Origin of the sequence: Xanthomonas fragariae (genome assembly GCF_900183975.1) — a bacterium.
Classification (GTDB): domain Bacteria; phylum Pseudomonadota; class Gammaproteobacteria; order Xanthomonadales; family Xanthomonadaceae; genus Xanthomonas; species Xanthomonas fragariae.
Window position 1 is genome coordinate 2521969 of record NZ_LT853882.1, and the last position, 57671, is coordinate 2579639.

39 protein-coding genes and 14 pseudogenes (2 of these 53 only partly in view) are annotated in these 57671 nt (G+C 62.2%); 9 read left to right on the top strand and 44 right to left on the bottom strand.

Annotated elements, in window-relative coordinates; genetic code table 11:
• The 3 genes and pseudogenes from PD885_RS11665 to PD885_RS11680 all read right to left on the bottom strand — a co-directional run.
• A pseudogene (locus PD885_RS11665) lies at nt 1-188 on the bottom strand (IS3 family transposase) (its annotated part extends 306 nt beyond the left edge of the window); the annotation flags it as partial.
• Nucleotides 189-197: 9 nt separating this feature from the next.
• Nucleotides 198-1724, bottom strand: coding sequence for a XopAG/AvrGf1 family type III secretion system effector (xopAG, locus tag PD885_RS11670; RefSeq protein ID WP_197493695.1), 1527 nt, complete (start codon nt 1722-1724; stop codon nt 198-200).
• 316 nt (nt 1725-2040) lie between these two features.
• Nucleotides 2041-3096, bottom strand: a complete 1056-nt coding sequence (locus PD885_RS11680; protein ID WP_040761833.1) for a DNA-binding protein — start codon at nt 3094-3096, stop codon at nt 2041-2043.
• Between the two features lie 202 nt (nt 3097-3298).
• Between PD885_RS11680 and PD885_RS11685 the strand changes: the two are divergent.
• Together PD885_RS11685 and PD885_RS11690 are read left to right on the top strand one after the other, a co-directional pair.
• A pseudogene (locus PD885_RS11685) lies at nt 3299-4252 on the top strand (tyrosine-type recombinase/integrase); the annotation flags it as partial.
• Nucleotides 4253-4272: 20 nt separating this feature from the next.
• Nucleotides 4273-7229, top strand: a pseudogene (locus PD885_RS11690) (Tn3 family transposase).
• A 55-nt stretch (nt 7230-7284) separates the two neighbouring features.
• On the opposite strand, the gene PD885_RS11695 reads toward PD885_RS11690, so the two are convergent.
• From PD885_RS11695 to rlmE, 10 genes are all read right to left on the bottom strand, one after another.
• Nucleotides 7285-8520, bottom strand: a complete 1236-nt coding sequence (locus PD885_RS11695) for a TonB-dependent receptor domain-containing protein (RefSeq protein WP_231895744.1) — start codon at nt 8518-8520, stop codon at nt 7285-7287.
• 139 nt (nt 8521-8659) lie between these two features.
• A protein-coding gene (locus tag PD885_RS11700) for an IS5 family transposase (protein WP_088056893.1) occupies nt 8660-9627 on the bottom strand; the annotation gives its coding sequence in 2 pieces (ribosomal slippage) (nt 8660-9108 and nt 9108-9627; 969 coding nt in all).
• 51 nt (nt 9628-9678) lie between these two features.
• Nucleotides 9679-10254, bottom strand: a complete 576-nt coding sequence (locus PD885_RS11705; RefSeq protein WP_002801491.1) for a TonB-dependent receptor plug domain-containing protein — start codon at nt 10252-10254, stop codon at nt 9679-9681.
• Between the two features lie 260 nt (nt 10255-10514).
• Complete coding sequence (locus PD885_RS11710) at nt 10515-11009, bottom strand: CinA family protein (RefSeq protein ID WP_040761836.1); 495 nt, start codon at nt 11007-11009, stop codon at nt 10515-10517.
• Between the two features lie 367 nt (nt 11010-11376).
• Complete coding sequence (hflX, locus tag PD885_RS11720; RefSeq protein ID WP_002801493.1) at nt 11377-12696, bottom strand: ribosome rescue GTPase HflX; 1320 nt, start codon at nt 12694-12696, stop codon at nt 11377-11379.
• Between the two features lie 11 nt (nt 12697-12707).
• The gene (hfq, locus tag PD885_RS11725) at nt 12708-12986 is read right to left on the bottom strand and encodes an RNA chaperone Hfq (RefSeq protein WP_002801494.1); all 279 of its coding nucleotides are present in this window, start codon (nt 12984-12986) and stop codon (nt 12708-12710) included.
• A gap of 78 nt (nt 12987-13064) precedes the next feature.
• Nucleotides 13065-14048, bottom strand: coding sequence for a tRNA (adenosine(37)-N6)-dimethylallyltransferase MiaA (miaA, locus tag PD885_RS11730; RefSeq protein WP_002801495.1), 984 nt, complete (start codon nt 14046-14048; stop codon nt 13065-13067).
• Complete coding sequence (gene folP / locus PD885_RS11735) at nt 14048-14950, bottom strand: dihydropteroate synthase (RefSeq protein ID WP_002801496.1); 903 nt, start codon at nt 14948-14950, stop codon at nt 14048-14050. Before folP ends, miaA begins: the two co-directional genes overlap by 1 nt.
• A gap of 418 nt (nt 14951-15368) precedes the next feature.
• A complete protein-coding gene (ftsH, locus tag PD885_RS11740; protein ID WP_002801501.1) occupies nt 15369-17309 on the bottom strand; it encodes an ATP-dependent zinc metalloprotease FtsH in 1941 nt (646 codons plus the stop codon).
• A gap of 59 nt (nt 17310-17368) precedes the next feature.
• Nucleotides 17369-18001 (bottom strand): 23S rRNA (uridine(2552)-2'-O)-methyltransferase RlmE, encoded by a 633-nt coding sequence (rlmE, locus tag PD885_RS11745; protein ID WP_002801503.1) that lies wholly within the window; start codon nt 17999-18001, stop codon nt 17369-17371.
• A gap of 66 nt (nt 18002-18067) precedes the next feature.
• On the opposite strand from rlmE, the gene yhbY reads away from it, so the two are divergent.
• Complete coding sequence (gene yhbY, locus PD885_RS11750; protein WP_002801505.1) at nt 18068-18373, top strand: ribosome assembly RNA-binding protein YhbY; 306 nt, start codon at nt 18068-18070, stop codon at nt 18371-18373.
• A gap of 16 nt (nt 18374-18389) precedes the next feature.
• On the top strand, nt 18390-18764 hold the full coding sequence (locus PD885_RS11755) for an Mth938-like domain-containing protein (RefSeq protein WP_002801507.1): 375 nt from the start codon (nt 18390-18392) through the stop codon (nt 18762-18764).
• Between the two features lie 76 nt (nt 18765-18840).
• Here the strand turns inward: PD885_RS11755 and PD885_RS11760 are convergent.
• The 4 genes and pseudogenes from PD885_RS11760 to PD885_RS11775 all read right to left on the bottom strand — a co-directional run.
• A pseudogene (locus PD885_RS11760) lies at nt 18841-19273 on the bottom strand (IS5-like element IS1478 family transposase); the annotation flags it as partial.
• An 8-nt stretch (nt 19274-19281) separates the two neighbouring features.
• Nucleotides 19282-20088: an IS5 family transposase gene (locus tag PD885_RS11765; RefSeq protein ID WP_065975294.1), complete on the bottom strand. Its 807-nt coding sequence runs from the start codon at nt 20086-20088 to the stop codon at nt 19282-19284.
• 43 nt (nt 20089-20131) lie between these two features.
• Nucleotides 20132-20729: pseudogene (locus PD885_RS11770) on the bottom strand (IS5 family transposase); the annotation flags it as partial.
• Between the two features lie 41 nt (nt 20730-20770).
• Nucleotides 20771-21086, bottom strand: a pseudogene (locus PD885_RS11775) (IS5/IS1182 family transposase); the annotation flags it as partial.
• Between the two features lie 69 nt (nt 21087-21155).
• Here PD885_RS11775 and PD885_RS11780 point away from each other — a divergent pair.
• A pseudogene (locus tag PD885_RS11780) lies at nt 21156-22281 on the top strand (IS3 family transposase).
• Between the two features lie 140 nt (nt 22282-22421).
• Here PD885_RS11780 and PD885_RS11785 read toward each other — a convergent pair.
• Nucleotides 22422-22703 carry a hypothetical protein gene (locus tag PD885_RS11785; protein WP_002801620.1) on the bottom strand — a complete coding sequence of 94 codons (282 nt, stop codon included), beginning with the start codon at nt 22701-22703 and terminating at the stop codon, nt 22422-22424.
• 374 nt (nt 22704-23077) lie between these two features.
• On the opposite strand from PD885_RS11785, the pseudogene PD885_RS11790 reads away from it, so the two are divergent.
• Nucleotides 23078-23331, top strand: a pseudogene (locus tag PD885_RS11790) (helix-turn-helix domain-containing protein); the annotation flags it as partial.
• Between the two features lie 131 nt (nt 23332-23462).
• Here the strand turns inward: PD885_RS11790 and PD885_RS11795 are convergent.
• The 15 genes and pseudogenes from PD885_RS11795 to PD885_RS11860 all read right to left on the bottom strand — a co-directional run.
• Nucleotides 23463-24023: pseudogene (locus PD885_RS11795) on the bottom strand (transposase); the annotation flags it as partial.
• Nucleotides 24024-24036: 13 nt separating this feature from the next.
• A pseudogene (locus PD885_RS11800) lies at nt 24037-25068 on the bottom strand (IS5 family transposase); the annotation flags it as partial.
• A gap of 241 nt (nt 25069-25309) precedes the next feature.
• Nucleotides 25310-27679 carry a T6SS phospholipase effector Tle1-like catalytic domain-containing protein gene (locus PD885_RS11805; protein ID WP_108780218.1) on the bottom strand — a complete coding sequence of 790 codons (2370 nt, stop codon included), beginning with the start codon at nt 27677-27679 and terminating at the stop codon, nt 25310-25312.
• Nucleotides 27676-28245 (bottom strand): DUF3304 domain-containing protein, encoded by a 570-nt coding sequence (locus PD885_RS11810; RefSeq protein ID WP_231895778.1) that lies wholly within the window; start codon nt 28243-28245, stop codon nt 27676-27678. Before PD885_RS11810 ends, PD885_RS11805 begins: the two co-directional genes overlap by 4 nt.
• A gap of 71 nt (nt 28246-28316) precedes the next feature.
• Nucleotides 28317-28469 (bottom strand): hypothetical protein, encoded by a 153-nt coding sequence (locus PD885_RS22065; protein WP_002801633.1) that lies wholly within the window; start codon nt 28467-28469, stop codon nt 28317-28319.
• Nucleotides 28466-28984 (bottom strand): annotated as a pseudogene (locus PD885_RS22070) (DUF3304 domain-containing protein). Before PD885_RS22070 ends, PD885_RS22065 begins: the two are co-directional and overlap by 4 nt.
• 33 nt (nt 28985-29017) lie before the next feature.
• Entirely contained in the window at nt 29018-29269 is a 252-nt protein-coding gene (locus PD885_RS11820) for a hypothetical protein (RefSeq protein WP_088056894.1), read from the bottom strand.
• Nucleotides 29266-29760: pseudogene (locus PD885_RS11825) on the bottom strand (DUF3304 domain-containing protein); the annotation flags it as partial. The gene PD885_RS11820 and the pseudogene PD885_RS11825, both read right to left, overlap by 4 nt.
• Nucleotides 29761-29798: 38 nt before the next feature.
• Nucleotides 29799-30755: a DUF4123 domain-containing protein gene (locus PD885_RS11830; protein ID WP_002801732.1), complete on the bottom strand. Its 957-nt coding sequence runs from the start codon at nt 30753-30755 to the stop codon at nt 29799-29801.
• Between the two features lie 19 nt (nt 30756-30774).
• A pseudogene (locus tag PD885_RS11835) lies at nt 30775-31188 on the bottom strand (DUF2345 domain-containing protein); the annotation flags it as partial.
• Between the two features lie 52 nt (nt 31189-31240).
• Nucleotides 31241-33070, bottom strand: a complete 1830-nt coding sequence (locus tag PD885_RS11840; protein ID WP_231895745.1) for a phospholipase effector Tle1 domain-containing protein — start codon at nt 33068-33070, stop codon at nt 31241-31243.
• Complete coding sequence (locus PD885_RS11845) at nt 33067-33546, bottom strand: DUF3304 domain-containing protein (protein ID WP_065975301.1); 480 nt, start codon at nt 33544-33546, stop codon at nt 33067-33069. The genes PD885_RS11840 and PD885_RS11845 overlap by 4 nt, the downstream gene beginning before the upstream one ends.
• A 23-nt stretch (nt 33547-33569) precedes the next feature.
• On the bottom strand, nt 33570-34034 hold the full coding sequence (locus tag PD885_RS11850) for a DUF3304 domain-containing protein (RefSeq protein WP_108772778.1): 465 nt from the start codon (nt 34032-34034) through the stop codon (nt 33570-33572).
• The gene (locus tag PD885_RS11855; RefSeq protein ID WP_231892663.1) at nt 34031-34909 is read right to left on the bottom strand and encodes a DUF4123 domain-containing protein; all 879 of its coding nucleotides are present in this window, start codon (nt 34907-34909) and stop codon (nt 34031-34033) included. The genes PD885_RS11850 and PD885_RS11855 overlap by 4 nt, the downstream gene beginning before the upstream one ends.
• A 14-nt stretch (nt 34910-34923) precedes the next feature.
• On the bottom strand, nt 34924-37608 hold the full coding sequence (locus PD885_RS11860) for a type VI secretion system Vgr family protein (protein ID WP_083215106.1): 2685 nt from the start codon (nt 37606-37608) through the stop codon (nt 34924-34926).
• A 199-nt stretch (nt 37609-37807) separates the two neighbouring features.
• Here PD885_RS11860 and PD885_RS11865 point away from each other — a divergent pair, with 199 nt between their 5' ends.
• A complete protein-coding gene (locus tag PD885_RS11865; RefSeq protein ID WP_040761876.1) occupies nt 37808-38764 on the top strand; it encodes a formylglycine-generating enzyme family protein in 957 nt (318 codons plus the stop codon).
• 147 nt (nt 38765-38911) lie between these two features.
• Here the strand turns inward: PD885_RS11865 and PD885_RS11870 are convergent, their stop codons facing one another.
• Nucleotides 38912-41134 carry a DNA repair protein gene (locus PD885_RS11870; RefSeq protein WP_231895746.1) on the bottom strand — a complete coding sequence of 741 codons (2223 nt, stop codon included), beginning with the start codon at nt 41132-41134 and terminating at the stop codon, nt 38912-38914.
• A gap of 138 nt (nt 41135-41272) precedes the next feature.
• On the opposite strand from PD885_RS11870, the gene PD885_RS11875 reads away from it, so the two are divergent.
• On the top strand, nt 41273-42232 hold the full coding sequence (locus PD885_RS11875) for a formylglycine-generating enzyme family protein (RefSeq protein WP_088056895.1): 960 nt from the start codon (nt 41273-41275) through the stop codon (nt 42230-42232).
• Nucleotides 42233-42373: 141 nt separating this feature from the next.
• Here the strand turns inward: PD885_RS11875 and PD885_RS11880 are convergent, their stop codons facing one another.
• The 7 genes and pseudogenes from PD885_RS11880 to PD885_RS11910 form a co-directional block, all read right to left on the bottom strand.
• On the bottom strand, nt 42374-45409 hold the full coding sequence (locus tag PD885_RS11880) for a DNA repair protein (RefSeq protein ID WP_231895747.1): 3036 nt from the start codon (nt 45407-45409) through the stop codon (nt 42374-42376).
• A 16-nt stretch (nt 45410-45425) separates the two neighbouring features.
• Nucleotides 45426-47560: pseudogene (locus PD885_RS11885) on the bottom strand (DUF2345 domain-containing protein); the annotation flags it as partial.
• A gap of 105 nt (nt 47561-47665) precedes the next feature.
• Nucleotides 47666-49078 (bottom strand): T6SS phospholipase effector Tle1-like catalytic domain-containing protein, encoded by a 1413-nt coding sequence (locus PD885_RS11890; RefSeq protein ID WP_088056897.1) that lies wholly within the window; start codon nt 49076-49078, stop codon nt 47666-47668.
• On the bottom strand, nt 49075-49578 hold the full coding sequence (locus tag PD885_RS11895) for a hypothetical protein (RefSeq protein ID WP_159093876.1): 504 nt from the start codon (nt 49576-49578) through the stop codon (nt 49075-49077). Before PD885_RS11895 ends, PD885_RS11890 begins: the two co-directional genes overlap by 4 nt.
• A gap of 151 nt (nt 49579-49729) precedes the next feature.
• Nucleotides 49730-50638 (bottom strand): DUF4123 domain-containing protein, encoded by a 909-nt coding sequence (locus tag PD885_RS11900; protein ID WP_088056899.1) that lies wholly within the window; start codon nt 50636-50638, stop codon nt 49730-49732.
• Between the two features lie 6 nt (nt 50639-50644).
• Nucleotides 50645-53440, bottom strand: a complete 2796-nt coding sequence (locus PD885_RS11905) for a type VI secretion system Vgr family protein (RefSeq protein ID WP_088056900.1) — start codon at nt 53438-53440, stop codon at nt 50645-50647.
• Nucleotides 53441-53507: 67 nt separating this feature from the next.
• On the bottom strand, nt 53508-53972 hold the full coding sequence (locus tag PD885_RS11910) for a YiaA/YiaB family inner membrane protein (protein WP_002801804.1): 465 nt from the start codon (nt 53970-53972) through the stop codon (nt 53508-53510).
• 511 nt (nt 53973-54483) lie between these two features.
• Here PD885_RS11910 and tssA point away from each other — a divergent pair.
• Nucleotides 54484-55563: a type VI secretion system protein TssA gene (tssA, locus tag PD885_RS11915; protein WP_002801806.1), complete on the top strand. Its 1080-nt coding sequence runs from the start codon at nt 54484-54486 to the stop codon at nt 55561-55563.
• Between the two features lie 52 nt (nt 55564-55615).
• Here tssA and PD885_RS11920 read toward each other — a convergent pair whose 3' ends face one another.
• The 3 genes in view from PD885_RS11920 to tssM are tightly spaced (each overlapping or abutting the next) and all read right to left on the bottom strand, a layout consistent with a single transcriptional unit that may run on beyond the window.
• A complete protein-coding gene (locus tag PD885_RS11920) occupies nt 55616-56410 on the bottom strand; it encodes an OmpA family protein (protein ID WP_040761886.1) in 795 nt (264 codons plus the stop codon).
• Nucleotides 56407-57390: a type VI secretion system-associated protein TagF gene (tagF, locus tag PD885_RS11925; protein ID WP_002801810.1), complete on the bottom strand. Its 984-nt coding sequence runs from the start codon at nt 57388-57390 to the stop codon at nt 56407-56409. Before tagF ends, PD885_RS11920 begins: the two co-directional genes overlap by 4 nt.
• Nucleotides 57387-57671, bottom strand: the final stretch of a protein-coding gene (gene tssM / locus PD885_RS11930) for a type VI secretion system membrane subunit TssM (RefSeq protein ID WP_002801812.1). Its footprint extends 3453 nt past the window's final position; only the last 285 of its 3738 coding nucleotides appear in the window; its start codon lies beyond the right edge, outside the window — the gene reads right to left on this strand; it ends in the stop codon at nt 57387-57389. The genes tagF and tssM overlap by 4 nt, the downstream gene beginning before the upstream one ends.

A 57671-nucleotide genomic window follows, 5' to 3' on the forward strand; every position in this document is an offset into this window, starting at 1 on the left:
GATGCGCTCACGCAATTCGATGTTGCGATCTTCGCGCGGGCAGTAGTGCAACTCACTGGCGCTCATGCCGATCGCGGCCAACGCGCGACGCTCACTGGAGCCACGCCCCATCCACTCGCGCACCAGCGCACGACGCGTCGGTGCGCTCACCACTTTTTTCGCAGCGCATCCTTGATCAGATCGTTCTTAGAGGTTCCTTAGTTACTTTTGGCCGCTCTAAGCGCTTCTCCGCCATAAAACTCCCGTGCGGAATTCTTGCATATGTCTTTGTAAAAAGCTTCAGCGTCCTCCACTGTGTAGCCAGCTCCGACAAAACACCCATGCGCAATTTCTCTGAGTGTATGACGCTCGCTACTGGCGTTGTCGTAAACAGCGTTCAGGCATCCAACTATGGCAACAACATCTTTCTTGGAAAGCCTATCTTCGCCACTTAATAGGCGCGCATGATTGATATACGCCGACACGTTGTATCCGGTAAACGAATCAGCCAAGCCGGAAGAATCCTCGAAACCGGAGCAATCATCATTCATTTTAAAATGACAAATTGGTATATACTTCATCTCTCCTAATTTTTTAGACCTAAGGTCGTTCATCGAGTCTTCGTCTTTTTTATAAATCGATTTATGCATCACCATGTTAAGCTCATGCAGAAGCGGCCCAGCGACGCTCGTATTACGCCGGGCAACTCCTTTTTCCATGTCATTGCGATTAAATGGCCTAGTTTCACCAAGACGCTTATTTTCATGGGAGGAAGCCAAGCCCCTTCCCTCAAGAAAGGGCATCAGCACCTTGTGAGCGTCACCCCAGGTTCTCGGACTGCAGTACACTGGTCTAAGAATCAGCAGTGCCTGGCCGGCCCGGAACTGGGCTTCCGAAGTAAGTGATTCGGAATTTTCCAGCAGTGGCTGCAATCCAACGATGCATGCTTTGGGTGTCAACGCCCGGTCACTGGTGATTGATTGGGCGTGATGTTTTTCGCCCTTCTCAATAAAAGGGTTAGAAATAGATCGTGATGCATAACCGTAGGAGCCACTGTCGTGGTTTGGAACGCCTGAAAGCGAATATTTGTTTTTAACTTCAAAATCACCCTCCTTGGTTATATCGAAATCAACGGGAGCTTGAACGACTCCATACTTGGTGAGCAGGGCGGGCTTTATGCGCTCGCCAAGAATGCATGATATATTCAGCGCAATAGAATCACGGGCTTCCTTGGTATTGATCAATTCTTTCATGTGAACCTTGGTAGCTGAGCGAAAATCTAACATGGTGACGAAAGAATTTTCTCCAACAAGCTTTGGCCATAATGAAGTGCGCGCCACCTTAACGTTTTCAGGGCATCCATGCGCATGATATTCGGCATAATTAGCCTCTGCCTTTTTCTCCGCTTCCTGCAGGCGAACGTCACTGGTAAATCCTTGCTTACTATCATGCAGTGACGTTGTCGAAAGAAAGAATCGATTGGCGGTGTTGTCGTAGACATAAGCAGTACCGGCAGCTCCGGCAATATATTTCATGGCAGTCTTTGCAATACCTGCCAATCCTCGCGGATTGTTCCTGTTGGATGATGTGCGATTTGCATTCTTTGGAAAAGATAGGAGTCCTGAGAGGATTTCATTTGAGCTATTCGCTCCACCTATCGTTTGGGCCGAAGTGGGGGCACTCTTGCTGGGCTGATTCTCTAGCAGTGACACAACGGGTTTCACATTATTTTTAGCCACACGCATTACCAGCACCTCAATTTTTGAATTAATATGAACAGGAGTGTCGGCATGAATTCGTACAAAAAGGTAAATTTAGCCAAAAATCTGGAAATTATCACTTATCACTTCGCGAGTGAATCCACTCCTATCTCAGTTGTACCCATGTCTGGCATGCCTCAACTGATGAAAGTGCATGTCGGTAGGCAGCTTGCCGCCCATATAAGGGTGCAGAAGTAAGTTTGGCGCGGAACACTCCGATTCGCATCGCCTCACCGAAGGCATGTTTGGGACGACGAAGCATTGACGCGGGGGGATTCCCGACCTTTCGCCAAACGGCTGATCATCTGCCTGCCGGCATTGCACCGGCTGCGATGGCGTTTTCGGGTTCTCCAACGGGGTGCTCTAGCCGCAGTTGCGCCAGTAACTGCTCCAGCGTGCCCAGACGTACCGTCGCCCGCAAGTTGTCCGCCTCGGCGTGTTCCCGGCCCTGGCGCTCTTCGACCAGCTCAGTCCGCGCCGCAGCGAGTTCGGCGCGCACGCTTTCCAGCGCGTGGACAGCGTCGGTCCAACGGGCCTGCAGGCCTTGATACTCGGCGGCCGCTAGGCGCAGCGCGTCGCGCTCGCGTTGCTGGGCGTCGGCCCGCTGGCGTGCCTGCACCAGTTCCCGCTCCAGGCGGGTATGGCGTTCCAGCCACTGGCCGTTTTCCCGGTTGAGCTGCATCAGGTCGTGGTTCTTGGCGGTCAGCGCCTCGTTGGCCTGCCGTAGGGCAACCTGCAGTTCCTGTACCTGGTGCTCGTGCCGGCGTTGTTCCTGCTTACGCTGGTCCTTGACCGAGGTGCGGTAGTGCTCCAGTGCTTCCCGGGCGTGGTCGTGCTTCTGCTCCAGGGAGCGGGCGTGGCTTTGGTGCTCCGCCAATCGTGCAGTGAGGCCCGCGATCCGCTCCTGCAGCTGAGCCAGCTCGGTAGTGCGGCTGGCCACCTCGCCCCTGGCGGCGGCGCTCGCCTCGCGCTCGGCTTGCAGTACGGTCTCGCAGCGCTGCAGCTGCGTCGTGAGTGAGTCAGCCTCTTGCCGGGCCTGCTCCAGCGTTTGGGTGCGCTCCTGGAGCTGGGACTGGAAGCGCGCCTGGGCCTGCGCAACGACCGTGTCGGCCTCGCTGTGCAACCGCTCGGCGAGGCGGGCGATGAGGTCTTGAAGTGCGTCGCTCACGGCCATCTTCGCGCCAACGCCTTGCCCGTCCTCCTCTTCCAACTCCCTCAGATAACGGTGGATGGTGGTCTTGGAACCGGTATTGCCCAGCCCCACCCGGACCGCGTCGACGGACGGATGCGTGCCCGTTGCGCGCAGGCTATCGCGGGCACGCTGCACTTCGCTTTTGTACAACCCGGACCTTGCAATACGTCCCTCCGCGTATTTCGTAACGCATTACATACTTCGTAACGCATTACATACCATGTATTTACGTACTACTCAACGTGTTAGACGGACCAGCTGCGGGCCGTGATCTCACGCGGGATAATATGGAATTATCCCGCCTTATCCGGAATTTTCGGCTACAGTCGCCCTGCGGCCGTACGATACGGCGTTTTGGGGCGAGGCGGTGAGCTCGGTCAAGCAGTATCTGGAAGCGGCAACCCGCGCCAACACCGAGCGCGCGTATGCAGGGGCGATTCGTCACTTCGAGGTCGAGTGGGGTGGTCATCTGCCGGCCACCGCGGAGCAGGTGGCGCGCTACTTGGCCGCCTACGCCGGGCAACTCGCGCTCAACACACTCAGGCACCGGCTCGCAGCACTGGCGCAATGGCACCAGGTGCACGGCTTTGTCGACCCGACCCGGGCGCCAGTGGTGCGCCAAGTGCTCAAGGGCATCCAGGCTCTTCACCCAAGCGTCGAAAAACGCGCCACGCCCCTGCAACTCACCCAGTTGGGCCAGGTCACGACATGGCTGGAAGACGCTGCGGCTGCGGCCTACTCTCGCGGCGATCGCGCCGCAGAACTGCGGTACCTGCGCGATCGCGCCTTGCTGCTGCTCGGCTTCTGGCGCGGCTTCCGTGGCGATGAACTCACCCGCCTCCAGGTGAACCACCTGCGCCTGGTGCCTGGCGAAGGCATGACCTGCTTCCTGCCGCACAGCAAGAGCGATCGCCAGCACGCCGGCACCACCTACAAGGTCCCGGCGCTGTCGCGCTGGTGCCCGGTGGCTGCCACCATGGCCTGGGTCGCGGCAGCCCTCCACGCGGGGCCATTGTTTCGCGCGGTCAACCAGTGGGGCGGAATTGCCGCCGCCCCGCTCCACCCCAACAGCCTGGTGCGCCTGCTACGGCGGATCTTCCGCGAGGCCGGGGTGAGCTCTCCCAACGACTACAGCGGCCACTCGCTGCGCCGCGGCTTCGCCGGCTGGGCCAACGCCAACGGCTGGGACGTCAAAGCGCTGATGGAGTACGTCGGCTGGCGCGACGTGCAGTCGGCGATGCGCTACATTGAAGGGGCCGATCCGTTCGCCCGCCAGCGCATCGAAGCCAGTCTGCCGGAAGCGCCCGCGCTGCCAAGGCCTGCAACGACCTGAGGGGCTGGATGGCGTCGATCGAACGGACCGCATACCCGCAATTCAAGCGCAACCCGGTCGTCCACGAACTGGTTGCGGCCTACACGCCAACCGACACTGAGGTGGCCTTCGTTGCCGAGTACACCCGGCAGCCTGCGCACCGCCTGACGCTGACGATCCTGCTCAAGACCTTCCAACGGGTGGGGTATTTCCCCGTGTTGGACGAAGTCCCACCGGCGGTGGTGCGTCATATCCGCAGCGCGCTGAAACTGCGCGTGCAGGTCAAGCCAGCGAATCTTGCCAACGCCTCGCGCTATCGCTACTACCGCCGGATCCGTCAATTCCTGCAGGTCCGGGCCTACAGCGATGGCGGGCTTAAGATTGCTGCACGCGCGGTATACGAAGCCGCTGCGGTGATGGATAACCCGGCGGACCTGATCAATGTAGCCATCGAAAAGCTCGTGCGTGATCGCGTCGAGCTGCCGGCATTCTCCACACTGGATCGCCTGACCCGGCACATCCGCACACTGGTCAACGGACTCTATTTCGCCCAGATCGAGGCTCGACTGACCATCGACGAAAAACAGCGCCTGGAAGGCCTCCTGCAGGTCGAACAGGGGCGTCAGAAGAGCCCGCTGCACGCGAGCGCCTGCCCAAGCGCTCTTCGCTGCAGCATTTCCAGGAGTTGATCGACCATATCGCCGAACTGGACGAATTGGTCGGCAGCGAGTTGCACCTGGCGGGCATCCCGGAGGTCAAGCGCAAGCACTTCGCTGCCGAGGCGCGGGCATTGGATGTTTCCGAGCTGCGCAAGTTGCGGCCCGCCAAGCGCTACGCCATACTGGTGTGCTTGATCCACCGGGCCCGGGTCCAGACGCGCGACGATCTCGCGGAGATGTTCATCAAACGCATGGGGAACATCCACAACCGGGGCCGAGAGGAACTGGAGCGGCTGAGGGCGCGCTATTGCGAGAAGACCGAAGCGATCGTGGCGACGATGTCGGATGTGGTCCGCGTCCTCGACCATCATCGCGGCGACACCGAGGCGGGGCGTGAAATCCGCCGCCTGGTCAACGTCCATGGTGGCGTGCAGACGTTGCAGGCCGACTGCAACACCATTGCGGCGCATAGTGGCGACAATCACTTGCCGCTGCTGTGGCTGTTTTACAAAAGTCACCGCTCCACCATCCTGCGGATGGTGCGTAGGCTGGACTTGGCCTCGACCACGGAGGACCGCTCGCTGATCGACGCGATCGAGCTGATCCTGACCCAGGAACGAACCCGCATCGATTGGTTGGACGAAGCGGTCGATCTGGCGTTCACCACCCAGCTTTGGCGCAAGACCATCGTCCATCGCACCGAACGAGGCGAGGAGCGCATCCACCGGCGTCTGTTCGAGGTTTGTGTGTTCTCATCGCTGGCCAACGAACTGAAATCGGGCGACGTGGCTGTGCGCGGATCGGAAACCTACGCCGACTACCGCGAGCAGTTGCTTCCGTGGGACCAGTGCGAACCTATGTTGGAGAATTACTGCAAGCAGGTGGGGCTGCCGGCCACGGCCGTGGGCTTCGTCAATGCATTGCAATCGCGCCTGACGCAGGTCGCCGAGCTGACCGATCAGGGCTATCTGGAGAACGGCCAAGTGGTCATCGGCGAGGATGGCATTCCGGTACTCAAGCGCAGCAAGGCAAAGGAGATGAGCGGCGGGGCCCGTGCCCTGGAAACCGCCGTCCTAGACCGCATGCGCGAACGCAGCGTCATCGAGATCCTGTGCGATGTGGCCCACTGAACGCGCTGGCCCCGGCACTTCGGTCCTTTGTCCGGCTCGGACGCCAAGATCGAGCAACCGACCGAGCGCTACGTCCTCACCGCCTTCACCTATGGTTGCAACCTCGGACCGGCCCAGGCTGCCCGACACCTGCGTGGCGCTGTCTCGGCGCACATGCTGTCGTTCGTCAACCGCCGGCATGTGGATGCCAACAAACTGGCGGCGGCCTGTCGGGACATCATCAACAGCTACGCCGGCCTGCAGCTCCCCAAATGCTGGGGCGATGGCAAGAGCGCGGCCGCCGACGGCACCAAGTACGACCTCTACGACCAGAATCTGCTCGCCTCGTACCACATCCGCTATGGCGGCTACGGCGGCATCGCCTACCACCACGTGTCCGATACGTACGTCGCGCTGCTCAGCCACTTCATTCCGTGCGGTGTCTGGGAGGCGGTCTACATCATCGATGGCCTGCTGAAGAACACCTCAGACATCCAGCCTGACACCGTCCACGCCGACACGCAGGGGCAGTCGCTGCCGGTGTTCGGCCTTTCGCATCTGCTGGGCATCCAGCTGATGCCGCGCATCCGCGACTGGCGCGAATACAAGTTCTTCCGCCCCGATGAGGACATTCGTTACGAATACATCGATGCGCTGTTCCGGGACACTGTCGACTGGGATCTGATCGAGACCCACTGGAAGGACCTGATGCAGGTCGTGCTCTCGATCAAGACCGGCAAGATCGCGGCCTCGACGCTGATGCGCAAGCTGGGCAACTACAGCCGCAAGAACCGGCTGTACCAGGCCTTCAAGGCGCTCGGCGCCGCCGTGCGCACCTTGTTCCTGCTGCAGTACATCTCCAACCGCGAGTTGCGCGAACAGATCACCGCCTCGACCAATAAAGTGGAGGCCTACAACGGCTTCGCAAAGTTTTTCTTCTTCGGCGGGGAAGGGCTGATTGCCGACAACGACCCCGTCGAGCAGGAGAAAGCCGTCAATTACAACGACCTGGTTTCCAATGCCGTCATCTTCTACAACGTGGTCGAACAGACCCGGATCATGAAGTCTCTGATGCGGCAGGGGTGGAAGATCACGCGGGAGGACGTGGCTTTCCTCAGCCCGTACGTGACCAGCCATGTGAAGCGCTTCGGGGATTACCTGATTGATGTGGAGGCGGTCCCGGAACCGTATGAGACTGAACTGGCATTGGTCGTGTAGTTTTGTTGCACCAAAATATCCGCTAACTCACTGATGCAATGGATGAAATCCAATCTTATGAGCTATTTTTACACGTATGTCGGCTGAACCCCAGATTGAAACCACCTGCCTTGTAGCCGCGCGCAGCCGATGCATAAGTCATCACTACATCGTTCCAACGGTACGCCAGCTTTGCTGTTCCAGACCACTCGCGCTCAGTGCGTTGCTGTTCGGTCTGACGGCCAGCGTGGGCGATGTTGGCCCAAGGCAGGCAGGTAAATCCGATCACTTGCGGCGCGATCGCCGGCACTGCTGCCACAGGCACACCACGTGCAACCAGCGCGGCGCCGATCCGTTGCAACGCGGCAGAACTAATCTGACCATTTGGCAAAAAATAACTGGCGCACGCCGGGCTTCCATCCGGATTCTGGAAAGCAGATTGCAGCGTCTTGCTCTCATAAGTATAGCGTAGCCCCACCACGACATCCAACGCGTCGGTGGCGTGCCAGATGGTGTTGGTGAATAACGCGGCGCTGTTTCCATGCTGGCGAAAGCGATCCTGACTGCCTTGCCCACGGAACAGCGTGCCTGCGGGCAATCCCGTTGCGTCGGCGAGAAAACGCGACGCATCCGCGCGCGTGGCCAATGCCGGATTGACGCGCGCAAGCAACACGCTGGACAGATAGGGTTCGTAGACGCTGCCGAAGCGGTACGACTCGTTGCGATGTAGGAATTCATCAGCGTAAAACGCACCTACCATCCAATCGATACGCTCGCTGGACCCGGCCAGGCGCAGCTCCTGACTGAAGGTCTTGAATCTGGTCAGCATCTCGTCCTCGCTCGGAGCGCGGTAAAGAATGTCGGCCGCCCCGTAATCGAAGTCCAGACCGTTGACGGATTTCCAGTCGCGCAATGCGGTGATCGAAGTCAGCACCGCTTGGCCCAGCCATGGCGTTGTCCAATCGACTTGCGCCGAGACACCCCTGTCCTGGATCTCCTGCGCCGTGCTGCGATTGCTGTAGGCGCGCCGACGCTGCGGATTTGCACGTGGAATCGTGCCCTGCCCGTCGGGCGTCAATGCATCGATCAGGGCAGCAGTGGGTCCACGCTCGGTGGTGACGGTAACGCAGCAATTTTCATCGCGACTGCTGTAGTCGGCTGCCAGGTTGATATCGAGATCATCGGTGGGTTCCCACAACAGCTGCACACGTGCGGTGCGCAGATTCTGGTCGCCGTCGGCGGCGGCGGTACGCGGACCTGCCCCGCTCACCACGTGCTCGAAACCATCGCGCTGGCGCTTTGCGGCATACACGCGCAATGCACTAGGGAAGGTCTGAACAACGCACCAGACCTCTAAAATTCGAGCCTGCTGCGTGCCAATAGCGCACAGAGTTGATGCGTACGATACGATTTCCACGGTTTCTTGCGGCGTTGGCTGGCGCCAGACAGCATTATCCCCTGGCCGGCAGCAACTGCCGGCGCACCATCCACAGATTGGATAGTGCGAACAGGGTCAGCACATGCGCGGTGTTCTTGGCCAGGCCGCGATAGCGGACCTTGGTGTAGCCAAACTGGCGTTTGATCACGCGGAATGGATGCTCCACCTTCGCACGCACACTTGCTTTGAAGTATTCCCAACGTTCTTCCTGGCGGCGCTCGCGTTTGTTGCCAATGGCTTGAATCGTCGAACGCTTGGCGGCAATGAAAAAACCAGCCTTGCAGGTCTGCAGTTCTTCGCGTTTGTCCGCACCGGTGTAGCCGCTGTCGCCGAACACACTGTCTTCTTTGCCGTGCAGCAATGCGTGGGTCACCGTGACATCGGCCACATTGGCAGCCGTACAACGGACGTGGTGCACCAGCCCGGAAAACTCATCCACGCCGATGGATGCCTTCATCCCGAATACCACTGATTGCCTTTCTTGGTCTGATGCATTTCAGGGTCGCGCGCGCGGTCGGTGTTCTTGGTCGAACTGGGCGCAGCGATCAGGGTTGCATCGACGATCGTGCCGGACCGCAGGCTCTGACCCTTGCGCACCAGATCCGCGTTGACGGCCTCCAGCATCCGCGCTGCAAGGCCATGGGTTTCCAGCAAGCGGCGAAAGTTGAGAATCGTGGTCTCGTCGGGAACATTGTCCAAACCGCCGAGCCGGGCAAAACGGCGCAAGGTCCGGATCTCGTGCAACGCTTCTTCCATCGCCGGATCGCTCAACGCATACCACTGCTGCAGCAAATGAATCCGCAACATCGTCGCCAGTGCGTACGGCTGTCGACCAGGCCGCCCCGACACCGGATAGTGCGGCGCGATCAGTCCGAGCAAATGCCTCCACGGAACCACCTGCTCCATCTCGGCCAGGAAGATCTCGCGGCGAGTCTGCTTGCGCTTGCCCAAACCTTCAGCGTCACCGAACGTCAGTTGCATGGATGACTCCTCAACGTAGGTGTGTAGTGTCGCGCATTTGAAGTGCGTTGTTCAGAGGTTCCCTAGCGCGCTATAGTTGCCTGCCGTGATTTCGGCATCGGCGCTACGGGTGAAACTTGGCTTACGCGTAACCACGTTGATGGCGCCAGCCGAGGTGTTCTTGCCGAACACCGTACCTTGCGGTCCTTTCAACACTTCGATGCGCTCAAGCTCTCCCAGATCGGCAAAGCTCACGCCGTTGCGCGCGCGGGCGACGCCGTCGATGACCACGCCAACCGAGGATTCAAGGCCGGCATTGTCGCCCACGGTGCCGATCCCGCGGATGCGGGCAGTGGTCTGCGCCGCGCTCTGACTGCTGGTCACGATCAGGCCGGGCACCAGAACCTGCAGTTCCTTGATGTCGTGCACGCCACTGTCCAGCAGCAGTTGTTCCGGCAGCACTGAGACCACCACCGGCACGTTCTGCAGCGATTCCTCGCGCTTTTGCGCCGTCACCTTGAGGGAGGCCAGCGTTGCCGCCCCCTTCGGATTTTCCTGCACGGTCGTTTGCGCGTAGAGCGGCACTGCATGCGCAGCGGCAACTAGTGCGAGCGCAAGCCTGGTGCTGCGTTGCTGTTGGATGCTCATGCTTGTCCCCGACAAAGAGCGAACGCGAGGTACTGCAGCAAGCGCCACAGTTCGCGTAATGCCACACCTTACCGGTTTACCAGTACTGAAAAACATAGCCAACGGAACAGGCGGGGCGCACGACGAACGCATGGCGAGCGGACCTGCATTGGAGACATGCGCCAAACACAAAGCCACTCATTGCCGAAACAGATTCAAGGCTTTAAAGGTCACGCTCTGCGCAGCACACCAAGTGCCGACACGCTGTTCTTCCGCGTGACTTACAGCAGTGCGCTCAGCCCACGCAACGCCGCGACAACGGTCTGACGACGCACCGCATCGCGATTGCCATTGAACTGGAACACTTGCGCAGTGGCGTAACCACCGCGACGCTTCCAGCCGATCCACACCGTGCCGACCGGCTTGTCTTCGCTGCCGCCACCGGGTCCGGCAATACCAGTCACCGCTACGGCGATGCTGGCGCCGGAATTGACCAGCGCACCGGACACCATTTCAATCACGGTTTCGCGGCTGACCGCACCGTGCACTTCCAGCGTCTGTGGCCGCACCCCGAGCAATGCCTGCTTGGCCTCGTAGCTGTAGGCGGCCATGCCGCAGTCGAACCAGTGTGAGGAGCCGGCGACATCGGTCACCGCCTTGGCGATCCAGCCACCGGTACAACTCTCGGCAGTGACCAGGCGCTCGCGCGCGTCAAGCAATTGCTGACCAAGGGTTTCGGCTAACTGCTGCAGTTCGGAATCGGCGGACATGGACATGGGCACGGCAACAAAAGGGGCAGCCGACGTTTTAGCTCAATTTACCGCATCTGTCTGCGGTCAACGCACATTCCAGTTGGCCGCAACCTGGCGCATGTTTAGTGGCGATGCGCAGCCAACCAATGTCGTGTCCTGGTCCAAACCTGCGAATAGGTCGCCAGTGGCTTGCTTGCAATGCGCGATTAGAATTGCATCGCTGCTGCACCTGGATAAGCCACGCACAGCGTCTGCGGCGATAAGTTCATGGGCAACACGCAAAACGCGACATGTGCAAAGTCGCGCATCGCCACGGCGACACTGCACGTGCGGCCTTCCCGATCAGACAAACCTACTGCACAGTTGGGCCAACCCAACTGTGCAGCACCGATCACGACTCCCAGTCTTCGCGACGGTCCGGCAGCATCGCGCGCAATGGCGCACCGTCTTCGCCTGCGGCAAGCCTTTCCGCCTCGACCATCGGTAGATCGACATCCAGCAACCAACCGTCCTCGTCGGACTGCTCGTTGCGCACCACTTCCAGCTGATGCAGCTTGGAACGCAGGCGACCGGCCGACGACGGCAGTCGCAGCTTCCCGGTCAGATGACGCAGATCCAGCCGCTGACCGAGCGCATTCTGCAGTTCTTCCAATCCACGCCCGTCGCGCGCGCAGACCCACACGCGTTCGCGTCGTGCCTGGTCAGGGATGCCGTCCTGCGCATCGTGGCGCACTTGGGCACCCTCGATCTTGTCGATCTTGTTGAACACCAGCAGCTGCGGCAGATCGCCGGCACCGACGGCTTGCAACACCTCGTCGACCTGCAAGATGCGTTCTTCGCGCAGCGGGTCGGCCGCATCGACGATGTGCAACAACAGATCGGCGTCGCGCGCTTCGGACAAGGTCGAACGGAACGCGGCGACCAGTTGGTGCGGCAGATCGCGCACGAAGCCGACCGTATCGGCAAGAATCGCGCTGCCGCCCGGCAACGCGATGCGGCGCACGGTGGGGTCCAGGGTGGCGAACAATTGATCGGCCACATATGCCTGCGCACCGGTCAACGCATTGAACAGCGTCGACTTGCCGGCGTTGGTATAGCCGACCAGCGCGATCCGCGGCAGCTCGCTGCGCAGACGCGCGCGACGCATCTGGGTACGCTGCACCTCGACTTTTTCCAGCCGCTGCTGCAACTGCTCCACACGCTTTTGCAGCAGGCGGCGGTCGGTTTCCAGCTGGGTTTCGCCGGGGCCGCGCAGACCGATCGCACCGCCGCGCTGACGCTCCAGGTGGGTCCAGCCGCGTACCAGCCGCGTGGCCATATGCCGCAGCTGCGCCAGTTCGACCTGCAGCTTGCCTTCGTGGCTGCGCGCACGTTGCGCGAAGATGTCCAGGATCAACCCAGTGCGGTCGATCACGCGCCGCTCCAGATAGCGCTCCAGATTGCGCTCCTGGCCCGGCGACAAGGTGTGGTTGACCAACACCAGATCCGCGCCGGTGGCCTCGGCAGTCGCCTTGATCTCTTCCAGCTTGCCGCTGCCGATCAAGGTCGACGGGCTCGGTTTGTCGATGCGCGCAGTGAGCGTAGCCGCCACCGTGGCGCCCGCCGACTTTGCAAGGTCGGCGAACTCCTCCAGCACATCTTCTTCGGCAGGCCCACCGGAGTGGGTCTGAATCAACAACGCGTGCTCACCCTTGCGGGAACGATCAAACACGCACTGTTCCGTTACTGCTCGACGTCGTCATCTTCCGCCTGATTGCCTTCATTGGATTGCACATACCCGCCACCTTGCCCCACCCGCACATTGCGCGCCGGCACGACCGTGGAGATGGCGTGCTTGTAAACCATCTGACTCACGGTATTGCGCAGCAGGACCACGAATTGGTCGAACGACTCGATCGTGCCCTGCAGCTTGATGCCGTTGACCAGATACACAGAAACCGGGACCCGCTCGCGCCGCAGCGCATTGAGGAATGGGTCCTGTAAAGATTGCCCCTTAGCCATCGAAAAATCCTCTTCCATTATTGTTCTTATTGTCCCGGTCGACACCTGCCATCCCCAGCCGGCCCCAGAAACGGGATGTTACACGCCTGAAGCCTGCCGCACACCGGGGCGATGACCGAGGAAGCCGACAAGTGCGCTTTCCAATTGATGCCGGTCACTCTCCGGATCGAACCAGCGTGCGTCAAGCTCGCCACGCAGCCAGGTCAGTTGCCGCTTGGCCAATTGCCGAGTCGCCTGCACCGCCTTATCGCGGAAGTCGGCCAAGCTGCCGGCCCCGTCCAGATACTCCCAGGCCTGGCGATACCCGACTGCGCGCACCGCAGGCAGATCCAGTGGCGCGGGCACCGCCCGCATCTGCGGCAGCTCTCGCAAACGCTGCACTTCGGCAAGAAAATCCTGCGCCAGCATCGCGTCCAGCCGGTGTGCGATGCGGGCATGCAAAACCGCACGCTCGCGCGGGGCCAACACCAACTTCAACACCCGCACCGGCAGGCGCGGCCCGGGCGGTAGCGCCTGCCAGTAGCTGATCGGGCACCCGCTGATGCGATACACCTCCAACGCTCGCTGGATGCGCTGCGGGTCGGTGGCATGGATGCGTGCAGCCGCGATCGGGTCGAATTGCGCTAACTGGGTATGCAATGCAGCCCAACCCACCTGTTCGGCTTCGGCAGCGATCGCCGTGCGCACAGCCGGATCGGCTTCCGGCAGTTGCGACAGCCCTTCCAGCAAGGCGCGGAAGTAGAACCCGGTTCCGCCAACCAGAATCGGCAGCTTGCCGCGCGCAACGATCTGCTCGAGCGCCTGCCGCGCCTCGGTGGCGAATTCCGCGGCCGAATAGATCTGCCAAGGATCGCGCAGATCGATCAAGTGATGCGGCACCGCCGCACGCATCGCAGCGTCCGGTTTGGCCGCACCGATCTCCAGGCCGCGATAGACCAGCACCGAGTCGACGCTGACGATCTCTGCGCTCCAGCGTTCTGCCACGTCCAATGCCAAAGCGCTCTTGCCGCTGGCAGTTGGGCCCATCAGCGCGATCGCGAGCGGGCGTCGGTCGGCCGGCATCAGTCCTCGTCCGGCCAGCGAATGGTCGGTGCGGCCGGCGCGCTAACACGTGGCGCGGGAATCGCCGCCGCCGCGCTCCAGACCTTCAACGCATCCACGGTTGCCGCCACATCGTGCACACGCAGCAACAAGGCGCCGTGCTGCGCAGCGATCAGATGCGCTGCCACCGAGCCGTGCACGCGTTCGCTCGCGATCTGGCGCCCGGTCAATTCGCCGATGCTGCGCTTGCGCGACAAGCCTGCCAATACCGGCAAGCCGAATTCCTGCAGGCGCCGCAGCTGCGCAAGCACAGTGAGGTTGTGGGTAGTGGTCTTGTCGAAGCCAAAACCCGGGTCCAAGATCAGCCGGCGCCTGTCGATACCAGCCATTTCAGCGGCGAAAATGCGTTCGGCCAGAAAGCGATGCACCTCGCCTGCCACGTCGTCGTAGTACAGCGCGTCCTGCTTGGCATGGGGCGCGCTGCGGGCATGCATCAGCACTACCGGCACACGCAACTCGCACGCAACCTCCATTGCACCTGGCCCACGCAGTGCGTAAACGTCGTTGATCATGCCGGCGCCTGCCGCGACCGCGGCGCGCATGACTTCAGGTTTGAACGTGTCCACGCTGATCGGCACGCTAGTCCGTTGCGCCAGCGCTTCAACCACCGGAATCACACGCAGTAGTTCTTCTTCCAGCGACACCGGCGTTGCGCCGGGGCGGGTGGATTCGCCGCCGATATCCAGGACGGCAGCGCCCTCCTCCACTAGCTTCAAACCATGAGCGATCGCTGCATTGCACGTCGCGTGCTGGCCGCCATCGGAAAACGAGTCGGGCGTGACGTTGACGATGCCCATCACCTGTGGCGCATCCAGTCGCAAGCTGCGACCGGCGCAATCCAGCTTGAGAGCAGTGTCGAACATCGGTGGTGTCTCCTGGACTTGGGTGTACTGAGGTTGATCGGGAAGCGCGGCAGAGGCTCGCGCATCGATGTGTGTCGACATGAGCAGCCAACGCATCACGCAGCGCGGGAATCGGATTTGTCTAATAGATTGTTGGAGGATGTTGCGGCTGCCATTGTCGCGCAGCCCGCAACGCCTCGCATCCTTGCCCACAACGATGTGGCTAAGGTCTGGCTCTCAAGATGCCAGGTCGCTGGCGCTGGATCAGCCCGGAGGATGTCGACTACCACTACCCTGTTGCTGCGCGCCACAGAGCTGCACCGTACGGTTCCGCACGTCATCGACTTTAGCCCTGCAATTGATCGGCCCTACAACGCATCGGGGCCAGGAATCGCTTCCTAGCCCCGACAGATACCTCTGCAGATGACTGAAGCTCGGCTTAGATCTGCTCGGCGGGTCCTGCTATCGGCGGCAACGGACGCGGGCTACCCTTGTCGTTGTTGTTACCACCGTCCTTGTCCGACTTGGTCCAACCCGCCGGCGGCGGCGGCTCACGGCCTTCCATGATGGCGTCGATCTGCGGCACGTCAATGGTCTCGTACTGCAACAGCAGCTGCGACATTGCGTGTAGCTTGTCCAGGTTCTCGGTGAGGATGGCTTTGGTCTTGCTGTACGCCTTGTCAAGGATCGACCGGACCACTTCGTCGATCATGCGCGCGGTTTCGTCGGAGACATTCTTGTGCTGAGTCACCGAACGACCCAGGAATACTTCGTCCTCTTCCTCGCCATACGCTACCGGGCCGAGCTCGTCGGACAAGCCCCACTTGGTGACCATGTTGCGGGCCATCTTGGTTGCACGCTCGATGTCGTTGGAAGCACCGGTAGTAACCTTGTCGCCACCGAAGATCAGCTCTTCCGCAACACGGCCGCCGTACAGCGAGCACAGCTGCGATTCGATCGCTACGCGGTTCATCGAATAACGATCGCCTTCCGGCAGATACATCGTTACGCCGAGCGCGCGACCGCGCGGAATGATGGTGACCTTGTAAACCGGGTCATGCTCCGGCACTAGGCGACCGACGATGGCGTGACCTGCCTCGTGATACGCAGTCAAGGTTTTCTCGTCCTCGCTCATGGCCATCGAGCGACGCTCGGCACCCATCAGGATCTTGTCGCGGGCACGGTCGAAGTGATCCATGCGGACTTCCTTCTCACTACCGCGCGCCGCGAACAACGCCGCCTCATTACACAGGTTGGCCAGATCGGCTCCCGAAAAACCCGGCGTACCACGTGCAATGACCATCGGCACCACATCGTCGGCAAGCGGCAGCTTGCGCATGTGCACGCGCAGGATCTGCTCGCGACCCTTGACGTCCGGCAGCCCGACCACGACCTGGCGATCGAATCGGCCCGGGCGCAGCAGCGCCGGGTCCAGCACGTCGGGGCGGTTGGTCGCCGCGATCACGATTACGCCTTCGCCGCCTTCAAAGCCGTCCATTTCAACCAGCAGCTGGTTCAAGGTTTGCTCGCGCTCATCGTGCCCACCGCCGAGACCGGCACCACGATGACGGCCCACCGCATCGATTTCGTCGATGAAGATGATGCACGGCGCGTGCTTCTTGGCCTGCTCGAACATGTCGCGCACACGACTGGCGCCGACGCCGACAAACATTTCGACAAAATCCGAACCTGAAATACTGAAGAACGGCACCTTGGCCTCGCCAGCAATTGCCTTGGCGAGCAGCGTCTTGCCGGTACCCGGCGGGCCGACCATCAGCACACCGCGCGGAATCTTTCCGCCCAGCTTGGTGAACTTGGTCGGATCGCGCAGGAAGTCGACCAGCTCGCTCACCTCTTCCTTGGCCTCGTCGCAACCGGCAACGTCGGCAAATGTGATCTTGATCTGGTCCTCGCCCTGCAGCTTGGCGCGCGACTTGCCGAAGCTCATGGCGCCCTTGGCGCCGCCGCCACCGCCCTGCATCTGGCGCATGATGAACAGCCAGAAGCCAATGATCAGGATGACCGGCAGAAAATTCAGTAACAACGACCAGAAACCGGGACCGGTCGAGGGCTTCTGCCGAGTCATTTCGATATTCTTGCTGTACAGCACGTCAACCAGCTTGTCGTCGCGCGGACCGTAGACTGCCGCTTCGCTGCCGTCGGTGCGCTTGAAGCGGATCGCGTTGACGGCCAGGTTGGTTTCGTCGGTGTAATCCACCGATTTAACGCGCCCGGAGTCCACTTCCTTCAGGAACTGGGTGTAAGTGATCGAGTCAGGGCCGACGCCGCCTGCAATCCGCGGCGAGAAACTCTGGAAGACAACCATCAGCACAACTGCGACGACCACCCACAGCAGCAAATTCTTGGTCAAGTCGTTCATCCTCATTGGCTCCGGTGCCCTCTACTCTTATTTCTTGAAAGTACGGCGGTCTTGGCAGCTTACTTGATCTGGACACGCTTGCCCTGACCGAGTGCATAAACTTCCGGGGAGCGCTTGCGCGAGGCCGCCGGCTTGCGAATCGTCACCTTGTCATAGCGGCCGCGAAGCTCGCGAATGTAGTCGTCGGACCCAACGCCCTGGAACAGCTTGATCAGGAACGCCCCACCCGGTTTGAGGTGGCTGTCGCCAAATTCCATTGCCAGTTCCGCCAAGTGCATCATCCGCGGTTGATCGACCGCATCCATGCCACTCTTATTGGGGGCCATATCGGACAGAACAAGGTCCACCCCCACATCGCCCAACATCGCGTCGAATTGCGATAGAACGGCTTGCTCCCTGAAGTCGCCATGAAGGAACTCCACCCCTGCCAGGGCCGGCATATCCAGGATATCCAGCGCCACCACCCGGCCACTGGCTCCCATGGACTTGCGCACCTGCTGGGACCAGCCGCCCGGCGCCGCGCCCAGATCGACTACCACCATGCCTGGTTTTAGTAGGCGGTCGCGCTGTAGCAATTCCTCCAGCTTGTAGGCCGCACGCGAGCGCATGCCTTGTGCCTGGGCCTTTTTTACGTAAGGGTCGGCGAAGTGTTCCTTAAGCCAGCGCTGGCTGCTTTTACTGCGGGAAGGCATTGGCGAAGAGGTCGGAACGGGTCGCCATGATACCCTGAAGACCCTTTAGCTTCTGTTCGATCCTGCATGTCCATTGTTCTCACCTCCGCCCAGAACCGTTTCCTGCGCGGCCAGGCCCACGATCTCAAAGCAGTGCTGCAGACTGGCGGCAAAGGGGTCACGCCAGCATTTCTGGCCGAACTCGAGGAAGTGCTCGAGCGCCATGAACTGATCAAGGTGAAGGTGGCTGCCGAGGATCGCGAAACCCGCGATACGTTGATTGCCGAGCTGATCGAGCAGACCGGGGGCGCGCTGGTGCAGCGGATTGGTCACGTCGCCATCCTCTACCGTCCCAGCAAGGAAAAGCGCCAGATCGTGCTACCGCGCGGCTGACCCGACGAGATTTGTTATGCCGCTAAGCCAGGAACACCCCGACTATACCTATGCGCTGCGCGCGGCCGATGGCCACCATGCCAAGGTGAACAATCAGATTCTGCAGCAAAGCTTCATCCTGATGCCGAACGAGCTGGTGGAGCGCTGGCCGGTGCAACGCCTGGAACAGCTCCAGGTCAGCTATATGGACGCGGTACTGGCGCTCACTCCGGCGGTGATCCTGCTCGGCACCGGCGAGCGGCAGCAATTCCCGGCGGCGGATGTTCTGGCCGCCTGCCTCACTCGTGGCATCGGCCTGGAAGCGATGACCAACGCGGCCGCAGCGCGCACCTACAATGTGCTGGCCAGCGAAGGTCGCCGGGTGGCGCTGGCGATGATTTTGCCGGGCTGATGGGAATCGAGAATCGAGAAAGTGTTAAAGAGTCGTCCCTGAAAATCCCCCTTCAAGCACCAATCGTCAGCGATGATCAGTGCACGGCACTCAAGAATGGCCATACCATTGCCCGGATCCAGGCACGCAAAAACGCGTTCCAGCGCATCATTCAACGCAGGTTGTAGCCGGCGGCGCAGCCGAGCACGTGCAGCACATCGTCTTGGGCGCATTTGAGCCCGCAACGACGTAGCCGTCAGTCTTCTTTTAGATGTCCGATCACCGGTGGCACTGCCTGAGGTCGTTTGATCCAGCGCCATTGCCGTCGCGTCAGGGTCTTGGCCTTGCCACGATGCGACACCTGCACGCCATCGGCCTCACGGCAACCAGACAGCGATGCGCTCGCCGCTGTCTACCTGATCGAGTTTGCGTTCGATGTCGCACACGACCCGTCCCAGCACCGTGCGTTGACGTCGCAGGATGCGCCGCATCCGCTTGAACTGGCGTGCATTGGCATAGCGCCCGGCCTTAGAGCGTGTTATGAACTTTGAAAGAGGGTGGCTGCATTTCCAAGCATCAGGATCGTGAAGACGACGAAGTGCAAACCGGCCAAGGTTTCCGGCAATCGCTCGTAGTCGCGTGCCAGCCGTCTGAAACGATTGGCCCATCCGAAGCTGCGCTCGACAACCCAACGGCGCGGCAGCAAGACAAAGCCTTTTTTCGCTTCTTGCAGCTTGATCACGTGCAACTCAATGCCTTCTTCCGTGGCCGCCTGCGCCGGTTCTTGACCGGTGTAGCCCTGATCAACAAAGGCGATCTTGACCGTTTCACCGGTCACGTGTTGTACCTCTTGTGCCAACGATCGGACTTGCGCGCGCTCCTGCTCATTAGCCGGCGTCACCTGGACAGCGAGCAGATGTCCAAGCGTATCGACCGCCATGTGTACCTTGCTGCCTTTCTTGCGTTTATAGCCATCGTATCCAGCACGCGGCCCGCTTTCGCAGGTGGACTGCAGCGTGCGAGCATCGAAAATGACCGCGCTCGGCTGGCCTTTTTTCCCTTGCGCCACACGCAAGAGTGAGCGCAGATCACTGACCATGGCCTCAAAGCAGCCCGCTTGCAGCCAGCGCTGTGTTTGCTGATACACCGCTTCCCAGGGCGGAAAATCGTTGGGAAGCAATCGCCATGGTGCGCCGGCGCGCGCGATCCACCGCAGTGCGTTGAACATCGCGCGTAGCTCATACTTGCGCTGCGGTGCCTGCACGTCCATCAGCGTCAAATAGGGAGCCGCAAAGGCCCATTCTTCGTCGGAAATATCGGTGGAATAAGGCTTACGAGACTTCATCCGTATACGTTAGCGTGACAAGGGCAAAGTTCATAACACGCTCTAGAATCTCTCGTACGCCTTCGGCAAACGGTACTCCGGTGTAACCACTGTCGCACAGCAGGCTTTGTACATGCGTCAAGTTTGACTGACAGCGCTCCAGCGCCTGCAGCGCACCTTTGCGGTCGGTCACCTCCGCCGTCGTCACCGCGATGGCATGGGGCAACCCCTGGGTATCAACAGCGATATGCCGCTTGATGCCCGACACCTTTTTGCCCGCGTCATATCCCTTTTGCCCGGCTGTGTCCGTGTTCTTGACGCTCTGCGCGTCCACGATCAAGAACCTGCTGAAGATGTTGCGCTCCTGTTTCTGGCGGGCCACGCCAACCTGATTTTTTGAGCGCCCGCTCCAGCAGGCTCACTCCTTCATCGTCGCACTCGCTCCACTTGGCAAAGTACGCGTGCACGGTCCGCCACTTCGGAAAGTCGCTGGGTAGCGCTCGCCATTGGCAACCGGTTCGCAGCACGTACAACACTGCGCACCACACCTCATACATATCCACTCGGCGTGGCTTGGTGCGCTTGCGCGCTTGTTACAGGATCGGGAGGATGTGTTCGAAACGCTCCCGGCTCATGTCGCTCGGATAGGTTTTTTGGCGCATCCGCAGAGTCTGCACCAATCAGGAAAGATCGTGAACAGGTTCTTAGGGCTCAACGCCGGCCCTTGGCGTGCATAGCTCTGCCGCAGCGCAATGCCATGGCGCCTGGCCAGCAGCACCAGCTTCTTGCGAGCCACTTCAAGCAAACGGCTGTCGATCGGATACGCGATCGCCTTTTCCTGCACCGTGGTGTCCACGATCACGCGCGACACCTCACGCGCATCTACCGCTTTCATTGATCGTGTGCGCGAGTAGCTCTTCCATGCCGGCCTCACCCAAGCGCTGCCGCCAGCGTGTCAGCGAGCTCGGATCGCACGGCAAACGCGTCTGGAAAACGACCTCGCCAGTACGGATTTTCCAGCGACGTCCCCCCGATTTTGAGTAGCGCCTCAGTTTGGAGTCCAATTCCCTACCCCGAGGAGATTGGACGTGAAGAAGCGTTTTACCGAAGATCAGATAATTGGCTTCCTGCGCGAAGCCGAAGCAGGCGTGGCGATCAAAGACCTGTGCCGGCGCCATGGCTTCAGTGAGGCCTCGTACTCCCTGTGGCGCAGCAAGTTCGGCGGGATGAGCGTGCCCGATGCCAAGCGACTCAAGGACCTTGAGTCCGAAAACGCGCGGCTGAAGAAGTTGTTGGCCGAGCAGCTGTTCGAGAACGACCTGATCAAGGATGCGCTGCGAAAAAAGTGGTGAGCGCACCGGCGCGTCGTGCGCTGGTGCGCGAGTGGATCGGGTGCGGTGCCAGCGAGCGTCGCGCCTTGGCGGCGATCGGCATGAGCGCCAATGCGCTGCGCTACTGCCCGCGCGAAGACCGCAACGTTGAGCTACGCGAGCGCATTCTTGCGCTGGCGCATCGCCATCGCCGCTATGGCGTGGGGATGATCTATCTCAAACTTCGTCAGGAAGGACGCGTCGTGAACTACAAGCGCGTGGAGCGGTTGTACCGCGAACAGCAGTTGCAGGTCCGGCGCCGCAGGCGCAAGAAGGTGCCGGTGGGCGAGCGCCAACCATTGTTGCGGCCATCGCAGGCCAACCAGGTGTGGTCGATGGACTTCGTGTTCGACCGCACCGCCGAAGGCCGGGTGACCAAGTGTCTGGTGATCGTGGAAGACGCAACCCACGAAGCGGTCGCCATCGACGTGGAGCGCGCGATCTCGGGACACGGCGTTGCGCGCGTGCTGGACCGACTGGCACACAGCCGTGGCCTGCCGCAGATGATCCGCACCGAGCGCGAAGCCTGCCCTCGGGGCACAACGGCAAGGAGTTTTGCGGCAGGGCGATGGTCGCCTGGGCGCATGCCCGTGGTGTGCAGCTACGGCTCATCCAGCCGGGCAAACCGAACCAGAACGCCTACGTCGAATCGTTCAACGGCCGACTACGCGACGAATGCCTCAACGAGCACTGGTTCCCAACACTGCTGCATGCACGCACCGAGATCGAACGTTGGCGACGCGAATACAACGAGGACCGACCCAAAAAAGCAATCGGCGGCATGACGCCGGCCGCTTATGCCCAACATCTGGCAAACATCGATATCATCAGGCCCGGACTCTAAACCCGGCCGCTACTCAGGGCGGGGGGACGTCGAAAAAACATCTAAAATTTAGCTAACTCGTTGTCAGCACAGAAATTTTTCAAGAATCCTTGCCGACCCTCATGATCCCTTCCCCGCCCAAGAAAGCCCAGCAGCTGCGATCAGCTGAAACGTCTGTGGCGGATCTGCTTGCGTTCTTCTTCAGTCAAGTCATCGATGTGGATGTAGTGGACTCCTTGTCCGCGGGGAGCGCTGAGAAGCTGCGACTCGATCTCGCCCTGGCCGTCGTCGGGCAAAGAGATCAGGCCAACAATCGTTCCGTGCGGGGCGACCCGCCATAGCGCTACACGTTGGAAGATGCGCTCTTCACCGGTATCGGTGGAGGGATAGGCGGCGTACCAACCATCTGCAGGCAGGTAGCGAAAAGAACCGTAGTCATTCATAACGTCTCTGGCTCAATGCAGGATGACGCCATGATCGTAGATATGCGCGGAAATACGGGCGATACGAGCGCTTCTGATTTCGCGCTGCGATTACGCCCCTCGCAACTAAGGCTTCTCTGCGGCGTGGAGCGTTTCGTGTGCCGCACGCATTGGGCCATAATTGTTCGCTTGACCGAGGGTGTAATGGTCGGGTGGGTAATACGCCGGAACCGCATCGAGCGTGGCAATATCGCATCTCCTGTCCGGGTGGATCGGCGCACGGCCTCGCGCCGACCGTCTATTACTCACCCGCCCTGTTTTCCTGCCGACTCGGGTAGCGGGGTTTAAGGGCGGAGTATCTACGGATAACACATCACCACCAAGTGGAGTTGCCCATGTCATCCAGTCGCCTGGACCTGCCAGAACGATACCGTTTGCATGCGTTATATGAAACCGGCATGTCGATGCGGCCATCGCCAGTGTGTTGGAGCGCGCGCCCAGCACGATCGGCCGCGAACTGCGCCGCAACCAGCTCGCTCGGCAGTATCTGCCAGATCACGCGCAGCGCATCAGCGAGCATCGGCGCACGCAGGCAAGCCAGCGTCCACGCATCGACGCTGAGCGCATTGCCCAGATCGAGGTCCTGCTGAGCCCGGTGCCGGAATCGCCGCAGGGGCAGTTGTTTTAGCGGACGAGAATCGGGAGTGCGCATTCGCAAGAGCGGGCTTGCTGTTGCTGTTACTAATCCCTGTCTTATTCGTCGTCCCTGAAAAATCCCCTTCAAGCGCCAAGTGCCGTCGGTGACAGCGGCACGGCGCTAAAGGATGACCATCCCATCCCCCGGATTCAGGCACGCAAAAACGCGTTCCAGCGCATCAGCCAACACAGGTTGTAGCCGGCCGCGCAGCCAAGCACGTGCAGCGCATCGCCTTGGGCGCGTTTGAGCATGCAACGACGCAACCGGCAGTCTTCTTTCAGATGTCCGATCACCGGTTCCACTGCCTGACGTCGTTTGATCCAGCGCCATTGCCGTCGCGTCAGCGTCTTGGCCTTGCCGCGATGCAGGACCTGCACGCCATCGATCTCGCGCCCGCGATAGCCCAGGTCCACGATCGCCACCGTCGGTTCTACGCTCACATCCTGCAGCAACCCGCGTGTCTGCTCCAGCTGCTCGGCCAAGGTATCGCCGTCGTACGGGTTGCCCGGGAAGCTGCGCGCACCCACGACCAATCCCTTGCAGGCGGTGACCGCAATGCCGACCTTGACGCCGAATTCGTACGCTTAACGCGCCTTGCCCTTGCCGATGCATTCCACTTCCGGGGCATGTGATGCGTCGAGTTTTCACTTGTCTTTTGACCGTCGGTTCTACGCTCACATCCTGCAACAACCCGCGTGTCTGCTCCAGCTGCTCGGCCAAGGTATCGCCGTCGTACGGGTTGCCCGGGAAGCTGCGCGCACCCACGACCAATCCCTTGCAGGCGGTGACCGCAATGCCGACCTTGACGCCGAATTCGTACGCTTAACGCGCCTTACCCTTGCCGATGCATTCCACTTCCTGCGCATGTGATGCGTCGAGTTTTCACTTGTCTTTTGGACGTTGCGCATGCACTTGTTCTGCGCGCTGCAACCACACAGCGATGCGCTCGCGCACGCCGGTGTCTACCTGATCGAGCTTGCGTTCGATGTCGCGCACCACTCGTCCCAGCACGGTGCGTTGACGTCGCAGGATGCGCCGCATCCGCTTGAACTGGCATGCATGCGCATAGCGCCCCGCTTTGCGGCACAACGCCGGGCCTTGGCGTGCGTCGCTCTGTCGTAGAGCAATGCCGTAACGTTTGGCCAGCAGCACCAGCTTCTTGCGGGCCACCTCAAGCAAACGGCTGTCGGTCGGATACGCGATCGCCTTTTCCTGCACCGTGGCGTCCACGATCACGCGCGATACCTCACGCGCATCCACCGCTTTCATCGCATGAGCGGCATTGATCGTGTGCGCGAGTAGCTCTTCCATGCCGGCCTCACCCAAGCGCTGCCGCCAGCGTGTCAGCGAGCTCGGATCGCACGGCAAACGCGTCTGGAAAACGACCTCACCGGTGAAGAACTACCAGTACGGATTTTCCAGCCACCGTTCGCAGACCGCTTCATCGGACAGGTCGTAAGCGTGTTTGAGATACAACAAACCGGCGATCAAACGCACCGGCAGTGCGGGACGACCGCCAGCGGCCGCAGTGGCCGGAAAATGTCGCGAAAGCGCCTGTTCCAAGGCGGCCCAGGGCATCCGTTGACTCAGCTGCGCCAACGGATGCCGCAGATCGATCTGGTTCTCCAACCGCGAACGAAACAACGCGTCGGCAGGTACGTGCTCAGTAGCAGGACGGCGTGTACGCATGGGCAGAAATTGCCAGAAACCAGACCTCAGCGTAGCGAAAACTGGTCGTTCTGGCACGCCTATGCGGCCTATAAAGCGTTGTGGTGATTGGGGGGGGTGAGGGTTTTTCAGGGGCGACTAGATAATTGACTGTTTCTTTTTCCGGCTTCGACGCGTGATCGATTTCCCACACTTGGTCCGCCTGCGCCTGTTCGCAAGCGCACTCAATAGAGCGTGGGCCCGGTCGGCTGGATGATCTTCTTCAAACCGTCTTGCAGCGCTTCGCGGGCCGCTCTGCCCGCCGCATCAATGGCGTTGTCCACCGCCTGCCGGCCGCGCGCTGCGCGCGCTCCTTGGCGGCGGCGGCCGCCTGCCGTGCGGATTCGACCGCATCGTCGATACCGTCCTTGGCCGCGTCGCCGAGGCGTCCACCCTGGTACACGGCTTCGTCCACGAGCTGGAGCCTTTCGTGGTCGCGGTCGAACACGCGGCGGTAGTGTCCGGGGCCATTGGCCTCGCGCCGGGTCGCGGTGCCCAGCACATTGCGGACGATCCATCCATCGAAACCGGCACTGGCGCGCAGGTCCGCCGCTTCCTTGTCGGTCATCAGCGGAATCGTGGCGGGATTGCCGTCGTCGTTGGCTTTGGGGTTCTGCGCCAGCACGCGCTGCTCGAAGTGGTTGAGCGCGTAGCGTTCGGCCTGCTGGCGCGCCTGCACCGCACCTTCGAACATGCCGTGTTCGGCGGCGGCATCGGCCGCCTTGAGCAGCGCGGCATGCTGTGCGTTCTTCTTGCGTATCTCGTTGGCGAAGGCGTTCTTGTCCGCCTGCGACACCGGGCCGAGCAGCCAGAAGCCGGCATGCGAGTCGTGCACGAAGTCGTCGAAGAAGCGATCCACCTCGCCCGGAATCGGTGTGGTGTCGTCCACCGCCGCCAGCAGATCGCGCTGCGTCCTGCTGGGGTCGGGCGGCACCTGCACCGTATGCGACATGCCTTGCGAGTAGAAGGTGTAGCTCGATGGCTGGCTCGCCGTGCGCGCATGCGCGATATCGGCCTGCCAGTCCAGATTGCCTTCTTCCAGATCGGTGCGGTCCTGCGCTGTGGCGTGCTGGTAGCTCGCCATCGCACGGAACTGCGCGGTGTCCCGCTTGGACGCGCGCCAGCGCCAGTAGCGCTGCATCTGCTGCTCCATGCGGTTCTCCATCACCCCGCGCTTGGTGCCGGACAGGTTCTCGCCTTTTTCGTTGGCAGGCGTCCAGTCGAGATAGGCGGAGAAAGCGGTTTCGAGAGCAGGGTCAATTTTGAAGTCCCGCTTTGCAGCGGCTTCCAACTCGTCCAGCGGAGAGAGTTTTACACCGTTGTTCGATGCCTCGAAGTACATATCGTTGAGCGGTATCTGCGACATCAGGCTGGATCGCCCGCCGCGCGCCTTGCCCTGGTCGCCCGGCGAGTAGCCACCGCCGATATCCGAGTGCGCACCGGGATAGACGTATTCCTTGGCGTGCGCCGGCCAGCTGCCGCCAGCACGCGCGGTGGACAGCGGGAACGAGCGCCGGATTTCATGCCCGGCCACGTAGTGGACGGCGCCCTCGACCTCGGGGATGCGCATGGTCTTGTTGGCCCAATCGAACAGGCCGCTGCCGACCGGCGACGAATCCGCCAGCAGCACCGAGGCCACCGTGTCGTAGATGCCGAGGAAGCGCAGATTGACCTCTGCCGGCCCCACCTTGCCGCCGGTCGCCAGCGCCAGCCAGTTGCAGAAGGTGCGCGCCTCGGCCGCACCGCGCGAGAAGCCGAACACCGACAGATGCAGCTTGGTAATCGTCGGCCGCTTGTCGGCCACCTGTTTGAGCAGGCGCCGGTCCAGGTCGCGGAAGATCGATTCCATCTTGCCATCGCCGAGCCGGTACCAAGTGCGCAGGCCGGAGAACACCCCGGTGACCAGGTCCTTGGTTTCGGCTTCGTCCAGCAAGTCGAAGCCGTTGACCGAGGTATTGACTGCGTTATAAAGCCGGGTCAAGGCCCAATGGATACGATCCTCGCCGCCACGGGCCATGCTCTTGCCGGTGGCGTCCTCGGCGAGCTCGCCGATTTCCTTGAACTTGGTCCCGACGCCAGGAACGTAATAACGGAAATACTCGACCCTGTCTTCCTTGTGCGCGTCGTAGAGACTGACGATATTGGAGTGCCCCTGCAATGGGCGATCGCGCTCCATATTGTTGTTGGTGCCATCGAAGAAGATACCCACGTGGATTTCGCGCGTACAGCTGAGGCCGTCCACCGACGAGAGACAGGCCTTACTGGCGCGCTGGCTCAGTTCGCGCGCGCTGGGCTTGCGCTGGCTGCGCGAGAACTTGCCCGGCAATTCGGTCTTGCCGTCGGCCGCCGCACCGTACTTGTCGTTGTCCCAATGGTCGCCGGGCTTGGCAGTGGGCAACCATTCGCAGGCGGACGACCAGGTCTTGGACAGATAGGGCTGCTGCGGCGTGGGACGGAAAAGCAGGATCTGGTCGCCGTTGGGCAATACGCGCGCGGTCAGCGTCACCCGCTGCCGCGTTTCGAAATACCAGCTGTCCACCGCGCCATCGTGCAGGCGCTTGACCGCATACCACCCAGGTTTGAAGTCGCTCATGGCTGGTGCTCCGCATCGGTGTGTTCGGATTTTGCGTCCGGCAATATCGGTGGCGGCGGGAGCGGCGGCCAGTTATCGGGTTTGACCGGTGCATCGGGGCCTTTGTAGCCCTTCGATCCGGCCGCGCCGTTCCAGATCAGCAGCCGCACCTTCCCTTCCGGCAGAAAATGGACATTGAGCCGCGTCCCGGGTTTCTCATAGCGTTCGATGGGGACGACCTTCTCGTGCCAGGTTTCGGTTGGATCGTCACCGCCGGGAATGCCACTGGATGTTGTCCAACGAACTTTGGCGGTCAGGCCAGGGTGCCATTGGCGTGGATAAGTGACGCAGCAGACGAAGCTCCCCCCGCCGCCGTACGGGCGCGAGTTTCCACCCCATTGGCCGTCGATATAGAGCTGGTGAATATAATCTTCGGTATGGTTGTACGGACTGATGCTCGCTTCGGCCGTTGTGGAGGGCTCGGCTTTGCAGCTGACCAACAGCGACAGCAGCATCAGCGCGGCCAGCAAGTGGGCAATGGTACGCCAGCTTCTGCTATGAGCTTGGTATTTATCGTGGTGTTGCATCATGTCCTAGTATTGCATTGGCGAAGCAGTGGTGCGTTGGTTGCAGCAATTCAGTGCACCAGAGTGCGCCGCTAATAGGTGGGACGGAAGTACAGGATCTGGTGGCCGTTCGCCAGCACGCGCGCAGTCATGATCACCCGCTCCCGCGTCTCGAAATACCAGCTGTTCACCGCGCCATCGTGCAGGCGCTTGACCGCATACCACCCAGGTTTGAAGTCGCTCATGGCTGATGCTCCGCATTCGGTTTGTTCGGATTTTGCGTCCGGCAATGTCGGTGGCGGCGGTAGCGGCGGCCAGCCCTCGGGTTTGACCGGTGCATCGGGGCCTTTGTAGCCTTTGTAGCCTTTCGATCCGGCCGCGCCGTTCCAGATCAACAGCCGCACCTTCCCTTCCGGCAGAAAGTGGACATTGAGCGTCGTCCCGGGTTTCTCATAGCGTTCGATGGGGACGACCTTCTCGTGCCAGACCGGTTCGCTGTGAATGCCAGGAATGCCACTAGATGTCGTCCAACGAACCTTGGCGGTGAGCCCCGGGCGCCACTGCCGCGGATAGGTGACGCAGCAGACGAAGCTTCCACCGCCGCCATATGGATAGGAATTCCCCCCCATTGGCCATCGACATAAAGCTCGTGGATGTAGTCCTCGGTCTGGTTGTACGGACTGATGCTCGCTTCGGCAGTTTTGGACGGCTCGGCTTTGCAGGCGGCCAACAGTGAGAGCAGCATCAGCGCGACCAGCAGGCGGGCAACGGCGCGCCTGCTTCTACTACGGGTTTAGTCATCATCATGGTGTCGCATCGTGTCCTCGTAATTGCTGTGGCGAAGCAGCGGCAGCGTGTTGCGGGCAGGAGTCGGGGAACCAGAGCGGGTCACGATGACACGTGGCCGGGAATGCATGGCATGATCGGCGTTTGCCAGCACGCGCGCAGTCATGATCACCCGCTCCCGCGTCTCGGAATACCAGCTGTTCACCGCGCCATCGTGCAGGCGCTTGACCGCATACCCCCCAGGTTTGAAGTCGCTCATGGCTGATGCTCCGCATCGGTGTGTTCGGATTTTGCGTCCGGCAATATCGGTAGCGGCGGTAGCGGCGGCCAGTTATCGGGTTTGACCGGTGCATTGGGGCCTTTGTAGCCTTTCGATCCGGCCGCGCCGTTCCAGATCAACAGCCGCACCTTCCCTTCCGGCAGAAAATGGACATTGAGCCGCGTCCCGTGTTTTTCATAGCGTTCGATGGGGACGACCTTCTCATGCCAGGTTTCGGTTGGATCGTCACCGCCGGGAATGCCACTGGATGTTGTCCAACGAACCTTGGCGGTCAGGCCAGGGTGCCATTAGCGTGGATAAGTGACGCAGCAGACGAAGCTCCCGCCGCCGTACGGGCGCGAGTTTCCGCCCCACTGTCCATCGATATAGAGCTGGTGGATATAGTCCTCGGTATGGTTGTACGGGCTGATGCTCGCTTCAGCAGTTGTGGACGGCTCGGCCTTGCAGGCCACCAATAGCAAGGCCAGCGCGGCACAACCGAAGGCGCTGCGAAGGCTGTTGTGCGCGCTCATGCGGTCTGCTCGCCGAACGGGCTGCCATCGTGCCGCGGCGGGTCGGCGTCGAGCTGCTCCCACACCTTGCGGTCCCACAGCGGCATGTGCTCGGCCAGCGTGTGCTCGCCGGCCTGCACCCCCGCCCAGGTGTCGGCGAGGGCATGCAGACGGTGAAACCCTTCGCCGCAGGTCATGCTGAGCACCACGAATTGCAGGCGGCTGTGCGGATCGCGGACGCGGTAACTGTCCGCGGTCTCCAGGATGGCGCACAGTCGGGCGTGGAACTGGCCGCGCCGCTCGGCGGGAACCAGGCTGGGCGTCTGTTCGAGCAACAGGACGAAGATCGCATCGGCGTCCGACGCCGCGCGCAAGGCGCGGAACTGTGCGGCGCTCAGCCGCAGGTGCGCGGCGCTATCGGCGGCCAAACCGCCGGGAGCGGGCTGCCAACGCGCATAGGCGGCATGGCGGTCGATCCAGCCCCGGTCCTCGATCGCCTGCTGGACGCGGCTGCGCTGCGCGGCATCCAGCTGGCGCAGCAAGCCGGGCAGCATGCGGGTGTCGGCAAAGCGGCAATGCAGCGGCTGTTTGCGCTCTTCCACGGCGATATTGGCCAGATAGCCGGCCAGCGCCTGCAGCTGTGCCGGTTCCGCCACGCCGTAAAGGAAGCTCAGCGCGGGAGTGCCGGCCGTCCAGTTCAGCAGGGTTGCTATCTGCTTGGCGTGCGCCGCCGGCTCGGTGTCCAGCGCCACCAGCCACACGGCATGCTCGGCAAATGCCGCCAAGCTGGAGGCGGCATAGGCGTTGTAGTGCGTCCATCGGTTGCGTTGCATGCGGCGATGCAGCGTGGTGGCATCGAGCAGCGCCAGATCCAGTAAGACCCAGGATGGATGGCTTGCGCAGATCGCCGCGGCGAGCGCCTGCTGTCGCGCGGTATCGGGACGGTCGTAGGCGAAGTCGATGGAACTGCTCATGGTGGCCGCCGCGCTTATTGGAGAACGGCGCGCCGGCACGTGCCGCCTTGAGCATGCACTCCACGCAGACCGACTGCGGGAACAGTGGCAGCGGCACGCTGCGCTGCACCGGCCCCACGAACGACTTCTTGCTCGCCTGCACGGTGATGGTGCCGGGGCAGGCGAAGGTGAGGTTGCCGCCTTCGATGGTGACGCTGGCACCGCCAGCCACCGCCAGGTGGATGGTCTTGCCCGCCGCCAGTTCCACTTCGGCGTTGGCGCTGATCAGCTTCAGTCCTTCTTTCGACTGCACGCGCACTTCGTCCGACTGCGCCTGCACGTCCAGCGCGCCTTCGCCGCTGACGAGGCTCAGGCTGTTGGCTTGCGTTTGCCCGCCGTCCACCGCCGCGGCCAGCACGCCGATCGCCTGGCCGCTGTGCAGGCGGGCGGTTGCCGGCGCGGATTGCTTGGCTGTGCCGCTGGCACAGTCATCCATGGCACGCGGTCTATCGCATCGCGCTTCCCATCATCCCGAACGCCTGGTCGATACGGGGAACGTTTGCGGGCGGCATGGGAGTGGTCAGCGGGTCGACGCATTCGCGCTGCTGCCAACTGCTGGTGAGCTTGAAGACTGAGCGGTAACGGAGATAGCCATTGGTAGCGGCCACCGGAATATCCAATTCGGTCCAACGCTTGATGTAGAACCCCGCCAGCGAGTCGTGGACATAGTTGTCGAACAGGTTCGCAACCACAGGTGGAACGGACTTCTTGCTGAGCACGACATCGAGCAGTTCCTTGGTGCCGGCGTCCGCCAGATCTGCGGAGACAATGCGCCTTGGAGGCACTGGGCGCGGTCCCTGAAGGCTGGTTTGCCACGCCTGGTCTCTTGCCTTGTAATCGGCAAACGCCTGTTGATACCCATCGACCGCATCGTTTTGCCGGCTCATATCGGCGACCAGTTGGCCGAAGGCGTGCTGCGCTTTGGCCAAGTCCACTTTGTCCTCAGCATCGGCGCGCAAGTAAAACGGCTGTTGCAACAGACTGTCTGGGCCCTCCCACAGGCGCATGCCTTTCCACTGAACATACTGGCGACAGTGCTGCCTGATCTGCTGCATATGATCTCCCCCGGCTATCGCGTGTCCGGCCAGCCAACCGTTGTAGGCATCGATCAGTTGCGTATGGCAGCCGAAGTATTTGGCAAGTGCGGGACGTTGACGGATTTCCTCCATCGTCATCAGCGGCACGCCGGCCTTGATGGCTTCATGGTGCATGTCGATCAGCGGAATCTGGGACAGCTTGGCGGCGCCAAGCGCCTGCCCATCGACGAAATCCTTGCCCTGGCCACCCGGGCTATAGCCGCCACCCACATCAGAATGCATGCCCGGATACAACACTTCCTTGCCGGATGCCGCCAGATCCATCGGAAAATTGATGCGCTGCTCGTGCAGCGCGGCGAAGTGCACGCACTGCTTGACCTCGGGATGGATGCTCATCATCTCGCCATGCGCCCAGGCCATCTTGCCCTCGCTGACGCGCGACATCGCCGCCATGCCCACCGACGCCACGGTATCGAAAATCCCCAGGAACGTCAGCTGCATCGGCACGCCGGCCAGGTTATAGCCGCAGCCGCTACCCCAGGGTTCGACGACTTCATAGAGCCAGTGCACGAAAGCGCGAGCTGTAGCCGCTCCGCGCGAGAAGCCGAACACCGCGATATTGAGCGACTTGACTCGACGCTGATGGGTCTTGACCAGCTGTTCCAGCCTGCGGCCATAGACTTCGAGGTAGGTGCGGCGCCTGAAGCCCTCTGCGAGCGAGAGTTGGCTCATTTGACTGACGATTAATCTGGCGTCTTTATCTTCGATTAATAGCGCATCCTCTTTTAAGTATCTATGGATAGAGTTATAAACCTGAATTATAGCCCAATTAATTCGATGCGCCCCATACAGGGCTGCCGCACCTCCTAGCATGCTCCCCTCAGTAGAGGTATCACCAACTTCAGGAAATGGAGTTCCGACTCCTGGAATATAAAAGGAGAACAATCCATTACCAGTTTCATTGAAGCTAGCATCCAAAAGACGAGCGACATTGCTATGTCCATCTCGCGTGCGCTGGGTCTGTTTACTACGCTTCTTTCCCTCGATAAAGGTACCTTCCCACTTCCAGTTATTGCCGGTACCGTCAAAGAATAGATTGACGTGCACCTGGCCCTGGCATTCCGAGTTCTTGTCGCGCAAGCACGCCATCGCCTGTGCGCGGCGCTGGGCCTCGGAAGGGGTAAGCCGGCGCTGCCCATCGGGCGGCATCGGCAACGCCCCAGTGGGATAGCTCGTCATTTCTGATCTCCTTTACGTCCATTTTTCCAGACTTCTGCCGGATCTTCACCTGGATACAATCCAGCTTCAGGACCTTTCAACGGATAGTTTGGATTTCCAATTCCAAATGGAGGGACGAAGACCTTGATCTCACCACTGCGCAGGAAGTGGACAGAAAACTGCGCCGTATGATTTGCATCATACTTTGGTATTTCGACAACACGCTTCTGATAATTTTCGTCGTAATCATTGGTCCAGCCGACCGTGACCTTCAAGCCAGGCTTCCAAGGGTCAGGGACGCTAATGCAGCAAATAAATTTCCCACCTCCACTATGCGCCTGCAAAAACCCCCCTTCATTGCCATCCACCGTGAAATGCCCGATATCCTTGTCGGTATGGTTGTAACCCACCAGGTTGGTGGTCACGGTATTGCTACCGTGGCAGGCGCTGATCCACATCAGCAGCAGGCCGTACAGGACGCAGCGCGCGAGCTTCATCATCCAAGGCATCAGTCGTGGCTTCATTTGTCGAACGGTCCCTTGGGCGGCACGCCTGGCGTCAGTTCGACATCTTTCCCTTTGAGCGGGTAGTCCGGGTGCCACAGGGCATAAATGGTCACGAAAACCTTGATCTGGCCGTTGCGCAGAAAATGCACTGCCATGTCGCCATATTTGTCGTAACGCGGCACTGGCACCCGACGCTCCTGATAGTTCTCGTCGTAGTCGTCGGTCCATCCGACCGTCACCGTCATGCCCGGCTTCCAGGGCTTGAGGATGCTAATGCAGCACACAAATCCACCCCCACCTCTATTGGATTGTAGAAACCCACCTTCGCTTCCGTTCACCGTAAAGTGTCCGATGTCCTTGTCGGTATGGTTGTAGCCCACGAGGTTGACGCCAACGGATTCCTCGCCGCAAGCGGTCAGACATGGCAGCAACCCGAGTAACATCACGATCCCCCAGGCTGTCCATCGAGTACGTTTCACAGTGCGCTCCTAAGATGGTCGGCGATGTCGTTTGAAGGCGCCATCGGTGCCGATTCCCAGAGCGGCCTGCCCAACTCCCAGACATGGTCGGGGACCGTGGTGGCCCATGCCGCAAATGCCTGGGCGTGCATCGATGCTGGTGCGGCCAGACGTTCTGCGACGTCGGGATGGCTGCGGAAGCCGCCATTAGTGTAAAGGGCGAGCAGCAAATAGTGCACATGATCGTCGATGGAACCGAGCCCATGCGTACGGGCCTGCTCCATCTGCTGTTTCACAAACGGATAAAGAACCCGATGCTCAACGCGTCGCATTTCGTCGGGAATGATCCGGCGCAGCTGCGCAATGGCGACATCGGGCTCGCAGGCTTCTAGAAACTCGGCGTACTGTGCGTCATCGAGCCGTAATGGCGGTAGCGCAGCCAGACCCGCAGCCAACGGCCCAGGCAATGGTAGCGGTTGCAAGTCGCCGAACCGATCGAAGTAATGCCATTCTTCAATGCCAGCGGTGAATACGGCTTTTTGTTCGGCGGTGAGCAGTTGCAGCCAGACTGGAAGAATGCGCGTGTCGTACCAGCGCAGCAGCATGTCACGCTCGCCCTGTTCCGGCACCTTGACCAGATGGAAGGCGCGGAAGTGGCAGGCGAGATCTTGCATCGGCAATGCACTGCCGATGTAGCTGACCGCGGGCTTTGCCGCGCCCAGCCGTTCGAGTTCCAGCGCCAGGCGAGACGTGGGGTCGGCTCGGTCGCAGGCGACCAGGAGTGGTGCGATCTCGGTCAGGCTCTCTTCGGCCTGCTGGTCGAACAGGGAGCAGTAGGCCGCGCCCAGGCGATCCAGTCTTTCATGGAAGTGGGGACGCTGAGCGCTGTCGATCACGGCGTAATATCGCATCACACCAGCACTCCCGGGGTTCCTTGGCGCGCTGCATCCAGGATGCAGCTCTTGCAACTGCTGCGTGGGAACTGCGGCAACGGATACGCCTGCTGCACCGGCCCCACGAACGACTTCTTGCTGGCCTGCACGGTGATGGTGCCGGGGCAGGCGAAGGTGAGGTTGCCGCCTTCGATGGTGACGCTGGCACCGCCAGCCACCGCCAGGTGGATGGTCTTGCCCGCCGCCAGTTCCACTTCGGCGTTGGCGCTGATCAGCTTCAGTCCTTCTTTCGACTGCACGCGCACTTCGTCCGACTGCGCCTGCACGTCCAGCGCGCCTTCGCCGCTGACGAGGCTCAGGCTGTTGGCTTGCGTTTGCCCGCCGTCCACCGCCGCGGCCAGCACGCCGATCGCCTGGCCGCTGTGCAGGCGCGCGTTGCCGGCGATGGCCGCTTCGCTGCCCGCACCGCTGGCCAGCGTCAGCGTCTCGCCCACGCTCCAGCTCAGGCCCTGGCCGGCCACCACGCCGATCCCCGACGGTGCGGCCAGGCCCAGCAGCGCATCGCCGGTGTGCGGCACCCGGTCGTCGCCCGGGCTGGCACTGCGCTCGGCCGCCGCGCCCTTGGCGTCGGCGTAGGCCGTGCCCGGCACCGTGGTCTTCACGCTGGTCAGCAACGCCTGCAAGGGCGCCTGCTCGGCGATCAGCTTGGAGTGGTTCGCCTGGCCCACGCCTTCGTGCGCGGCCAGCGTCACCGTCTGGTGCGTGCCCGCCGCCTGCGAGAACGTCTTGCCCAGCGTCTGCAGTTGGCTCAGCAATGCGCTGGGCTGGGTCGCCTCGCCGGCCGGGCCGCTGCTGCGCGCGTAGCTGCTCAGCCACAACCCCGAGGTGGCGCGCACCGCGCCCCATGCGTCGGTGCGCAGTTCGAAGCCTTCCCCGCGGAAGCTGCCGCGGTAGTTGTCGGCCTGGTGGATCAGGTGCCCCAGGTTCAGTTGCGTGGCCGCCTGCGTGGTCGCAAGTTGCAAGCGCAGTTGCTGGTCGCTGTCGTCGAACACCAGCCGGCTGTGGCCAGCGCCGCCCCATTCCTTGGATTGCACGCCCCACAGCGCGGTGGCGTTGCGGTGGTTGTCCGTGCCGCCGCCGGCGCCGTGCCAGGCCGGGGCGTGGCCGCCGGCCAGGTTGGCCTGCGCGCTGGGTCGGCCGTCGCCGGCCTGGGCATACAGGCGGGTGTCGGCCTCGGCGCTGGTGCCGCCGGGGGTGGCGGGAACGCCGGCTTCGCCCTTGCCGTTGTACAGCGCCCCCAGCACCACCGGACGGTCGATGTCCCCCTCCAGGAAGCCCACCAGCACTTCCTGGCCGATGCGTGGCAGGAACTGGCTGCCCACGCCCGGGCCGGCGTAGCGCTGCGCCACCCGCAGCCAGGTGCTGTCCTGCGCCGCCGGGGCCGACGCGTCGTGCTGGAAGTGGAACCTGACCCGGATCCGGCCCAGCGCGTCGGCATGGACCTCCTGGCTGCCGCCGGTGCTGCCATCGGCGCCGACCACGATGGCGCTCTGGTAGCCCGGCGCGGTCGGCCGCGGGTTCAGCCGCGCGCCGGTGCCGTCGGCCAGCACCGGCCGCCACGGCTGCTGCCGGTCCACCGCCTCGAAGGCGTTGCCGTAGCCCACCGCCTCGGCCTGCGCCCAGGTGCTGCGTGCCGCCACCGCGCTGGCGTCCGGCCATGCCGGCGCGGCGCCCAGCTGCGCCTGCGCCGCCGCGCGCACGTCCACCGGCAGGTTGTTGATGCCCGCATGCCACACCCGCGTCAGCAGCTGCGGCGCCTGGGTCAGCGTGAACCAGGTACCGGCGCGCAGCGTGCGCACCGTGCTGCGGCCCTGCCACGGCGACCACTGCGCCTCCTGCGCCTGCGCCATCAACCCTGCATAGCGGTCCGCTTCCTGTGCGCTGGCGAAGGCGTACATCCCCACCGGCTCGTACAGCTCGCGCAGCGATTGTCCGCCGCCGCCGTGCAGCGGCAGTTGCGCGCTGCGCGCCTGGCGCGTCTTGAAGTCTTCGCTGAGCACGGTCAGCCGGCCGCTGCCCAGCCGCCGGGTGGCGCCGATCGCCAACACGCTGTCGGCCGCCTCGGTGGCGTCGCTGCGGTGGTAGCGCAGCCCGCCGCCCTGCGCCGAACTGGGGTCCTGCGGTTGCGCGGCGCTGTCGGCGAACACTACCAGCTGGTGCCCGCCGGGCGACGCGTCCGCCTCCTGCAGCCGCCAGCCCAGCCCTTCCTCGGCCAGCAGCCGCTGCACGAAATCCAGGTCGCTCTCGCGGTATTGCACGCAGTAGCTGCGCGGCCGCGCCTGGGCCAGGAACCCGCTCACCTCGTCGCTCCACTGCCAGCTCGCCATCGGCGCGTAGTCGGCGAACACCGCCTCCACGATCTGCACCAGCGTGCGCTCCTGGAACACCCGGCTGTGCCGGCCCTGCGACAACCACCACGTCCACGGCACCAGGCCCACCCGGTAGCGCGCCAGACCGCCGTCGCTGCCCAGTTCGTACGCTTCGTGGATCAGCCCCGTGCGCGGGCTCTCGCCGCCATCGGCCAGCCGGGTGTACAGCGTCGCGCGACGCCCCAGCCACGCCTCCAGCGGCAAGTTCGCCTGTGTGCTCAGCGACGCGCGGACGAAGGCCACGGACGGCTTGTTGGCAATACGCGTTCGCATGATCACTATCCTTGGAAAAATGAAGAAGTCCGCTTCCATGGCAAGCCTGTGTCAGACACGCTCTGCGCATTGAGCACCACGGGTATACGGACTTAATTCCGATGGCATTCGGACGCACGCCATTCACTCCTTTTCCTAGCGACTTGTTCCTTAGCGACTTGCTAAGATCGCTCATCGATCCCAAGCGAGACAGACATTCATGAAACAACGTCGCCGCAGTTACGTGTCTGCCGGTATCTGGTGCTCGGCGCTAGTTGCCATGAGTGGCTGCCAGGCCAAGCCTGCGAACGGGGCCGCCGAGCCGGCGGCGGACGTGCAGGCGCGCGTGGAAGCATTGAAGCAGAAGACGCTCAAGGATTTGGCGCAAGTGAAAGGCGGCACGTTCCTGATGGGCGATTTCGGGCCGGTGCACAACGCGGACAAACTGCCCTATAGCGGCGCGCGCGACGACGACGTGCTGCGCAACGTGACCCTGGACGGCTACGCCATCACCGCGCACAAGATCACCTATGCGGACTATGACGTGTATACCGATGCGACGGGGAAGCCGAAGATAGCGCAGGATAAAATGGATCTGGAGTATCGAAACCTTCCCGATATCCCGGCCGGTGTGAACTGGAACGAAGCGCAAAGCTATTGCCGCTGGGTCGGCCAACAGATCGCCAAGAAGATGGATCTACCGACGGAGGCGCAATGGGAATACGCCGCGCGCAGCGGCGGCAAGATGGTGGTGCGGCCGACCGATAATGGGGAAATCGAGGATGGCCGCAACGTCGCATCGTTTGATGAACAAGAAAAATTTAGAGGCGAGCATGGCTACATGTACGGCCCAACTCCCATTGGCAAATACCCAACAAATCCTTTAGGCCTGTACGACATGATCGACCACGGCTTTGAATGGGCGCGCGATTGGTATGCCGAATCCTACGACCCCAAAGACCTGAAGAATCCCCAAGGACCTAAGACCGGTACGGACAAGGTACAGCGGGGCCACTCGAACTCGGGCGGGGATTCACTCGGATTTGTATCAATGACATTTACCCGTTTCCATCAGCCCCCCAGCCCTCCTTTAATGCGTGACCCGAATGATGGAGAGGATTACAAGGTGAACCAAAATGCTTTCAATACTTTTCGCTGCGTAGCCGAAACAAAATGATCTGATCGCTTGTGCCGCCGGCTTACACAGCCGGCGGCACAACATCTTTAGGAAAGGTCTGATTAACCCATGCATCGCCGCTATGCGGCTCAGTCAGACAAATAAGTTAAGCTTCGCGCAAGCGGGTTAATCAGAACTTCTTTAGTGCTACGCCATGTACTCATCTTGTTCTTGCTCCGCCGAGCTTCCATGATCCATCGCCAACATGGTCTTGGCCGCTTCGCGATCGATCCCCAGATACTGCGGATCGATTGCCGCGAACATCGGCGATTCCTGTCCGTCCAGCATGGCCAGCTGCGTGCCGTCCATCTCGTTCAAGCTGGCCACCTCATAGCCCTTCGGATACGTCCCCATCAGCGTGGACCGGTGCTTTAGATAATCTTCCAGGTAGGTATTCTGTGCGTCCTTTGGCGTCGAGTCCGGCTTGTCGTTGAGCGGGTCGAACACCCCGCCTTTTAGATCGGGATTAAGTGAGATGCCATAGTTGAGGAAGCGCATCACATCGCCGTCGGCTTTGCCGGGATCGCCCGCCTCGCGACCATCGATTGTCATATGTTGCATCACGTTGCTCCATTCCGGGCGCAGCTTGACGCACTTCATGATATTAATCACCGCCTGCTTGTGCTCATTGAGGTAGTGCACCTGCATATCCATACCTTTGTACTTCACCTCTGGCGCGTCGTTCCAGTGCGTGGCCCAATCGTGACGGGTGAGCGCGTACAGCAGCATGCCGCGGGTTTCCGGGGTGGCGTAGATCAGCCAGGCAGGCTTCTTGTTGATGCTTTGGACGAGTTTCTGGCGGTTTTCTGCTTTTTCGAGGCTATCCATTGTTTTTTGTAAAGAAACGTTAATCGCATCTACATTAGAGGCGAGTTGCTTCCCAATATCTGAGTCTTTCGCAATCGCCAAAAATAGCAATCGAGAAAGCGCCAAGAACGCATCCTTGGCTATATACACCAACACCTTAAACCCAGCATGCGCCAACTGGTAATACACCCATTTGACGAACTCCAGCATGCCCTCGGCATCGACCACGAACTCCACTGCGCCTTTCGCGCCCACGCCCCAGCACAGGCGCGCGCTCGCCTTGACCCGGAACTTGCCCTGCGCGTAGTAGATGTTGAGTTGCGCGCTGGCGCCGGCACCGGCACTGACGGCGACATCCAGCGATAGTTTGGCGAAGGCCACCGGCTTGGTCTTCTCCGGCGGCAACCATTGCAGTTCCCCGGAAGGCATCAGGCCGCCTTCGGCGCCCGCGAACGCTTCGGCAGTCACACGCATCCCGTTCATATCGCTGGGCGCGGTCTCGTTCAGCGATGCCGGCACTACACGTCGCGACGGAGCGCCGTTGGGGCCGGGCGGATCGCCCAGGTCCGCGCGCGGCAAGCCGTGCGCCTGATCGAAGTTCGACGCCAGGCTGTCGGTGCGGTCACGCGCCTGCGGCTGCACCCTCGCCCGGTTGCCGCTGTACGACACGCCCACCGCCCCGGTCATCGACGCCTTCGCGCCCACGAACCCGTACAGCTCGCAGGCTAGCTGGAACAGGATCGCCCCCAGATCCATCCCGCCGAAGTTCATCTGCCAGCCCTTTGTGCTGGGAATGCTCAGCGTATGCACCCATTTGCCCTCGAACAGGATCAGCTTGGCCTGCGCATTGGCCGAGGCCTGCGCCTTGAAGTTTTGCTTGTTCGGGTCCCATCCCAGCTCCGAACTGGCCCCCGCGCCGGCGGCGCAACGCAGCCATTGCGCGGCCGTATCCACCGCGTAGCTTTCGCTTTTCTTGACCGTCTCGCTGAACTGGTTGCCGCCCACATCGATCATGTCCCACACCCACGGATCGGTCTGCACGCTCCCGCTGGATTTGGCCGTGGCTGTGATCTTGGACAAGGATTCCTTGAACTTCGCCGCATCGAACTGCTTGCGATCCGAATATTCGCCCTTGGCCTTGACCACCTCAGCCGTCGCATCGCCATGCTTGGCCTTGACCGACACACTCATCTCCAGCCGGGTCGGCACGCCCATGATCCGGCGCTTCTTGTACTCCTCGTACTTCTTGCGCGGCAGATAACGCCTGCGCAATCCCATCCGATCGCGCACGCTGCCCTCGCCCGCATCGCGGCCCTTGTCGTAGCTTTCGAAGGTGACCACTTCCACCAGGTCCGCCTTCTTGGCGAAATCCTTGTTCAACATGGTCGCGACCTTGTCTTCGGCAAGGTTCAGATCTTTCTCGGCCTGCCGGATCGCCTCCGGACTGCGTCCTTGTAGTGCCTGCGCCAGCGTTGAACGCGCGTGGTGCACACCGGCCAACGTGCTTTCGACATGACCGCTGACCGCCTCGAATTCCTTCCACACCTCCGGCGTCAACAGCAACAGTTCCTCGTCTTGCGCGTTGAGGACTCTCGGGTGTGTCGATGGCGTAGGCACGCACACCACTTACTCTTTTTTTAGCGACTTGTTCCTTAGCGACTTGCTAAGATCGCTCATCGATCCCAAGCGAGACAGACAGTCATGAAACAACGTCGCCGCAGTTACGTGTCTGCTGGTATCTGGTGCTCGGCGCTACTGGCCATCGGTGGCTGCCAGGCCAAGCCTGCGAACGAGGCCGCCAAGCCGGCGGCGGACGTGCAGGCGCGCGTGGAAGCATTGAAGCAGAGGACGCTCAAGGACCTGGTGCAAGTGAAAGGCGGCACGTTCCTGATGGGCGACTTCGGGCCGGTGCACAACCCGGATAAGCTGCCCTATAGCGGCGAGCGTAACGACGACGTGCTGCGCAACGTGACCCTGGACGGCTACGCCATCAGCGCGCACAAGATCACCTATGCGGACTATGACGTGTATACCGATGCAACGGGGAAGCCGAAGATAGCGCAATATAAAATTGATCTCGAATATCGCAACGTCCCCGAATTACCAGCAGGGGTCAGCTGGTACGAGGCGCAAGGCTATTGCCGCTGGGTCGGCCAACAGATCGGCAAGAAGATGGATCTTCCGACGGAGGCGCAATGGGAATACGCCGCGCGCAGCGGCGGCAAGATGGTGGTGCGGCCGACCGATAATGGGGAAATCGAGGATGGACGCAATGTTGCTTCATTTGAGCAGGCAGGGAGCTTCAGAAGCGAGCACAAATACATCTACGGCCCAACTCCTATTGGCAAATATCCACCAAATCCTTTAGGCCTGTACGACATGATCGACCACGGCTTTGAATGGGCGCGCGACTGGTATGCCGAGTCCTACGACCCCAAAGACCTGAAGAATCCCCAAGGCCCTAAGACCGGCACAGAAAAAGTACAACGCGCACATTCAAATTCCGGCGGGGATTCGCTTGGGTTTGTATCGATGACATTTACACGCTTTCATAAGCTCCCCGCCCCTCCTTTAAGGCGTGAACCGGGCATGGAGGGAGACGAGTACAAGATGAACCAAAATGCTTTCAACACCTTTCGCTGCGTAGCCGAAACAAAATGACCTGATCACTTGTGCCGCCGGCTTACGCAGCCGGCGGGACAGCATCTTTAGGAAAGGTCTGATTAACCCATACATCGCCGCCATGCGGCTCAGTCAAACCAATAGCTTCGCGCAAGCGGGTTAATCAGACCCTCCTTAGTGCTACGCCATGTACTCATCTTGGTCTTGCCCCACCGAGCTTCCATGATCCATCGCCAGCATGGTCTTGGCCGCTTCTCGATCAATTCCTAGATATTGCGGATCGATCGCCGCGAACATCGGCGATTCCTGTCCATCCAGCATGGCCAACTGCGTGCCGTCCATCTCGTTCAAGCTGGCGACCTCATAGCCCTTCGGATAAGCCCCCATCAGTGTGGAACGATGCTTCAGATAATCTTCCAGGTACGTATTCTGTGCGTCCTTTGGCGTCGAGTCCGGCTTGTCGTTGAGCGGGTCGAACACCCCGCCTTTTAGATCGGGATTAAGTGAGATGCCATAGTTGAGGAAGCGCATCACATCGCCGTCGGCTTTTCCGGGATCGCCTCCCTTGCTACCATCGATGGTCATATGCTGCATTACATTGCTCCACTCCGGGCGCAGCTTGACGCACTTCATGATGTTGATCACCGCCTGCTTGTGCTCGTTGAGGTAGTGCACTTGCATGTCCAGTCCTTTGTACTTCACCTCCGGCGCGTCGTTCCAGTGCGTGGCCCAATCGTGACGGGTGAGCGCGTACAGCAGCATGCCGCGCGTCTCCGGGGTGGCGTAGATCAGCCACGCAGGCTTCTTGTTGATGCTTTGGACGAGTTTGTGGCGGTTTTCTGCTTTTTCGAGGCTAATCATTGTTGTTCTTAAAGAAGCGCCAATCTCGTCTACACCGGAGGCGAGTTGCTGACCGATTTTTGTGTCTTTTGCAATTACCATAAACAAAATATTCGACAACGCCAAAAACGCATCCTTGGCCATATACACCAACGTCTTGAACCCAGCATGCGCCAACTGGTAATACACCCATTTGACGAACTCCAGCATGCCCTCGGCATCGACCACGAACTCCACTGCGCCTTTCGCGCCCACGCCCCAGCACAGGCGCGCGCTCGCCTTGACCCGGAACTTGCCCTGCGCGTAGTAGATGTTGAGTTGCGCGCTGGCGCCGGCACCGGCACTGACGGCGACATCCAGCGATAGTTTGGCGAAGGCCACCGGCTTGGTCTTCTCCGGCGGCAACCATTGCAGTTCCCCGGAAGGCATCAGGCCGCCTTCGGCGCCCGCGAACGCTTCGGCAGTCACACGCATCCCGTTCATATCGCTGGGCGCGGTCTCGTTCAGCGATGCCGGCACTACACGTCGCGACGGAGCGCCGTTGGGGCCGGGCGGATCGCCCAGGTCCGCGCGCGGCAAGCCGTGCGCCTGATCGAAGTTCGACGCCAGGCTGTCGGTGCGGTCACGCGCCTGCGGCTGCACCCTCGCCCGGTTGCCGCTGTACGACACGCCCACCGCCCCGGTCATCGACGCCTTCGCGCCCACGAACCCGTACAGCTCGCAGGCTAGCTGGAACAGGATCGCCCCCAGATCCATCCCGCCGAAGTTCATCTGCCAGCCCTTTGTGCTGGGAATGCTCAGCGTATGCACCCATTTGCCCTCGAACAGGATCAGCTTGGCCTGCGCATTGGCCGAGGCCTGCGCCTTGAAGTTTTGCTTGTTCGGGTCCCATCCCAGCTCCGAACTGGCCCCCGCGCCGGCGGCGCAACGCAGCCATTGCGCGGCCGTATCCACCGCGTAGCTTTCGCTTTTCTTGACCGTCTCGCTGAACTGGTTGCCGCCCACATCGATCATGTCCCACACCCACGGATCGGTCTGCACGCTCCCGCTGGATTTGGCCGTGGCTGTGATCTTGGACAAGGATTCCTTGAACTTCGCCGCATCGAACTGCTTGCGATCCGAATATTCGCCCTTGGCCTTGACCACCTCAGCCGTCGCATCGCCATGCTTGGCCTTGACCGACACACTCATCTCCAGCCGGGTCGGCACGCCCATGATCCGGCGCTTCTTGTACTCCTCGTACTTCTTGCGCGGCAGATAACGCCTGCGCAATCCCATCCGATCGCGCACGCTGCCCTCGCCCGCATCGCGGCCCTTGTCGTAGCTTTCGAAGGTGACCACTTCCACCAGGTCCGCCTTCTTGGCGAAATCCTTGTTCAACATGGTCGCGACCTTGTCTTCGGCAAGGTTCAGATCTTTCTCGGCCTGCCGGATCGCCTCCGGACTGCGTCCTTGTAGTGCCTGCGCCAGCGTTGAACGCGCGTGGTGCACACCGGCGAACGTGCTTTCGACATGACCGCTGACCGCCTCGAATTCCTTCCATACCTCCGGCGTCAACAGCAACAGTTCTTCGTCTTGCGCATTGAGTACCGCAGGCGCGGTGACCTTGCCCGAGATCTTGGCGACAGTCCCCTTGCCAGGCGCAGCCACCGCCACCTGGCTTTTGACATTCACTTCGTACATCACCGCGTCCGCACCCATGACGCGCGGCTCGAACGCGTCCGAGGTATACGCCATTTTCTCCGCGCCGGGCAGGTTGAACACGAACCAGGCGGTGTCGTTGGTGTAGATCTTGCCGGTATCGCCCTGCTTGTTGGTATTGCCCTTGATCGGCTTGCCTTGCAGATCCGTGGCGGCGACCTGCCGGCCGGCGGCATCGTAGGTGTAGGCGACAAAAGGCGCGCCGACGATCGGTTGGTTGCCTTGCTTGAACTGGAAGCGCACGCGCAGATGGCGCTTCAACAGCACGTCCTGTGTCTGCATCGGCTGGGCTATTACGCTGACCGATGGCAAGACCAGCCTAGGCGCTTGCTTTACGTCCGGATGCAATTCCGGCTCCACATAGGCAGACACCACTTGGCTCCATACCTGTAGCGTATAGCGCTCCATGCCGTCGTACGTCATGCTGAACAACGCATAAGACGAACTCACCCCGGGCGTGGACGCTGCCTGCTTGGGCTTGACGGAAATCCGCTGCGTGCGTCCGTCTTGGCCAGTGCTGCCTTTGGCCACTACTTCGCCTGTCGCCTGCACCACTCGGTAGCGCACATTCGCGCAGGGGACCGGCAAGCCCGCGGCAGTCTTGTAGCAGAGCCTGAAATCGCCCGTTGCCGCTGGCGCTTCGTAAGCATTGCTGCCGGTCGTGGAACTGGGCAATGGAGTCGTTGCAGCCTCATGCGTTGCCATCTGACACCTTGTAATAACCTTCGTGACGTTCGTCGGAAACCATCAGATGCACGCTGTCGGGACCATCCGTGATCACTTGTTCGGTTTCGCCTTGTGCATTCGTTTTGCCGGTCACCACCGAGCCATCAGCCAGATACATCGCGTAGTCGGCGCTCTTGAGCGGTTCACCCGTGTAGTCACGCAACACGTATTTCAGCTTGTACGGCGTCGCTCCGGGAACGGGAAGCTTGTAGGACTTTTCGACCGGCCCCACGAACGACTTCTTGCTTGCCTGCACGGTGATGGTGCCGGGGCAGGCGAAGGTGAGGTTGCCGCCTTCGATGGTGACGCTGGCGCCGCCAGCCACCGCCAGGTGGATGGTCTTGCCCGCCGCCAGTTCCACTTCGGCATTGGCGCTGACTAGCTTCAAGCCTTCCTTCGACTGCACCCGCACTTCGTCCGACTGCGCCTGCACGTCCAGCGCGCCTTCGCCGCTGACGAGGCTCAGGCTGTTGGCTTGCGTTTGCCCGCCGTCCACCGCCGCGGCCAGCACGCCGATCGCCTGGCCGCTGTGCAGGCGCGCGTTGCCGGCGATGGCCGCTTCGCTGCCCGCACCGCTGGCCAGCGTCAGCGTCTCGCCCACGCTCCAGTGCAGGCCCTGGCCGGCCACCACGCCGATCCCCGCCGGCGCCGCCAGGCCCAGCAGCGCATCGCCGGTGTGCGGTACGCGGCCGTCGCCCGGGCTGGCGCTGCGCTCGGCCGCCGCGCCCTTGGCGTCGGCGTAGGCCGTGCCCGGCACCGTGGTTTTCACGCTGGTCAGCAGCGCTTGCAAGGGCGCCTGCTCGGCGATCAGCTTGGAGTGGTTCGCCTGGCCCACGCCTTCGTGCGCGGCCAGCGTCACCGTCTGGTGCGTGCCCGCCGCCTGCGAGAACGTCTTGCCCAGCGTCTGCAGTTGGCTCAGCAATGCGCTGGGCTGGGTCGCCTCGCCGGCCGGGCCGCTGCTGCGCGCGTAGCTGCTCAGCCACAACCCCGAGGTGGCGCGCACCGCGCCCCATGCGTCGGTGCGCAGTTCGAAGCCTTCCCCGCGGAAGCTGCCGCGGTAGTTGTCGGCCTGGTGGATCAGGTGCCCCAGGTTCAGTTGCGTGGCCGCCTGCGTGGTCGCAAGTTGCAAGCGCAGTTGCTGGTCGCTGTCGTCGAACACCAGCCGGCTGTGGCCAGCGCCGCCCCATTCCTTGGATTGCACGCCCCACAGCGCGGTGGCGTTGCGGTGGTTGTCCGTGCCGCCGCCGGCGCCGTGCCAGGCCGGGGCGTGGCCGCCGGCCAGGTTGGCCTGCGCGCTGGGTCGGCCGTCGCCGGCCTGGGCATACAGGCGGGTGTCGGCCTCGGCGCTGGTGCCGCCGGGGGTGGCGGGAACGCCGGCTTCGCCCTTGCCGTTGTACAGCGCCCCCAGCACCACCGGACGGTCGATGTCCCCCTCCAGGAAGCCCACCAGCACTTCCTGGCCGATGCGTGGCAGGAACTGGCTGCCCACGCCCGGGCCGGCGTAGCGCTGCGCCACCCGCAGCCAGGTGCTGTCCTGCGCCGCCGGGGCCGACGCGTCGTGCTGGAAGTGGAACCTGACCCGGATCCGGCCCAGCGCGTCCCCACCGGCTCGTACAGCTCGCGCAGCGATTGTCCGCCGCCGCCGTGCAGCGGCAGTTGCGCGCTGCGCGCCTGGCGCGTCTTGAAGTCTTCGCTGAGCACGGTCAGCCGGCCGCTGCCCAGCCGCCGGGTGGCGCCGATCGCCAACACGCTGTCGGCCGCCTCGGTGGCGTCGCTGCGGTGGTAGCGCAGCCCGCCGCCCTGCGCCGAACTGGGATCCTGCGGTTGCGCGGCGCTGTCGGCGAACACTACCAGCTGGTGCCCGCCGGGCGACGCGTCCGCCTCCTGCAGCCGCCAGCCCAGCCCTTCCTCGGCCAGCAGCCGCTGCACGAAATCCAGGTCGCTCTCGCGGTACTGCACGCAGTAGCTGCGCGGCCGCGCCTGAGCCAGGAACCCGCTCACCTCGTCGCTCCACTGCCAGCTCGCCATCGGCGCGTAGTCGGCGAACACCGCCTCCACGATCTGCACCAGCGTGCGCTCCTGGAACACCCGGCTGTGCCGGCCTGTCCGCCTGGGCGGTGGGCAGCTGTGTGCGCAGTTGCCCGTCACTATCGTCGAACAGCAGCAGGTGATGACCATCGCTGCCCCATTCCTTGAGCGGCCGTCTCAGGCATGTGGGGCAAGGATCGTACGAATTTTGTAGTAATCGGCTGCTGTCATATCTGTCATCAACGTTCCGCCTGAGAGTGAAAAGTGCTCGTAGGAGTCGTGTACGTAATTCTCGAAGAAGTGCTCGACTTCCGGAGCTACAGTTCGCCTACCCGCGACATTGGGAGTGCCTGTGCGCGCCGCTTGCGTGCGTCCCTGGTATCGAAGTAAGTGCTCCATTGTGCGCAAGGGTTTGTCGTCAGGGTTAAGGTAGCCATTCGGAAGCGCTTCGCGCTTCTGTTCGAGATCCTGCATGGCCAAGCCTGCATCGATCCAACCCCAGTAAAGCTCCATGTGCGACGTCATGACTTCTTTGATTAAGCCGCTTTTCTTCTTGACATTACTCAGGTATCCCTGAAGGGCAGCATGATGCTCGGTACTCACATCGTAAGAAGGCGCAAAGCGGCTATGCCAAAATGCAGATTGTTGCATCTCCTCAACCGATCGGAGCTTTAATCCAGTGCCTCTGGCATGATCCAGCATCTGAAGTAGTGCTATGCGTGCCAGCTTATTCGTACGGCCCTGTTCCTTGTCGCTGTAGCCTCCGCCAACATCCGCGTGAGCACCTGGGTAGACAACTTGTGTGTAGCGATTCGTGCCAAGATGGGTGAGAGGGAAGGCGTTGCGCAGCTCGTGAGCAGCTACGATATGCAGGCATTTTTGCACGTAGCTTGGGAGGCTTATCTTTACAAGTTCAGGGCGTTTGTTTACTCCGGCGCCACCTACTGACTCAACGGTGTCGAAAATTCCGAGAAATTTGAAGCTTAAAGGAATTCCATCATAGGTTAGACTATTGCCGCTAATCTTAACTTTGCTATGGTTCGCGAGCCAATTTACGAACGCCCGCGCCTCAGTAGCACCACGGGAAAAGCCAAAAGCCGCAACATTAATTTCGTCGACACGCGTGAGGGATTGTTGGTTTTCGATCGCCAATTGGAAGTCGAATAGCGCCTTTTCTAGGCGGCTCTCTAAACCCGTTCCGAAACCTTTGTTCCAACTGCTTTCGTCCTCCTTGCACCCGGTCTCGTCAGTCCAGGCGACAGTTCCTCCCCGAGTTGCAATTGGCTTCCGCTCATAGCGGTCCTTGAATTCGAAAGGCGTTCCGATGCCCTCGTAATAAAGGGAAATAATGGCTTTCGTAGGCTCTAGAATTTGTGCGTCGTAAAGTGCTGCGATATTACTGTGATTACGAGGGAAGTCATTGTTGCGATGGTTGCCGGTGCCGTCAAAGAAGAAGCTAATCCATAACGGTACATGGCAATTTACGCAGGCCGGTCCGCCACTTTTTGTGCGCGTTTTCTCCCTTGCCCTTGCGACCATGTTCTCCACTGCACGAACGCGTGGGGCTATGACGTTGGGGTCTCCGCTCATTGCTTTTTTACCTCCATGTATTCGCTGTAGCTACTTCTTCCGGGCAACATGTATTCGTCGGCGTTTACTTCTTTTTTAATTCCCAGTTCCGCCAGTCTCGCGTTAAGTAGGTCGCTACGAGGAGCTATGGAGGCCCCTAGTGTGGTTTCGATGACTACCTTGCGTTTCGGGAGGATATGTACGATCACTGTATTCGCATCCTTTGGCCATGGCTGTTCTACCACGGCTTGAATTAAGTATTCGCCGCCGATTGCCGGCTGGACAATGACAGGAAGTTCTTTGCGATGAGGATCCAGTGAAGTGCAGCAGTCTCGCCCCCCGCCCTTCACGTCACCCGGTCGAGCTGATTCGAACGGGCCGCCTAGGGTTTCGCCGTCTACCTTAATTGCTGCAATCGGCTCGTCTGAATAGTTGAAAACTACAGCAGTTAATCCGCTCATCTTTCCTTCCTGCTTAGACTGCCCACATCCCGCCAAAGGCCAAGCCAGTCCAAGGATCATGACAGCGAGTACAACGCGGGGAGTGAGTGCGGTGCGGATGACCTGCGAAGGGGTGTTTGGCATGTTCATAGTTAAGTCCCACGGTTCTTGGTTCTGACAACGCACGGTAGCGATGGATGCGTGCGCTGGTCTCTCGATAACAAGGGGGCGATTATGCCGTGCTACGGCCTAAGTCCAGCTCTTCGTCCCATTCACGCCACCGGTTGACCGGTACCCGATCGATCTCTTCGCCGAATCCGGTGCCATTGTGACGTGCGGACGCCAATGCCTCGGCTAACGGCCCTCGGCGATCGAAGCCTGCGGGAAGTTGCAGGCTCAATACACAATACAGCGCGATATCGTCTTCGCGTTCCAACCCATGGCGGCGTGCCCGATGCATGCGGGCACGCACCAGACGGACTCGCGCGCAAGGACTCAGTCCCAGTAATAGGGTCTCATCGGTTTCGTTGGCTTGATGGATGATCGTGTAGGGTGCGAGCGCATCGTCCAGACGCGCGAGTTGGGCCTGTGTCAGTGCAAGCGCTGGCCATTGGGGTCTTTGCTCCATGCGTTGAAGTCGATGCGGTACGCCACAGACGTCAACCATGAACCATCCAACCGCGGGCCCAACACAGGCTGTCTGCTGTACAGGGCCGAGCACCGGCGCGAGCGCCGACATCACGATCACGTCCTGAAAGCGAAACAGCAGATTTCCTCCATCTGGCTGCCGTAGGCGTGTGAGGGTTCGCAGGTGATCCAGCAAGATTGCGGAACGATCGGCGATCAGGAAGCTGGCTGACTGGCGCAGATATGCTTGGGAAAACACGTTGTCCCACACCAGAGAGGCGATCGGTGCGGAAAGCAAGCGCGGGCCGTGTGCGCGGATGGACAGCGCATATTTCTCATACAGATTGGGTAGTTCCGCAAACATGTGCGGTTTGATGCCCAAGGCTTTTTGGCAGTCATCGATATCGGCGTAGCGTGCCGGGTCGATCAAGGCAAATAACTGTTGGCCTTCGCCCAGATGCGTAAGCACCCAGCGTTGGTAGGCGTCGGCGTCGGGTAAGCGAGGGTGCTTCATGCGGGTTCAGTCCACCCGCACGAATGCGCTATTGGTCGCTGCTGCTTGCTGCATGCACGGAGCATTTAGCTCGCTCTTCGGCCAAGCGACGAAGCTGCGGTTGAGCGTGGTCGGCCAAACAAACGACTTCTTGCTCGCCTGCACGGTGATGGTGCCGGGGCAGGCGAAGGTGAGGTTGCCGCCTTCGATGGTGACGCTGGCCCCGCCAGCCACCGCCAGGTGGATGGTCTTGCCCGCCGCCAGTTCCACTTCGGCATTGGCGCTGACTAGCTTCAAGCCTTCCTTCGACTGCACCCGCACTTCGTCCGACTGCGCCTGCACGTCCAGCGCGCCTTCGCCGCTGACGAGGCTCAGGCTGTTGGCTTGCGTTTGCCCGCCGTCCACCGCCGCGGCCAGCACGCCGATCGCCTGGCCGCTGTGCAGGCGCGCGTTGCCGGCGATGGCCGCTTCGCTGCCCGCACCGCTGGCCAGCGTCAGCGTCTCGCCCACGCTCCAGTGCAGGCCCTGGCCGGCCACCACGCCGATCCCCGCCGGCGCCGCCAGGCCCAGCAGCGCATCGCCGGTGTGCGGTACGCGGCCGTCGCCCGGGCTGGCGCTGCGCTCGGCCGCCGCGCCCTTGGCGTCGGCGTAGGCCGTGCCCGGCACCGTGGTCTTCACGCTGGTCAGCAACGCCTGCAAGGGCGCCTGATCGGCGATCAGCTTGGAGTGGTTCGCCTGGCCGACGCCTTCGTGCGCGGCCAGCGTCACCGTCTGGTGCGTGCCCGCCGCCTGCGAGAACGTCTTGCCCAGCGTCTGCAGCTGGGTCAGCAGCGCGCTGGGCTGGGTCGCCTCGCCGGCCGGGCCGCTGCTGCGCGCGTAGCTGCTCAGCCACAACCCCGAGGTGGCGCGCACCGCGCCCCATGCGTCGGTGCGCAGTTCGAAGCCTTCCCCGCGGAAGCTGCCGCGGTAGTTGTCGGCCTGGTGGATCAGGTGCCCCAGGTTCAGTTGCGTGGCCGCCTGCGTGGTCGCAAGTTGCAAGCGCAGTTGCTGGTCGCTGTCGTCGAACACCAGCCGGCTGTGGCCAGCGCCGCCCCATTCCTTGGATTGCACGCCCCACAGCGCGGTGGCGTTGCGGTGGTTGTCCGTGCCGCCGCCGGCGCCGTGCCAGGCCGGGGCGTGGCCGCCGGCCAGGTTGGCCTGCGCGCTGGGTCGGCCGTCGCCGGCCTGGGCATACAGGCGGGTGTCGGCCTCGGCGCTGGTGCCGCCGGGGGTGGCGGGAACGCCGGCTTCGCCCTTGCCGTTGTACAGCGCCCCCAGCACCACCGGACGGTCGATGTCCCCCTCCAGGAAGCCCACCAGCACTTCCTGGCCGATGCGTGGCAGGAACTGGCTGCCCACGCCCGGGCCGGCGTAGCGCTGCGCCACCCGCAGCCAGGTGCTGTCCTGCGCCGCCGGGGCCGACGCGTCGTGCTGGAAGTGGAACCTGACCCGGATCCGGCCCAGCGCGTCGGCATGGACCTCCTGGCTGCCGCCGGTGCTGCCATCGGCGCCGACCACGATGGCGCTCTGGTAGCCCGGCGCGGTCGGCCGCGGGTTCAGCCGCGCGCCGGTGCCGTCGGCCAGCACCGGCCGCCACGGCTGCTGCCGGTCCACCGCCTCGAAGGCGTTGCCGTAGCCCACCGCCTCGGCCTGCGCCCAGGTGCTGCGTGCCGCCACCGCGCTGGCGTCCGGCCATGCCGGCGCGGCGCCCAGCTGCGCCTGCGCCGCCGCGCGCACGTCCACCGGCAGGTTGTTGATGCCCGCATGCCACACCCGCGTCAGCAGCTGCGGCGCCTGGGTCAGCGTGAACCAGGTACCGGCGCGCAGCGTGCGCACCGTGCTGCGGCCCTGCCACGGCGACCACTGCGCCTCCTGCGCCTGCGCCATCAACCCTGCATAGCGGTCCGCTTCCTGTGCGCTGGCGAAGGCGTACATCCCCACCGGCTCGTACAGCTCGCGCAGCGATTGTCCGCCGCCGCCGTGCAGCGGCAGTTGCGCGCTGCGCGCCTGGCGCGTCTTGAAGTCTTCGCTGAGCACGGTCAGCCGGCCGCTGCCCAGCCGCCGGGTGGCGCCGATCGCCAACACGCTGTCGGCCGCCTCGGTGGCGTCGCTGCGGTGGTAGCGCAGCCCGCCGCCCTGCGCCGAACTGGGGTCCTGCGGTTGCGCGGCGCTGTCGGCGAACACTACCAGCTGGTGCCCGCCGGGCGACGCGTCCGCCTCCTGCAGCCGCCAGCCCAGCCCTTCCTCGGCCAGCAGCCGCTGCACGAAATCCAGGTCGCTCTCGCGGTATTGCACGCAGTAGCTGCGCGGCCGCGCCTGGGCCAGGAACCCGCTCACCTCGTCGCTCCACTGCCAGCTCGCCATCGGCGCGTAGTCGGCGAACACCGCCTCCACGATCTGCACCAGCGTGCGCTCCTGGAACACCCGGCTGTGCCGGCCCTGCGACAACCACCACGTCCACGGCACCAGGCCCACCCGGTAGCGCGCCAGACCGCCGTCGCTGCCCAGTTCGTACGCTTCGTGGATCAGCCCCGTGCGCGGGCTCTCGCCGCCATCGGCCAGCCGGGTGTACAGCGTCGCGCGACGCCCCAGCCACGCCTCCAGCGGCAAGTTCGCCTGTGTGCTCAGCACGTCCACCCACCACACGAACCCCTCGCTCAGGCGTTCCGACCCGCTCCAGCGCTCCACCACCTGGACATCCCCGCCAGGCAGCTGCAGGCGGTACAGGCGACCGCTGTCGGACAGCAAGGCCGCCTGAGAAATCAACGCATTCAGTGCTTCCATCACAACACCTCTGTCCCCGGGCCATACCGCCCCGGGCAACATCGTTTCCTGCCCCTGGAGGGCGAATTTAACAGACGAATCCTGCGGCGGGCATCACGGTCCGCCCTCTGCGGCGTCCCCTCAGCTTAGGGCTGCTCGGGCAATCCTGGCGGCTCGACCGACGTACCGGCTTTGTGGCGCCTGTTCTTCCGCGTAGACGCCTTTTGCGCTCAGGGTCAGCGTTGCGTTGGACAGACCGATGCTCAGCCGCGACAGCGCGGCGGCGACCGAAAACCAGGCCAGTCCATAAAAACCAGGCCAGTCCATCGCGGATCGCCGTCATGGGAATGCCGTCGACGCGATCGCGCACGCGCTTGCGTATCGATACCGCCGCGAACACGCCGAACAACAGCAGCGTGACGTCGTAGCCCTTCGCGTTGCGCATCGTTGCGGCGTTCCACAGGCCCAGCACATCGGCACCAACACCCAGCAGCGGCACCCGCGATGCGCGGACGAAGGCCACGGACGGCTTGTTGGCAATACGCGTTCGCATGATCACTCTCCTTGGAAAAATGAAAAAGTCCGCTTCCATGGCACGCTTGCGCCGTCTGCATTGCCGGCATTTCCAATTCGAAAACGCCCCATGGCATCCGTCGGGTGGCGCTGCAGGGATTCCCCCCTGGATACGGCAGCGCAAAGTCGCCGGACGCCACGAACAATAGACCAGGATGGCAGCGTGGTCCACGCGTGGTTACCGGCCCGGGGATCTTCGATGACAGGGTCGGCGCTGGCACCGACGCGTCGATTCTCGCGCAAAGGCGATATCGGTCAAGGGTTTCCGCCCACGCCGCCGGCAAGCGGACTCGCAGGCGCCCCGCTAGGGACGACGACGTGGCGGCGGCAACCGCATGCGTCAAGCCGGACCTGACGACGGGCCGCTGCGCAGCGCGCGCCGCAGGTAGCGCGACAGCTCCCGCCGCCAGGTTTTTCAGAAAAAAATCTGGCCCGCCGCCCCACTCCAGGCACGCTAGAATCTCCAACGCCCCTTACCGACGAGAACTGCCATGCTGGATCTGGATGCCCTGCTGGCGCCGATTTCCGACCATCAGCCGGCCGGCGAAGACCTGTCTTTCTCCATCGAGTTCGATCGCATCCAGGAAGCCAGGCGCTCGGACGATCCGACCCTGGACCAGGGCGCGTGGCAGACCGATATCAAGTATGCGGACTGGTCCAGCGTCGCCCGCCAGTGCGGCGATCTGCTGCAGACGCGTACCAAGGACCTACGCCTGGCCGGCTGGATGACCGAGGCGACCACCCAGATCGACGGCTTCGCCGGGCTGGCGCTGGGTTACCGGCTGATCGCCGGGCTGTGCGACCGGTACTGGGACGAGGTGCACCCGCTGGTCGTCGACGGCGACCACGAAGAGCGCATCGGCAACCTGAGCTGGCTGCTGACCAATTCGCTGCATTGGTTGCGCGCGGTGCCGATCGCCTCGGGACCGCAGGGCCGTTTCGGTCTCAACGATTTCGAGGCCGCGCATACCCGCAGCGCCAATGCCGGATCCGGCGACGACGAAGGCCAGCCCAGCCTGGACCTGCTCGAGGCCGCACGGCGCGATACGCCTCACGATTTCTACCGGCAGTTGGTCGATGCGCTACTCAATTGCGCCGAAGCGCTGCAGTCGCTGCAGGCGGCGGTGGACGATCGCCTAGGCATCGACGGACCCAGCTTCAGCGCGGTGCGCGAGCAGCTGGAACACCTGCAGCGCACCGTGGCGCGGTTCGCCCGCGATGCCGGGCTGCTGCTGGATGGCGAGGCCGATGCCGGCCAGCACGACATGCCGGGCATCGGGTTCGGCACGGCCGCTGACAAGGACGCGCCGTCGGCGCCGCCAGCGCCCTCGGCGCCACGCGGGCCGGACGGTGCACCGACCACCCGCAAGGAGGCGTTGGCGCAACTACGTCAGGTCGCCGAATTCTTCCGGCGTACCGAACCGCACAGCCCCGTCGCCTACCTGGCCGAAAAAGCCGCGCGCTGGGGCGAGATGCCGCTGCACGTGTGGCTGAAGCGGGTGATCAAAGACGACAGCGTCCTCAACCAGATGGAAGAGATGCTGGACGTCAACCAGAACCTGGAGCAGTAGGTTACGAACCCGCCCCGTCCCCGCGCGTCGCGGGGGACGGCCGCACAGGCGCCTACTGGATCTTGAACTGGATACGCCGGTTGCGCGCACGCCCGTCCGGGCTGGCGTTATCGGCCACCGGTTGGTCGGGACCCTTGCCCTGCACGTTCATGCGCGCGCCGTCGATGCCCTTCTGCACCATGTAGTCCTTCACCGCCTGCGCGCGCGCCTGGCTCAGCGCGAGGTTGCTTTCGCGTTGGCCGACATTGTCGGTGTGGCCGATGATCAGGAAGCGCGCGTCGTTCATCTGCGACATCTTTTCCACCATCTCATCGAGGATGCGCATGCCCAGCTGCGTCAGCCGCGCGCTGCCGCTCTGGAACTCGATGATGCGGTTGCCCAGCGTCTGGTCCAGCACGCCCTGTTCCGAGCCGCCGAGCTTGAGGCTGTTGGTCACCGTGTAGGAAGTGTTGCTGGCCAGGCTCAGGTCGCTGGCGACCTGTTGCCGCTGCGCTTCGTTGACCACCTGCCCGCTGATCCGCACCGCCTGGCCGTTGACCTCGAGCTTGCCGGCAGACACGCGCTTGAGTCCTGGCGACACCATCTTGGCGACGTACTCATCCCAGTTCGGCGGCGAGGGAATCGACTCGACCTGCACCCGATCGACGATGCGGGCAGTGCCGTAGGTGTCCTGCAGGTTCTTCAGGATGCGGGCCTTGGTGGCCTGATCCGGCACCACGCCCTCCACGATCACCGGGCGTTCGCCGACACTGCCCGTGGCAGGCGCGGCGACCTGGGCGGAGGCGGCGAACGCGGTTATCAGGCCACTCAGGGCGAAGGTTTTGGCACTCAGGTGTCGCATGTTCATGTCCCCAGGAAAGTCTCGCCGAACAACTTGCGGGCCGTCTTCAATGCCAGGTCGCCCCGATCCAGATAGCTGGCTAGCTTGTTGAGGTTGTAATCGCTGTGCAGGTAGTCCTCGACCCAATCGGCGTCCTGCACGCGGATCAGGAAATCGCCGGCCTCGCGTGGGTCCAGCGCTGCGCGCAGCGCCTGGTGGTCGGCACCGTTGAAGCCGATCAGCATGCGCGGTGCGGCATCGTTGCGAATCAGCACCGCCAGTTCGAAATCGCCGCGCGCAATGAAGCAGGCGACGATGTCCAGCCAGAACGCGGCCAGCAGCGGCCGGTACAACGCGTCCTGCACCAGCGGAAGCTCCAGCGCCTTGTCCACCGACACGTTGCCGCCGGCGAGGATCGGCTGCAGCAGCAGGCCCAGTGCCGGCAGCAGTTTCTTCAACGACACGTCGGGATGGCCGGCCGCGCGCAGCAAAGCCTCGATCGAGCCGACCGTCTGGATATCGAGGAAGTCGTTGAAGGTGGCGTTGTACGCCGACGCGTCGGTGCTCAGCGTGTAGCGGGTGTCGGCGAGCGCGGTGAGCGCCGGGCCGGCATCGTCCGCGACCATCGCCTGCTTGGCCATCCGCGACAGCCCGGACCAGACCTTGGACATCGCAAGCGGACTGCGGGCGATGAACGACAGTGGCTCGCTGGCCTCCAGACGGACCGCCGACAGCAACGGGAAGCGGCGCTGCGACGCATCGCGACTGGGCTGGAAATGCCCGCACAGCACCATCTTGCTGCGCGAGCCCAGGAACGCGTAGTGGATGTCGGGCGCTTCGTCATAGAGCCGCTTCCAGTCGGGGTTCTGGCTCAGCAGATCCACGCTCAGGCCCGCCCAGCGGTCGAGCCAGCCGAGCAGTTGATGGTTGTCGGCCGCGCGCACGAAATCGCCGCGGGAAGGTACCTTGCCGAAGTAGGAAACGCCTACACTGACTTCGCGACTCATTGGCCACCTTCTTGTGCGGGTGCACCCGCCGGAACCGGACCGCGCGGCGCAGCGGCCGCTGGCGCATCGGCACCTACGGTTGTCGGGCTACCGGCCACCGTAGCCGGAAGTTGCAGGCCACGCTGCCAGTCGCCGCCCCCGGTAGCCTTGCCGGCACTCTGCACGATGCGCATCTGCACGCTGATGGACACGCCCTGGTCGCTCCAGGTGAAGCGACGGGTGGCATCGTCCACGGGTTCCTGGGCGGCTGCCTTGATCAAGCGGCTAAGGCCATTGTCGCC

What these genes read in the sequence shown, in the direction of transcription:
- PD885_RS11765 (WP_065975294.1), bottom strand. Translation starts at nt 20,088, where the DNA reads ATGAAGTCTCGTAAGCCTTATTCCACCGATATTTCCGACGAAGAATGG.
- PD885_RS11845 (WP_065975301.1), bottom strand. Translation starts at nt 33,546, where the DNA reads ATGAAGCTCGCGCGCTGCGTCCTGTACGGCCTGCTGCTGATGTGGATC.
- PD885_RS11900 (WP_088056899.1), bottom strand. Translation starts at nt 50,638, where the DNA reads ATGAAGCACCCTCGCTTACCCGACGCCGACGCCTACCAACGCTGGGTG.
- PD885_RS11890 (WP_088056897.1), bottom strand. Translation starts at nt 49,078, where the DNA reads ATGAGCGGAGACCCCAACGTCATAGCCCCACGCGTTCGTGCAGTGGAG.
- PD885_RS11820 (WP_088056894.1), bottom strand. Translation starts at nt 29,269, where the DNA reads ATGAGCGACTTCAAACCTGGGGGGTATGCGGTCAAGCGCCTGCACGAT.
- PD885_RS11865 (WP_040761876.1), top strand. Translation starts at nt 37,808, where the DNA reads ATGAAACAACGTCGCCGCAGTTACGTGTCTGCCGGTATCTGGTGCTCG.
- ftsH (WP_002801501.1), bottom strand. Translation starts at nt 17,309, where the DNA reads ATGAACGACTTGACCAAGAATTTGCTGCTGTGGGTGGTCGTCGCAGTT.
- tagF (WP_002801810.1), bottom strand. Translation starts at nt 57,390, where the DNA reads ATGAGTCGCGAAGTCAGTGTAGGCGTTTCCTACTTCGGCAAGGTACCT.
- hfq (WP_002801494.1), bottom strand. Translation starts at nt 12,986, where the DNA reads ATGGCTAAGGGGCAATCTTTACAGGACCCATTCCTCAATGCGCTGCGG.
- PD885_RS11785 (WP_002801620.1), bottom strand. Translation starts at nt 22,703, where the DNA reads ATGAATGACTACGGTTCTTTTCGCTACCTGCCTGCAGATGGTTGGTAC.
- PD885_RS11920 (WP_040761886.1), bottom strand. Translation starts at nt 56,410, where the DNA reads ATGAACATGCGACACCTGAGTGCCAAAACCTTCGCCCTGAGTGGCCTG.
- PD885_RS11805 (WP_108780218.1), bottom strand. Translation starts at nt 27,679, where the DNA reads ATGAGCGACTTCAAACCTGGGTGGTATGCGGTCAAGCGCCTGCACGAT.
- xopAG (WP_197493695.1), bottom strand. Translation starts at nt 1,724, where the DNA reads ATGCGTGTGGCTAAAAATAATGTGAAACCCGTTGTGTCACTGCTAGAG.
- PD885_RS11895 (WP_159093876.1), bottom strand. Translation starts at nt 49,578, where the DNA reads ATGATCCTTGGACTGGCTTGGCCTTTGGCGGGATGTGGGCAGTCTAAG.
- PD885_RS11840 (WP_231895745.1), bottom strand. Translation starts at nt 33,070, where the DNA reads ATGACGAGCTATCCCACTGGGGCGTTGCCGATGCCGCCCGATGGGCAG.
- PD885_RS11810 (WP_231895778.1), bottom strand. Translation starts at nt 28,245, where the DNA reads ATGCAACACCACGATAAATACCAAGCTCATAGCAGAAGCTGGCGTACC.
- PD885_RS11705 (WP_002801491.1), bottom strand. Translation starts at nt 10,254, where the DNA reads ATGAGCATCCAACAGCAACGCAGCACCAGGCTTGCGCTCGCACTAGTT.
- PD885_RS11905 (WP_088056900.1), bottom strand. Translation starts at nt 53,440, where the DNA reads ATGGAAGCACTGAATGCGTTGATTTCTCAGGCGGCCTTGCTGTCCGAC.
- PD885_RS11755 (WP_002801507.1), top strand. Translation starts at nt 18,390, where the DNA reads ATGCCGCTAAGCCAGGAACACCCCGACTATACCTATGCGCTGCGCGCG.
- rlmE (WP_002801503.1), bottom strand. Translation starts at nt 18,001, where the DNA reads ATGCCTTCCCGCAGTAAAAGCAGCCAGCGCTGGCTTAAGGAACACTTC.
- PD885_RS11860 (WP_083215106.1), bottom strand. Translation starts at nt 37,608, where the DNA reads ATGCGAACGCGTATTGCCAACAAGCCGTCCGTGGCCTTCGTCCGCGCG.
- PD885_RS11710 (WP_040761836.1), bottom strand. Translation starts at nt 11,009, where the DNA reads ATGTCCATGTCCGCCGATTCCGAACTGCAGCAGTTAGCCGAAACCCTT.
- PD885_RS11875 (WP_088056895.1), top strand. Translation starts at nt 41,273, where the DNA reads ATGAAACAACGTCGCCGCAGTTACGTGTCTGCTGGTATCTGGTGCTCG.
- yhbY (WP_002801505.1), top strand. Translation starts at nt 18,068, where the DNA reads ATGTCCATTGTTCTCACCTCCGCCCAGAACCGTTTCCTGCGCGGCCAG.
- folP (WP_002801496.1), bottom strand. Translation starts at nt 14,950, where the DNA reads ATGTTCGACACTGCTCTCAAGCTGGATTGCGCCGGTCGCAGCTTGCGA.
- PD885_RS11910 (WP_002801804.1), bottom strand. Translation starts at nt 53,972, where the DNA reads ATGCGAACGCGTATTGCCAACAAGCCGTCCGTGGCCTTCGTCCGCGCA.
- tssA (WP_002801806.1), top strand. Translation starts at nt 54,484, where the DNA reads ATGCTGGATCTGGATGCCCTGCTGGCGCCGATTTCCGACCATCAGCCG.
- PD885_RS22065 (WP_002801633.1), bottom strand. Translation starts at nt 28,469, where the DNA reads ATGAGCGACTTCAAACCTGGGTGGTATGCGGTCAAGCGCCTGCACGAT.
- PD885_RS11830 (WP_002801732.1), bottom strand. Translation starts at nt 30,755, where the DNA reads ATGAGCAGTTCCATCGACTTCGCCTACGACCGTCCCGATACCGCGCGA.
- miaA (WP_002801495.1), bottom strand. Translation starts at nt 14,048, where the DNA reads ATGCCGGCCGACCGACGCCCGCTCGCGATCGCGCTGATGGGCCCAACT.